The organism is Chimaeribacter arupi (assembly GCF_002858805.1).
Lineage (GTDB): Bacteria > Pseudomonadota > Gammaproteobacteria > Enterobacterales > Enterobacteriaceae > Chimaeribacter > Chimaeribacter arupi.
In genome coordinates, this window is sequence record NZ_PJZI01000016.1 from 1 (window position 1) to 57,671 (window position 57,671).

Sequence of the window (57,671 nt, forward strand, 5' to 3'; positions counted from 1 at the left end):
GGGCATTAAAATTATTGCCGACGAGGACGCAGGGCCGGGCGAGCACACAGGGATGTGTGCGAGAGGTACAGCCACGCTGGGAGCGTGTCTGTACCGGCCCGAGCAGCCCGGAGGACGCTGGAGGGAAGCCGCGGGAGCGGCCAATAATTCTGCCGGATCACCCAAAAGCGCGGGGATGCAAGGGGCGCGCGCTTACGCGCCCCTTGCGCGGTGGCGGCAGCGGAGCCGCAGAAAGACAGCGAACGTTTGCCAACGCAATAAACCTCGATCAAACAGAAACATCGTCATTCATCGCCATTTATCGTCGCACCGCGTACTTCATGCCCGAGGGGGCAGGGCCGGCGCGCCGGCAGGCCCTGCTCGGTTGAGGCTTGAAAAGCCAGGTAGGCAACTGCATATGAACAACCGAAACAAGCCACTTTACCCGTGGCGGCAGGGGGAGCCGCCTCCCCCAAAATTTACTGTTTCAGCAAATGCTCCACCACCACATGCGTCACTTTCCCTTCATGCTTCACGCGCCCGCTGATCATCACCAGGTCCTCCGGTGTGACCTCGTCACCGTTCCAGCGGTTGCCGCCGACGGTAATCCCGACAGTGCCGGTTTTGTCGCGGAACTCAAACTGGTCCTTGCCGGTTTTCTTGATGATATGGCCTTCCAGCGTCACCCAGGCGTCCTGGCGCATGGTGCGTGCCAGCTCTACTGTCGCGCCGCGGGCATCTTCAGAACCGCGGATCCCGGCGTCCTGTTTGTGTGCCGGTGGGGCCGGCTCGTCCGCTTTAAAGCCGCCGTTGTCTTCGGCAAAAGCAGGCAGGGTCATCACAGTCAGCAGCGCAGCAATCGTTAACTTTTTCATTCAACTCTCCTTTGTCTCGCTCCGGCACGGCCTGTTTTTCCGCCCGGCTATTTTTATGCTTACCCTTAAGCATGGCACAAAGTCACTGTTTTGCTAGGCAAACCCCTGCCCGGCTTTTTTTGAACTTACCGTGAGCTGTTTCACGCCCTCACATAAATAATCACGGTTTCTGCATGAGAATTTTTGCCTCCACTCCCGAGACAAGGTAGCATTCACCGCCGTTTTACCGGTTGTTATCAGAGAACAGGCGCTAATCCCCCAGCCCCAGCAAACGGTTGCCTGGGCCGGGAGGGGCGCCGGCAGACAGGAAATTAGGATATCAATGAAATCACATAAGAAATCCGAGAGTACGCGCCATGCCGCGAAGCGCCGCTGGCTGGACTCTCACGAGGCCGGGTATCACAAAGGCATGGGGAACCGCCAGGTTCAGATGATCGCTATCGGCGGCTCCATCGGCACCGGGTTGTTCCTCGGGGCCGGGGCGCGGTTACAGATGGCCGGGCCTGCGCTGGCGCTGGTTTATGCGGTATGCGGGCTGTTCTCCTTCTTCATCCTGCGGGCGCTGGGTGAGCTGGTGCTGCACCGCCCAACCAGCGGCAGTTTCGTCTCTTATGCCCGTGAGTTCCTGGGTGAGAAGGCCTCCTATGTCGCAGGCTGGATGTACTTCCTGAACTGGGCGATGACCGGCATCGTGGACATCACCGCCGTGGCGCTCTATATGCACTACTGGGGCGGGTTCGCGGACGTGCCGCAGTGGATGTTCGCGCTGGGCGCGCTGGCGATCGTGGTGACCATGAACATGATCGGCGTGAAATGGTTCGCGGAGATGGAGTTCTGGTTCGCCCTGATTAAAGTGGCGGCGATTGTGCTGTTCCTGGTGGTCGGCGTGGTGTTCCTCGGCAGCGGCAAACCGCTGGACGGCAACGTCACCGGCCTGCATCTGATCTCCGATAACGGCGGGCTGTTCCCGCACGGGCTGCTGCCGGCGCTGGTGCTGGTGCAGGGCGTGGTGTTCGCCTTTGCCGCGGTTGAGCTGGTGGGCACCGCCGCCGGTGAAACCAAAGACCCGGAAAGCGTGTTGCCGAAAGCGATCAACAGCGTGATCTGGCGTATTGCCCTGTTCTACGTCGGCTCCATTGTGCTGCTGGTCTGCCTGCTGCCGTGGAACGCCTACCAGGCGGGGCAGAGCCCGTTCGTGACCTTCTTCAGCAAGCTGGGCGTGCCGTATATCGGCAGCATTATGAACATCGTGGTGCTGACCGCGGCGCTCTCCAGCCTGAACTCCGGCCTCTACTCCACCGGGCGCATTCTGCGGTCGCTGTCGATGGGCGGCTCCGCACCGAAGCTGATGTCAAAAATGAGCAGCCAGCAGGTGCCGTATGCCGGGATCCTGGTCACCGCCGCCGTGTATGTGGTGGGCGTGGTGCTGAACTACTACGTACCGTCGCAGGTGTTTGAGATTGTGCTGAACGTCGCGTCGCTGGGTATCCTCAGCTCCTGGGCGTTTATCGTGGTCTGCCAGATGAAGTTCCGCAAAGCGGTGAAAGAGGGCCATGCGAAAGAGGTCTCCTTCAAAATGCCGGGCGCGCCGTTTACCTCCTGGCTGACGCTGGCGTTCCTGCTGGGCGTACTGGTGCTGATGGCGTTTGACTACCCGAACGGCACCTACACCGTGGCGACCATTCCGGTGCTGGTGATTCTGCTGACGCTGGGCTGGTTCGGCCTGCGCAAACGCGCAGAAGAGGTGAAAGCGGAGCAACAGGCGCACGAAGCGAAGCACGTCACCGAGTAATTTCCCCCCTGATGCGGGCGGCCAACCGGCCGCCCTTTTTATTGGCGGCGAAGGCTGCCGCTGTCTCCCCGTTTCCCTGCTTAATAGCTGCCCGCCGTTTGCAGGCCCCCGAGGCCCCCGAGGCTGGCCGCCGCCCCGATCGCCATCTGCGCAGTACGCATAATCTGCGGCAAAAAGTGTGAAAGCGCCGCCGCCACAGCCGTGCCCTGTGCAATCATCGCTTCGGCCGAGGCCGCGACCGCCATTTCACTGAGCAGCGCCGCGGCGGAACCGGCAATCACCGGGGCGAGCCATACCGCCAGCGCCACCACCGCCACGGCGGCTACGCCCACCGCCAGGTAGCCGAGCAGCCGTTTCAGGTCATCCGGGTTTTGCTGCCAGTACTGGGTGTAACTGTTCAGCGGCAACAGCTCCAGCCGGGTGGCGAGGCGTTGCTGGTTGGCCAGCCATTTGCGCATATTGACAAACACCTGCTCCGGCACCGCCACCTCGTTGATGCCGGCCTCGTGGTAGCTGTAGAGCAACAGCCCGCGCGCCGGGGCCTCCGGTGGCTCGTTGACGATGCCGGCAAACGGCATCGGCCGGTAGCGGTAGGTCGGGCCAAAGCAGATCCAGCGAAAGCGGGTGGAGGCGGTAGAGGTGCCCGCCTCAGGGAACAGCGGCACGATAATCAGCTGCGGCGGGATAATCCAGGGCGCGCCGCTGGCGTCAAACGTCTGCGGAAAGGTGCCGCGCTGGTTCAGACGCAGCAGCGCCTCTTCCAGCAGGGTTTTGACCGGCCCGCGCAGGATCGCCAGTTTCGGCACCAGGTCGCCTGCAATGGTCTCTCTGGCCTGATCGATGGTGCTGATTTCCAGCAGCTCACAAAACAGCATCCGGCGCGGAATATCCAGCGCCAGCCCCAGCACATCGGGGCGGATATAGCGCCCCTCTTTCAGCCTGGTGGCCGGTTTGCCCTGCTTAATCATGTCGCGGTTTTCCACGTTGCGGGCATAGTAGTTGCGCATTTCTGCAACAATGTGTTTCAGCGCCAGGTCCAGCAGCGGGTTGCCGGTGCCGACCCAGCGGTATTCGGTTTCAAAAAAGACTTCACCCAGCGTATAGCGCTGGAAGAAATTCTCCCGGTACAGTGCCGCCGCGTAAGCCTGGGCAATCAGCGGGACCGAGGAGTTGCGCGGCACCGGCCGCTTAAACCCGCCGCATAAGGCATCAAAGGGCGCGCCGTCGCTGGAGACGCTGTCCGGGGCTTCGCTCATGGTCTGGGCCTCACAGCGTGACCGGGTAAGTGGGCAGCGTGGCGTCACTTTGCAGCCACACCAGCGTGGTCGGCAGGGTGAAATCCCAGCCGTTTTGCGCTTTCGGCTCGACCGGCGCCGCGCCGTAGAGATCGTCCGTGCGTTTTCGGATCTCATAAGCAATCGAGGTGAACTGCGGGTCGTCGAGCGTCGGGGCTTCGCCGCCCAGCCAGAGTTTGCTGCTGACCGGCAGCGGCGGGGTGGTTTTTTGCAGGAAATAGAGCACGGCGGTGCTGTAGGCCAACGGCACCGGCACAATCACCCGCGCCGCACCCGCCTGGAGGAACTGGGCAAACAGCGGGTCCGGGTCGGTCAGATTACTGGTGCTGACCCAATTTTTCTTGCGCCCCCAGAAATAGGGGTAGAACAGGTAGGTCAGTTGCGGCCAGTCAAACGCCTGCTCGAAGAACTGGATATAACGCCCTTCGCTCAGCGCCTCCAGCGGCTTCAGCTCCGGCAGGTGTGCAGGTTGATCGGCCGGGCTGGTCATGGCGTTGAACTGGTTGAAATGCTGGCCGGTCATCATGGTGATGCAGAGCTTTTTCAGCTCGCGTTGCTCAATTTCGCGGTTGGCTGCCGGGTTGCGCCCCTCGATGATCACCGCCCCGGCCTGCGCCTCTGCCTGCGCGATTTTCTGGTCATAGGCGGTTTTCAGGGCCAGCCAGGCGCTGTAGATTTTCTCAAAGGCGGTGGCCTGCCACTTCTGGTATTTCTCTTTGGTGCGTACGCAGTTGGCGGCCAGGTTAACGGCATAGGCGTTGATGTCATACCCCACCAGGCTGACCGGCAGGTTGCCGGACGGTGCCAGCGGTTCGTCGGTGAGCTGGTTGAGGTCCAGCGGGGCGAAGCCGTAATTGCTGCTGCTGCCTTGCAGGGCATGGGTATTGTTCAGCACATGCCAGGCCCATTCCCCCACCTGTACCACGCATTGCGGGTGGTTTTCCCAGGTTAACGCCACTTTCAGGCTGAACATCGCCAGCCGGTAACCTTCGGGGATCACCACATCTTTAATTGATTTCGACACCGTGGCGCCATTGGCAATCCCGCTCTGGTCAAAGCTGGTGGAGGCCGTTGTCCAGTAGGGCGGCGGCGGCTCCACGGCGGCGTTATAGCGCCCGGCGAAAATCTGGTAGTTGTCCTCGGTGATGTCCTCAATGCCCAGCGGCTGGCCGTTGAGGTCAAGGAACGGCACCGGCGGCACGGCACCGGTGGCCGTCACGGCCGCTTTGATCAGCGAGGCGCGGTAATAGGCGGCCGGTTCCGGCAGGATGAATTCCAGCATCAGGCGGCAGCCATAGTTGTAGATCTGCGCGTGGTATTTTTTGTCCACCCAGCGGTAAACGCCGGTGATATGGCCGCTGCCGTCTTTGTTGTCGATGCCGTGTTTGTTGGTTTCCTCGGTTTCGTGGAAGGTTTTGTCGGTGCGCTCGGTTTTGACTTTTTTCTGTACCTTGCTGACGGCGCGATCCACCAGCTCCTGGGCAAAGCTGCTGCTGTTTTTGCTGGATTCCTCTTTGGCAGTTTTATAGGCGAAATCACCCTGTGCCGTGATCTTGACCAGCCCATACTGGCCGCTGACCGTCACCCCGGCGCTGAGCGCCATCTCCTCTTTCAGCGTGGCCTCCGTCTCTTTTTTCAGCTCGAACCGGTCGGTGGACTGGGTATCACGCTCGGTTTCCTGGTTCTCCTCCAGCGAACTGAACAAAATCGTTTCGGTGCGATCCAGCGTGCGGTGGGTACGTTCGCGGAATTCCCCTTTCAGCACATTTTCAATGTGCGCCACCTCGCCCGGCAGGTAGGCCGCCAGTTGCTGTTTCACCACCAGCAAATCGCCGATGCCGAGCGGCCGGATGCGCCCGCCCATCTCCACATCGGCAGCCTGTTCCGCACCGGGCAGCACCACGATGCGCCGGGGCGCGGCAATCACTGGCTTCAGTGCCCGGAGGTTGTACTCCTGCGCCAGCGTGCGCAGGGCGGGGCTGTCAGGCTGCGCGGCGATGTCGCGGGTCAGCGCCTGCAAATGCTGTTGCAGTGCCGCCGTGGCGCGCGGCAGCGGGGTATTGTCAGCCAGCGACAGGCGGTTCATCAGCGTGCGGGAGGCGGGGGCCAACACATCACCCAACGGCACCAGGCTGGTCAGCGTCAGGGTGCGGCCATCGGCACTGCGGGTTTCAGCCGGCCGCCGGGCAGGCGGGGCCTGCCGCGCCGCCGTGAGCAGGGTTTCGGTGGCGGCGTACTCCTCAAACAGCGGGCGCAACGCCTGCACTGCCGCATGGTGTTGATCCCGCTCTGCGGCGGCCTGTTCAGCCGCGGCCAGCGCCTGGTCTTTCCCCGGTGCGGCAACAAACTCCGCCAGCGCGGGCGGCACCAGCGGTTGCGCCTGCAACGCCGCCGACGCGGACTGCACATCGGTTAACAGCCCGTCCTGATAGCACTGCAAAAAGTGCAGCAGCCGCAGCGCGTCCATCGGTTGCTGCAAGCGTGGCCCGGCATCCGGCCCGCTCATCCAGGCGGCGTAGAGGGCATCAAACGCCAGTTCGCGCAGGGTTTGCGGCTTCTGCCCGTCCAGCAGCGCCTCTGCGCCGCCGGCTTCGGCAAAACCGGGCAGGGTATCGGTGGCGGGCAGCGCGGCATACTCGGCCAGCAGCCGGTCGCGGGCGGCTTCCAGCGGCGGCAACGGCCGGCGATCCTGTTGTGCTGACCACGCCAGCGCTTGTGCCGGGGTCGCCAGCTCGCGCGCCAGCACCTTCAGGTAACGTTGGCCTTCCGGCTCCGTGAGGCGCAGGTCAGCAATAAAGTGCAGCGCCCGGCGCGCCGGGGTGAGGAGTTCGGCCGGGCGGACGGCCACAAACCGGAAAATGTCAGTGATGATGGGATCGGCCATACCGATACCTCACAAGGGAAAGGGAAGGGATCCTGGGTGCGCGGCTCCTGAGGGCTAAGCGTAGCAGGCCGCCGCCCGGCCGGGTGGCGCAGGGGCACCATGCATTACTTCTGCTCATCCAGCGGCCGCAGGCGCAGGGTGCCGGGCGGGAAAAAGCCGTTGAAGCCGCACGCTTTCCATGCTGTTATCAGGCTTTCTCCCTTTTGACAGGAGCCGCACCGTGGATCAGATGCATGAAAATAATTGGTTACGCCGGGCAAAGAAATTGTATGCCATCGCCTCAACCGGGCTGCACTACTGCCGGGACGAGTTTGACCGCGAACGCTATGAGGAGATCGCGGCGATCGCCCGCGGTATGCTGGCAGACATCACCGATGTGCCGGTGGACCGCATTGAGGGCATTTACGCTGACAGCGGGCAGGGTTACGCCACGCCGAAAATTGATGTGCGCGCGGCGATCATCGAGCACGGCAAAATTGTGCTGGTGCGTGAGAAATCAGACGGCCTCTGGACGCTGCCGGGCGGCTTCGCGGAAATCGGCCTGTCGCCGCGCGAGAACGTGGTGAAAGAGGTGCTGGAGGAGGCGGGCGTCACGGTGGAAGTGCAGGTGCTCTACAGCATCCGCCACAAGGCGAAACACGCCTACACCCCGGATATCCTGGACTTTTACAAACTCTTTTTCCTCTGCCGCCGGGTCGATACCACGCCTTACCAGGCCGGGGCAGAGACGCTGGAGGTCGGGCTGTTCGCACCGGAAGAGTTGCCCGGCCTCTCCACCCTGCGGGTGATTGAGGCGGACATTCTCGACGCCTTCAGTTACGCCCTCAGCCCGGTGCCGACCATGGTGATCGACTGATCACGCCCCGCGGTAGATCGGCGCGCCTGCCGGGGCGCCGGTGAGGCCGCCATCCACCACAATCTCCTGGCCGGTGATGTAGGCGGCCTCGTCTGAGGCGAGGAACAGCACGGCATTCGCCAGCTCCGCGGCATCCCCCATCCGCGCCAGCGGCACGCTGCGGGCGATCGACGCCTCCAGTTGCGCCATGCCGGCGGCGTCTGCCGGGTCAACCGACCAGATCGGCGTGCGCGTGGCACCCGGCGTCACCTGATTGACGCGGAATTGGCGCGGGGCCAGCTCTGCCGCCAGCACCCTGGTCATCGACCGCACCGCGGCTTTTGATGCGGCATAGGCCGAAAAGCCGGGCATCCCCAGCGATGCATGCACCGACCCATTCAGAATAATCGACGCCCCCCGGTTCAGGTACGGCAGCGCGGCCTGCACGGTGAGAAACACCCCGGTGACGTTGATCGCCAGGATCTGCGCGAACGCCGCCGCAGGGGTATCGTCGACCGGTGTCGCGCCGCCCACCCCGGCATTGGCGAATACGCTGTCCAGCGCGCCGAACTGCTGCGTGGCGGTGGCGAGGGCCGCCGCCAGGGCGGCCGGGTCCTGCGTATCGGCGGTAAGCGCCAGCGCGTTCGGCCCCAGTTCCGCCGCCGCCTGTGCCAGCGTCTGTGGGTTACGCCCGGTAATGGCGACGCGGGCACCCTGTTCAATAAACAGTCTGGCCGTCGCCAGCCCGATGCCGCTGTTCCCGCCGGTGATAAACGCCGTTTTGCCTTGTAATCTCATGCTGCACCTCTAAATGGTTTAATAATAAAACCAGATGATTTTTAGCAGTAGTGGTTTTATCATGCAACCAGAAACTGACATGAACGCGGTGAAAAAATACCGCGCTGAAATAACCTGTTGAAAAGAAAGAGCCTGATGAAAAGAAAAAGTTTACATGACAGCCTCTGCCCGGTGGCGCGATCGCTGGATGTCATCGGTGACTGGTGGACGCTGCTGATCGTGCGGGATGCCCTGCACGGCATGACCCGGTTCAGTGAGTTCCAGCGCCATCTGGGCGCGGCGAAAAATATCCTGTCGGTGCGGCTTAAGGCGCTGGTGGCGGAGGGCATTCTGGCCGTCAGCCCGGCGGCGGATGGCTCTGCGTATCAGGAGTACCGGCTGACGGAAAAAGGACGGGCGTTGCAACCGGTGCTGGTGGCGCTGGGGCAGTGGGGCGGCGAGTACCTGTTCAGCGGCGGTGACCGGCCTGCCCAACTGGTGGACAGCCTGCACGGCCGGCCGTTACGCAAGCTGGAGATGCGGGCGCAGGATGGCCGGGTGCTGGCCCCGGACGAGGTCAGCCTGGTGCCGGGCGGGGTGGATACGGCGGCAGACGCCGCCGCACAGGGTCAGTAACTCAGGCTGAGGATGCGGCGCGCCTTGATCTCGTCGATGTCATGGTGCTCGCCCTGCGGCAACAGGTTGAAGCGTTGCAGGTTCGCCAGCACCTCGTCGATGCATTTTTCCGGCAGGCCGTAGGCGCTGAGCCGGGTTTTGACGCCCATGTCGTCGAAGAAATCACGGGTTTTCTGGATGGCGCGGGTGATGCGCGCCGCCTCATCGCCGTCCGTGATGCCCCAGACGCGTTCGGCATACTGCAACAGTTTCAGCCGCTTGGTGTCGCGCTGCACGCTCAGCAAAGAGGGCAGCAGCACGGCCAGCGTCTGGGCGTGGTCCAGCGCGTAGAGCGCGGTAAGCTGGTGGCCGATGCGGTGGGTGGCCCAGTCCTGCGGCACCCCGGCCCCGATCAGGCCGTTCAGCGCCAGCGTGGCGGCCCAGGTCACGGTGGCACGCACGTCATAATTTTCCGGGTCGGTCAGCGCTTTCGGCCCCTCCTCAATCAGCGTCAACAGCAGCCCTTCGGCGAAGCGGTCCTGCACTTTGGCGTACACCGGGTAGGTGAGGTACTGCTCAATCACGTGGACGAAGGCGTCCACCACCCCGTTTGCCACCTGCCGCGGCGGCAGGGTGTAGGATTTGCGCGGGTCGAGGATGGCGAAACGCGGGTAGAGCGCCGGGTGGCTGTAGCCCACTTTGGCACCCAGTTCCGTGTGGGTCACCACCGCCGTGGGGTTCATCTCCGAGCCGGTGGCCGGCAGCGTCATGATGCAACCAAGCGGCAGCACCTGTTGCGGCGGCAGCCGTTGTGACCACATCGCCCAGATATCCCCTTCATAATGCGTCGCCGCCGCGATGAATTTGGTGCCGTCCACCACTGAGCCGCCGCCCACTGCCAGCAGGAAGGTGATGCCCTTTTCACGCACCAGCGCCACAGCGCGCATCAGCGTGTCAACATGCGGGTTGGCTTCGATGCCGCCGAACTCGTGCACCTCACGGTCACCCAGTGCGGCGCGGGTTTCCGCCAGCGTGCCGTACTTCTCCGCACTGCCGCCGCCGTAGGTGATCAATACCCGCGCATCGGCCGGGATATGCAGCGCAACATCAGCGATCCGCTGGGTGCCGAACAGCACGCGGGTTGGGTTGTAATAATCAAAGTTAAACATGGTGTTTTCCTTTTTTAAACGATCGTAACAACAGGGAAGGGGCACACGTCTGCTTCTCAGGGTAGCGAATTTTTCCGGCGGGGAAAGGGGGGAATGTGCGCACCGGGCAGAACGCCCGGCGCCGGTGTAAGTCAGATGCCCCTGAAAAAGCGGCTTCTTCCAGATAAAACGATCTATTCCAGATAGAAAACCTCGCGCAGCGGATCACTGACCGGGCTGCTGTCCGGGTTGCTCGGCATGATGTCCGCCATATGTTGCCACCATTGCTGACAAATCGCTGTCTGGGCCACCGCCTCCCAGCGCGCTTCTGACTCAATCTCTACCACGCCGAACAGCAGGTTACGCTTCTCATCGAGGAAAATGCTGTAGTGGTGCGCGCCGTGCTGCTTGAGCACCTCGGCCAGCTCCGGCCAGATCGGGTTATGGCGGCGCTCATACTCTGCGTGGGCGGTGGGGTTAACTTGCATAACAAAACTTTTTCGGATCATAAAACGCCTCGCGGTCACAGGGCGCGGCGGCCGCGCCCATTGAGAAAAAGGAGAGGGCTGAACAGCTTACAGCGCCTGAAGGTAAAGCCCGCGCACCTGCTCACGGCTGGCGGCCAGCGGGTTGCAGGGTGCGCACGGGTCGGCCAGCGCATTATCCAGCCAGCCGTCGATGTCCTGCTCGCCGATGCCCAGGGCGCGGAAACCGGCAGGAATACCGACGCGCACAGAGAGGGCGCGCAGGGCGTCAATCGCCGCGTGGCTCGCCTGCTCGTCGCTCATGCCGCGGGTCTCCACGCCCATCGCCTGCGCGATGCGGGCAAAACGTGCCACGGCGGCCGGGCGGTTAAAGGCTTCCACCACCGGCAGCAGGATGGCGTTACAGACGCCGTGCGGCAGGTTGTGGGTCGCGCCCGGCTGGTGTGCCAGCGCATGCACCAGCCCCAGCCCGGCACTGTTGAACGCCATGCCGGCCAGGTATTGCCCGCAGGCCATCATTTCACGCGCTTCCAGGTTGCGCCCGTTCTCCACCGCCTGCGGCAACCAGTGGCTGATGATGCGGATCGCTTCCAGCGCCGAGTGGTCAGTCAACGTATGCGCGCCGAGCGACACATAGGCCTCAATGGCGTGGGTCAGGGCGTCCATGCCGGTGGCGGCGGTGACGGCGGGCGGGATCGCCAGCATCACCGATGGGTCATCCACCGCGATGTCCGGGATCAGGTGGGTGTCGATAATCACCTCTTTCACCTGCTTGTGGCTGTCGGTGATCACTGCGTTGCTGGTCAGCTCTGCGGCTGTCCCGGCGGTGGTGTTGATCGCCACCAGAAACACGCCGGGGTGGGTGACGTTGCCGACGCCGGCATAGGCGGTGGCCGGGCCGGGGTTGCTGGTCAGGATGCTGATCGCTTTGGCGGTGTCGATCGGGCTGCCGCCGCCGAAGGCGATCAGGTAATCGCACTGCTGTTGCCGGAAACAGGCGTACCCGGCATCGACCAACTCTGAGGTGGGGTTGGGGGTGACGTCGCGGAACAGGGTATAAGGCAGGGCGGCGGCTTCGAGTGCGGCAAACAGGCCGTTCAGCAGGCCGAGCTCCACCAGTTGGCCGTCAGTGACAATCAACGCCTTTCCCGGCGCACGGTGGGCCAGCAGCCCCACCAGATCCTGAATCGCCCCTTCGCCGTGCAAACTGATTTTTGGTAACGCAAGCATAAAACTCATGGCAAAACCCTCTTAAAGATAAACATAAGAATCATTTTGCACTGAGATCTGCCCAAAGCCGGGCGAACCCGGCTCGGTATGGTGAGCAACGCCTGACTACCCCTGAACGCGCTGCGCCAGCACGGATTTCTCGTAGCCGCGCACCGTCTCCAGCCACTGGCTGCCGACCGGCGCACCGTGGCGCTGGCAGTAGACATCCCAGACGGCTTGCCACGGCAGGGATTTCTGCTCTTCCAGCAGCGCCAGACGGCCGGTGTAATCACCGTCCTGCTCCAGTTTTTTCAGCTGGTCGGTGGGTTCCAGCAGGGCGCGCAGCAGTGCTTTTTTCATGTTGCGGGTGCCGATCACCCAGGCGGCGATGCGGTTAATCGAGGCGTCAAAGAAGTCCAGCCCGATGTGCACGCGGTCAAACAGGTTATGGCGCACAATCTCACCGGCGATCGCCTGGGTTTCGTCGTCCAGCAGCACCACGTGGTCGCTGTCCCAGCGCACCGGGCGGCTGACGTGCAGCAGCAGGCGCGGCACAAACAGCATCGCGCTGGAGATTTTGTCAGAGATCACTTCCGTCGGGTGGAAGTGGCCTGCATCCAGGCAGAGCGCGGTCTGGCGGCTGGCGGCATACCCCAGGCAAAACTCGTTGGAACCGACGGTAAAGCTCTCCGCGCCGATGCCGAACAGCTTGCTTTCCACCGCGTCGATGTGGTGGTTCTGGTCAAATTTCTCGCTGATCACCTCATCGAGCGCCGAGAGCAGGCGCTGGCGGAAGGCCAGCCTGTCCACGGTGAGATCTTTCATGCCGTCCGGCACCCAGATGTTCATCACCGACGGCGTGCCCAGCTCGCGGCCAAAGTAGGCGGAGACACGGCGGCTGGCCTGGCAGTGCTCAATCCAGAACTGGCGGACTTCCGGGTTGGCGCTGGAGAGCGTGAAGCCGTCCGCGCTCAGCGGGTGGGAGAAGCAGGAGGGGTTGAAGTCCAGCCCCAGGTGGTGATCCCGCGCCCAGGCGACCCAGTTGGCAAAATGCTCCGGCTTGATCTCATTGCGCGCCACCGGCGTGTCGGATTCCAGGTAAATGGCGTGCAGGTTGAGGCGTTTCGGGCCGGGGATCAGCGCGAATGCCTGCTCCAGATCGGCCCGCAGCTCGGCGGCGTTGCGCGCTTTGCCGGGGTAGTTGCCGGTGGCCTGAATGCCGCCGGTCAGCCCGCCGGTGGGGTTTTCAAAGCCGGCGACATCATCGCCCTGCCAGCAGTGCATGGAGACCGGCAGGGTGTCCAGCGTTGCGAGGGCGGCCTCGGCGTCAATATTAAGGTCGGCGAAGCGCTGTTTTGCCAGTTCCCAGGCCTGGTCGATGGATGCGGTCATACTGAATACTCCTCATGAGCGTGACTGAGCGCCTCAAAGCGGCGGCAGTGGGTATCAAAATCGGGATGGGGTTGCGGCGTGAAGCGGCGCAGTGACACGGAGTCCGCCAGCAGGCGGCGGTAAGCGGCGACGTTTTCGACGTCACCCAGCGCAATCAGCTGGCAGCCGATATTGCCGAGGGTGGACGCCTCGACCGGCCCGGCCGTCACCGGGATGCGGCAGGTGTCAGCACATAACTGGTTCAGGAAATCGTTCTGGCTGCCGCCGCCGACAATATGCAGCGCCGTCAGCGGCGCACCCTGCAACGCCGCCAGCTCCAGCGCCACCTGGCGGTAGGTCATCGCCAGGCTGTCGAAGATGCAGCGCGCCAGCGCGGCGGGGGTCTGCGGTTCCGGCTGCTGGTGGTCACGGCAGGCGTGCCTGATTTCATCTGCCATCGACACCGGGTTGATAAAGCGGGCGTCGTTGGGGTTGATCAGGCTGGCGAACGGTGTTTCCTGGGCGGCCTGCGCCACCAGCGCCGGGATGTCTGCTATCGCCAGCTCCTTGCAGATGCGTTGCAGCAGCCACATGCCCATGATGTTTTTCAGCACCCGGTAGCGCCCCTCAACGCCGCCCTCGTTGGTCATATTGGCTTTTTGCGCAGCGGCATGGGTGTAAGGGCGATCGCTGTCGATGCCGATCAGCGACCAGGTGCCGGAGCTGAGGTAGGCACTGCCGGCGTCGGCCAGCGGCGCGGCCACCACGGCGCTGGCGGTGTCATGGGTGGCGACAGACACCACCGGCACCTGCTGCCCGGACGGGGCCGTCCAGCGGCCCAGCGCGCGGCCCGGCTGGCTGGGGGTACCAAACCAGCGCGCCGGTACCCCGGCCCAGGCCAGCAGGTCGGCGTCCCACTCCCCGTTGTGCACATTCAGCAGTTGGGTGGTGCTGGCGTTGGTGTACTCCCAGTTGGGCCGGCCGGTCAGGCGGTAGTGGAAATAGTCAGGGATCAGCAGCAGGTGGTCCGCCTTTGCCACCCAGTCCGGCTGTTGTTGGCTCAGCGCCTTGAGCTGGAACAGGGTATTGAACGGCAAAAACTGGATGCCGGTGCGCTCATAAAGCCAGGCTGCCCCCAGGTCACGCACCGCCCCGGCCATGATGCCGTCCGTGCGGTGGTCACGGTACGACACCGGCAGGCCTACGCGCGCCCCCTGGGCCGTCAGCAGCACAAAGTCCACGCCCCAGGTATCAATGCCGATGCTGTCGAGCACGATGCCGTCGGCGTCGATCTGCCGCAGGCCGTGCAGCATCTGGCTTTCAAGGTAGTCCACGTCCCAGACGTCATGATCCTCACACCGCACCAGCTGGTTGGTGAAGCGGTGGATCTCGGTAAGCGTGATGCGGCGTGTGGTGGTATCAAAACGGGCGAGCATTACCCGCCCGCTGGAGGCGCCCAAATCCACTGTGGCGATATTGCGTACGGTCATCGTGGTTATCCCTTAACAGACTATGCAGCGAGTGTAGGGAAAGGGTAAACAGGCCACCTTCCGGTGATTGCCATCGCTGAAAACCGGTTGGCAAAATGGCAAAGATCCCCGTGAATCAGATCACAGTTCCCGCCACTGCTGCGCCCGGCGCAGAGTTGTTAATGAGATGTGATCTGCTACACAGTTCCCACCTTAAGCCGCACAATCTTGAAAAAATGACCGTTTTCCGGGCGATGACTGCCGTGGTTTCAAGGCAGCCCGGCGCACGCGCGCCTTACACTGCGTCAGGCCGGTTGGCCTCAGGGCGCGCACGGTTTCTTTCACTCTGTTGCGCCCAGGTGGCCGGCGGTATGACAGGTGCGGCCCGCGCCGCACTCCCTGACTGTTTACCGGAGGCATTAAAAATGACGTTACTGGCAGGTGATGACTTTTTTGCGTCCCGGGCGATGACCGTGACGGTAGAGCCACGCGCCCCGCAGCCGCCTTTCCCGGAGCACCACCACGACTTCTACGAGATTGTGCTGGTGGAGAGCGGGGCGGGGGTGCATGTGTTCAATGACCGCCCCTACACCCTGTGCAGCGGCACCGTGTGCTTTGTGCGCGACCGTGACCACCACTTGTTTGAGAACGTGGAGGGGCTTTACCTCACCAACGTGTTGTACCGTTCCCCGCAGGCGTTCCGTTTCCTTACCGGTATTGACCGCTTTCTGCCGCCGGATGACGGCCAGGGGCAGGTGCACTGGCATATCGGCCAGGAGGCGTTGCAGGAGGCGCGCCAGCACATCCGCACGCTGGCCCAACTGGCGGAAGACCACAGTGACGAAGGGATCGCCGCCAGTGAGAGCCGCTTCCTGCAACTGCTGCTGCTGCTGCACCGCAGCTGTTGCCAGCTGGAATCCAACGGCGGGCGGGATGCCAATGTGCTGGCGCTGCTGCGTTGGCTGGATAAAAACTTCACTGAAGAGGTGGGCTGGAGCGAACTGGCCGATCGCTACTCGCTGGCGCTGCGTACCCTGCACCGGCAGGTGAAGCAGCACACCGGCATGACGCCGCAGCGTTACCTTAACCGCCTGCGGCTGCTGGAGGCGCGCCGCCGGTTGTTTCAGACCGACCAGAGCATTACCCAGATCGCCCATGAGTGCGGGTTCGGTGACAGCAACCACTTCTCTACCCAGTTCCGGCGCGAGTTTGACCTCTCGCCGAAAATGATGCGCAACAGCGTGCGCTGACCAGAAATTTTCCGGATTTCAGGCCGCCGTCAACCCCGGCGGCCGGGGGTTATGGCAGGATAGCCGTTTGCCCTGTGTCCGGGAGATGTGGAGACCATGCCGCTGCTGAAACTTCAGCAACAAGACTATTTCCTGACCGGCCAGCAGGCGGTGAGCGTCGCTGAACGCCATCCGCAGCCGGACTTCCCGCTGCACCACCACGATTTTGATGAACTGGTGGTGGTGTGGCGCGGCAACGGTTTGCACATCTGGAACGATATTCCCTACCGTATTACCTGCGGCGACCTGTTTTATGTGGATGCGCGTGACCGCCACAGCTATGAGTCAGTGAATGGACTGGAGCTGGATAACATCCTGTTCGCCCGTGAGCGGCTGCGGCTGCCCACAGACTGGGCCTCCCTGCTGCCGGGCCATGAGGTGCCGCAGGCCGGGCGCTACTGGCGGCTGAGTATGCTGGGCATGGATGTGCTGCGCTGCAAAGTGGACGCGCTGGCGCAGGAGTGCCTGAAGTCCGACCCGCTGTCGTTACAGCTTGCCGAGGCGCTGTTGCTGCAACTGGCGTTGCTGTTGCAGCGCTACCGCCACCACCCGGACAGCCGGGAACTGGCCGACGCCCAGCAGATGGACTTACTGATGCTGGCCCTGCGCGGCAGCATCGCCGGGCCGTTCCGGCTGGAGGCGTTCTGCGAACAGCACCGCTTAACGCCGCGCACCCTGCGCGCATTGTTCAAACAGCAAACCGGCATGAGCATCAGTGACTACCTGCGGCAACTGCGGCTCTGCAACGCGATGGCACTGCTGCGGCACAGCCGGCAGCCGATTGGCGATGTGGCCGCCGCCTGCGGGTTCGATGACAGCAACTACTTTTCTGTGGTGTTCAACCGCGCATTCGGCGCCACCCCCAGTGGTTACCGGCAACGGTTCCAGCGGTAACCCGGCGCTCATCCACCCTGCGCCCCGCGGTGGCCTTGCCCTTATCCGCGCTGTGTTCCGGCACCTCTCCACCCGGTGGCCTGGCCTTTATCCGCGCTGTGCCCCGGCACCTCTCCACCCTGCGCTCTGACCTTTATCCGCGCTGTGTTCCGGCACCTCTCCACCCGGTGACCTGGCCTTTATCTGCGCTTTTCCTGCTCCCCTGTTTCTGCGGTACCCTCGGGCGCCCGGCTACGTTTTCAGCGTCGCGATCAGACGGGTAACCGCCGGGGTGATCTGCGCCTCGTCATACACCGCATAGAGATCCGCCGGGATAGGCTCGCTCAGCGGGCGGAATACCACGCCCGGCCACGCCATCTGCGCATAACTGTCGGCCATCAGGGTGATGCCCAGCCCCATGCTGATCAGCGCCAGCACCGTTTGCGGCTCCACCGCTTCGCGCACAATCGAGGGGGTAAAGCCTGCGCTTAAACAGATGTTATGCAGAAACCGCCAGTCAGAGTGCGCCGCCGGCAGGGTAATGAACGGCTCGCGGCTCAGCCTCGCCAACGGCACCGTGGCGTGAGCGGCCAGCGGGTGTTGGCAGGGCAGGGCCACCTGGAATGCGGCCTGATGCAACCGCACGCTGTGCAGGCCATACGGCGGGTCCACTGCCATACGCCAGAGGCCCACATCCAGTTGCTGGCGCTCCAGCATGAGCCGTTGCCGGTCGGGCGACTGCTCATGGAAGGTGATCTCCACCTCGGGGTTGTCCTGCATAAAACGGTAGATCAGCGTGCGCAGGGTGCCCCACAGGGCCGTGCCCACTAAGCCCAGCGCAATGCGGCCGGTTTCGCCGCGGCCAATTTTTTCGACCCGCGCCAGCGCCAGGTGGGTATTGGTGAGCAGTTTGCGCGCCTCTTCCATCAATACCCGCCCGGCCTGGGTCAGCACCACGCTGCGCGAATGGCGGATAAACAGCGGCGTACCCAATTGGGTTTCCAGATCTTTAATATGTGTGCTGAGCGGCGGCTGCGACATATGGAGCCGGGCGGCGGCCCGGCCAAAATGCAGCTCCTCCGCGACGGCCAGAAAATACCGCAGCAGCTTTAAATCCGTCCGAAATACATGCTCCATGAAAGCCCGCTCCTTGCCGGTTGATGACATGCCATGACAGGCGCGTCATCATCCTGCCGTGTCGCGCAACCGGCAATCGCGCGTTAAACAAAGCGGAACGGAGCGCGCAAATTAATGGCGCAAAAAGGTGATCACCAGATAGCCGATGTACATAAAGACAATCGACAGGATGCCCGGCAAGACATTCGGCACCGGGATCGGCAGCCGCAGCAGGGTAAACAGCGCGCCAATTCCAAAGCCTACGCCCGAAGAAAACAGAATCTCTCTCACATTGACCTCCTTTTATGATCGACATGATGGCCGGCCGGTGCCCCAGCCGGCAGGGATTAATGCAGTGACCGCGGCACAGCCGCCCGGCCGGGGGTATGCGGGTAGCGGAACGCCACGGCAAACAGCACGGCCAGCAGCAGCGCATAGGCGGCAAAAATCAGCCAGATGGTTTGCCACGCTTTAACGCCTTCCACCGTGAAGTGATCCACTGCCAGGCCGCTCAGGATGGCGCCGATATAGGCCCCTACGCCGTTGACCATGGTCATAAACAGCCCCTGTGCACTGGCCCGGATGCGCGGGTCGACCTCCTGCTCGACAAACACCGAGCCGGAAATATTGAAAAAATCGAACGCGCAGCCGTACACCACCATCGACAGCAGCAACAGCACCATGCCGGTGGCGGAGGGGTCACCAAACGCAAACAGGCCGAAGCGCAGCATCCACGCCACCATGCTCATCAGCATCACGGTTTTGATGCCGAAACGCCGGAGGAAGAACGGGATAGTCAGGATGAAGCCCACTTCTGACATCTGGGAAACGGACAGCAGCAGGGAGGGGTATTTCACTACTAGGCTGTCAGCGAACACAGGCTGGCGGGCAAAATCGTGCAGGAACGGGCTGCCGAAGGTGTTGGTGACTTGCAGTACCGCACCCAGCAACATGGCGAACAGGAAAAAGATCGCCATCCGCGGCTTTTTGAACAGCACAAACGCCTCCAGCCCCAGTTTTCCGGCCAGCGTCTGCGAGGTGTGGCCGGCAGGCGGAATGGCCGGCAGCGTCAGGGCGTAGGCCGCCAGGCACAACGACGCGCCGGAGGCGATATAGAGCTGGAGGTTGCTCAGCTCCAGCCCGAGCAGGCTGATGACCCACATGGCGCTGATAAAGCCCAGGGTGCCGTAGACGCGGATCGGTGGGAAATGGGTGACGCTCGGGAGGCCGGCGCGCGCCAGGCAGGCGTAGGCCACGCTGTTTGACAGCGCAATGGTGGGCATAAACGCCATCGCATTGACCAGCATCACCCAGAACATCACGCCCGGCGTGGCGACCTGCGCGGCATACCAGAGCGCCGCCGCCCCCACCAGATGGCACAGCAGATAGGCGCGGTCAGCCCGCAGCCATTTATCCGCGATGATCCCGACCAGCCCCGGCATCACGATCGCCGCCAGCCCTTTCGAGCTGTAAACCATGCCGACATCGGCCCCGGTAAAATGCAGGCGGTTAATCATGTAAGAACCCAGCGTGACCAGCCAGCTTCCCCAGATAAAATATTGCAGGAATGACATGATTTTCAGGCGGGAGGTTATCTCCATATCATTTTCCTTTTTGCAGGATGCAGTCAGGCCCCCGGCTGCGCAGGGGCCGCGGGACATCAGGGCAGATTACGCAGGAAGGTGCAGATCAACTGGATGAAGTGCCGGCGGGAGAGCGCCGCCGCGGACAGGGTTTGCTGGTGGGAGAGCGGCACATCACCCAGCCCTTCCGCCAGATTGGTGATGGCGGAAACCGCCACCACGGCCAGCCCGCAATGGCGGGCGGAGATTACCTCCGGCACCACAGACATGCCGACCACATCCCCACCGATGAGCTGCATCATGCGGATTTCGGCCGCGGTTTCGAAGTTAGGGCCGGGATAGGACACAAACACCCCTTCGGTGAGCACAATCCCCTCCTCGTGCGCCGCGGCCTGCAACCGGGCGCGGTAGCCCGCGTCATAGGCATTCGCCAGCGTAAAGAAACGCTCGCCGAACCGGTCATCATTCGGCCCCACCTGTGGCGTGCCCGGCATGGTATTGATGTGATCACGGATCGCCACCAGGCTGCCCGGCCCGACCTCCGGGCGCAGTGACCCGGCGGCATTGGTGCAGAACAGCAGCTCACAGCCCAGCAATTTGAAGGTGCGCACCGCCGTGGTCATCACGCCCATCCCATGCCCTTCATAGAAATGGCCGCGGCCTTTCATGCATACCACCGGCACCCCCTCCAGATGGCCCAGCACCAGCGCGCCCGCGTGGCCCGCCACCGTGCTGACCGGGAACCCCGGCAGCGTCTCATAGGGGATGTCAACGGCATCCTGGATCTTTTCCGCCAGCGCGCCGAGGCCGGAGCCGAGAATAAAGGCCACGCGCGGGGTAAAGCCCGGTTTATGCGCCCGGATAATTTCCGCGCTGAGGTACGGGTGCTGGGATGACGGGGCAAGGGACTCAGAAGCAGAGGACATAGGAACTCCTTATCAGACAAGGGACAAGGCGAGGGATCGCCGGGCGGTAACAGGCCGCTGCCCGGCTTTATAACGGGAAACCCCCTCAGGCAACCAATACCGTTTTTTCTGATGATTCATACCCACAAACTATTGATGTGCGGGCAGGCAGGGCAGGCGGGGCAGGGCGGGGGCAGGATGCAGGCATAAAAAAAGCGCGGCCACCGGGGCCGCGCTTATCAACGTTCAGCGAGCAGGGATTACTTCACCTGCATGCCCGGCTGGGCACCGCTGTCCGGGCTGAGCAGGAAGATCTCTTTCCCGCCCGGCCCTGCGGCCATTACCATGCCTTCGGAGATGCCGAAACGCATTTTGCGCGGCGCGAGGTTCGCCACCATGATGGTCAGGCGGCCTTCCAGCGCTTTCGGGTCCGGGTAGGCGGAGCGGATGCCGGAGAAGATCTGGCGCTTCTCGCCGCCCAGATCAAGTTGCAGTTTCAAGAGCTTATCGGAACCTTCCACCACATCCGCCTGCTCAATCAGCGCGATGCGCATATCCACTTTGGCGAAATCATCAAAGGTGATGGTTTCCTGGATTGGGTCATCGGCCAGCGGGCCGGTGACCGGTGCCGCAGCGGCGGCCATGTCTTCTTTGGAGGCGTCGACCATGTTCTGTACCTTGTCGAGATCAATACGGTTAAACAGTGCTTTGAACGGCATCACCGGGTGGCCGAGCAGCGGGGACGCGATGCCTTCCCAGGTCAGCGGGGTGTTGAGGAACGCCTCTGCGCGCATGCTCAGGGCCGGCAGCACCGGTTTCAGGTAGGTCATCAGTACCCGGAACAGGTTGATGCCCATCGAGCAGATCGCCTGCAGGTCAGCGTCACGCCCTTCCTGCTTCGCCACCACCCACGGGGCCTGCTCATCCACATAGCGGTTGGCGAGATCCGCCAGCGCCATGATTTCACGGATCGCCTTGCTGAACTCGCGGGCGGCATAGGCCTCGGCGATGCTCTCCGCCGCGGCGGTGAAGGTGGCATACAGCGCCTCATCGGCCAGCGTGTCCGCCAGTTTGCCGTCAAAGCGTTTGTTGATGAACCCGGCATTGCGCGAGGCGAGGTTCACCACTTTGTTGACGATGTCCGCGTTGACGCGCTGGACGAAATCTTCCAGGTTCAGGTCGATGTCATCAATGCGCGACGAGAGCTTGGCGGCGTAGTAGTAGCGCAGGCAGTCAGCGTCCAGGTGCTTCAGGTAGGTGTCCGCCTTGATGAAGGTGCCGCGTGATTTGGACATCTTCGCGCCGTTGACCGTGACATAACCGTGCACGAACAGGTTGGTCGGCTTGCGGAAACCGCTGCCTTCCAGCATCGCCGGCCAGAACAGGCTGTGGAAGTAGACAATGTCCTTGCCGATGAAGTGGTACAGCTCGGCCTCAGAGTCTTTTTTCCAGAACTCGTCGAAATCCAGGTCGCCGCGCTTGTCGCACAGGTTCTTGAAAGAGCCCATGTAGCCAATCGGCGCATCCAGCCAGACGTAGAAGTATTTGCCCGGCGCATCCGGGATTTCAAAGCCGAAGTAGGGCGCATCACGCGAGATGTCCCACTGTTGCAGGCCCGATTCAAACCACTCCTGCATCTTGTTTGCCACCTGCTCCTGCAACGCGCCGGAGCGGGTCCAGGCCTGCAGCATGGCGCTGAAGGAAGGCAGGTCAAAGAAGAAGTGCTCGGAGTCGCGCATTTCCGGCGTCGCCCCGGAGACCGCGGATTTCGGGTCAATCAGTTCCGTCGGGCTGTAGGTCGCGCCGCAGACTTCGCAGTTGTCGCCGTACTGGTCCGGCGATTTGCATTTCGGGCAGGTGCCTTTGACGAAACGGTCCGGCAGGAACATGCCTTTTTCCGGGTCGTAAAGCTGGGAGATGGTACGGTTTTTGATGAAACCGTTCTCTTTCAGCCGGGTGTAGATCAGCGAGGAGAGCTCGCGGTTTTCGTCGCTATGGGTCGAATGGTAGTTGTCATAGCTGATGTCAAAGCCGGCGAAATCCTGTTGGTGCTCCTGGCTCATCTCGGCAATCATCTGCTCCGGGGCGATGCCCAGCTGCTGGGCTTTCAGCATGATCGGGGTGCCGTGCGCGTCGTCCGCACAGATGAAATGGACCTCGTGGCCGCGCATCCGCTGGAAACGCACCCAGATATCTGCCTGGATGTGCTCGAGCATGTGGCCGAGATGGATAGAGCCGTTGGCGTACGGAAGTGCGCACGTCACCAATAATTTTTTCGCGACTTGAGCCATAGTGGGAAATTGCTTTCTGTATGAGGAAAAAGGGCCTTCGATGTTACCCGATCGCGGCGCAGGCCGCTAGGTGGGTTTCTTGCAGCGGCGCGCGGCAGCGGGCACGCGGATCTGATATGCTTGCACTATTTTCCGTTGGTTATTGTTTAAGGAGCCGGGATGAACCCTAAATCCCCTGAGCAGAATACCCCCGCGGCGCTGCGCGCCCTGGTGACCGGCGAACTGGCCGCCTTTACCCACCCGACATTGCAGCAGAACCTGGCCGCGCTGAAGGCGCTGCACCACTGCACGGTGCTGGATGGCGTGCTGCATATCGAGTTGCAGATGCCGTTCGCCTGGCAGAGCGCGTTCCTTGACCTGCAGGAGCAGGCCAGTGCGCCGCTGATGCAGGCCACCGGCGCACGGGCGGTAGAGTGGACGCTGAAACAGGATATTGCGACGTTAAAGCGCGTCGGCGATCGCGCCGGGATTAAAGGCGTACGCAACATTATTGCCGTGAGTTCCGGCAAGGGCGGGGTCGGCAAGTCAAGCACCGCGGTGAACCTGGCGCTGGCACTGGCGGCGGAAGGGGCGAAAGTCGGCGTGCTGGACGCAGACATCTACGGCCCGTCAGTGCCGGCGATGCTCGGCACCCAGCATGAGCGCCCGACCTCACCGGACGGCACCCACATGGCGCCGATCATGGCGCACGGGCTGGCCACCAACTCCATCGGCTATCTGGTGGATGATGAAAACGCGATGGTGTGGCGCGGGCCGATGGCCAGCAAAGCGCTGATGCAGCTGTTGCAGGACACCCTCTGGCCGGATCTCGACTACCTGGTGCTCGACATGCCGCCGGGCACCGGCGACATCCAGCTGACGCTAGCACAGAACGTGCCGGTGACCGGCGCGCTGGTGGTGACCACGCCGCAGGACATCGCGCTGCTGGACGCGATGAAAGGCATTGTGATGTTTGAAAAGGTCAATGTGCCGGTGCTGGGCGTGATTGAGAACATGAGCATGCATATTTGCAGCAACTGCGGCCACCATGAGCCGATTTTCGGCACCGGCGGCGCAGAGAAACTGGTGGAGAAGTACCACTGCGAGCTGCTCGGCCAGATGCCGCTGCATATCGCGCTGCGTGAGGATCTTGACCGCGGCGAACCCACGGTGATTGCCGACCCGCAGGGCGAGCTCGCCACGCTCTACCGCCAGCTTGCCGGGCGGGTGGCGGCGGCGCTGTACTGGAAAGGTGAGCCGATCCCCACCGAAATCTCTTTCCGCGCGCTGTAACCTCAGCGCATAAAAAAGCCCGCTCCGGCGGGCTTTTTGCTGTCTGAGGCGCTTATTTGAGCGTCATTTGCCCGGCGGCGGGCGGCGTCAGAATGCTGAGGTGGTGCAGATCCGCCCGGGTAAAGGCGCGGGTGGCCGGTGAAATCGCCACCGCGATGCGCTCTAAAAGCCCCTGCGTCGGGGCCACTTTGCCGGTGTTGATTAAAAACAGCGGCACCACCAGCGCCATCGCCAGCTGCCCATACGAGAGGCGCGGCACGGTGGCGGAGGTTTGCAGCATCAGGAACGTGGTGCTGATGGTAAAGCCCAGCACCAGCCCGGCCACCACTTCTGCCGGGGAATGCACGTGGATGACCAGCCGCGAATAGCCGACAAAGAACGCCAGCACATACCCGGTGGTGATGGCGCCAATGCGCACCAGGCGCGGCATCCGGCCGGTCAGCATCCACATCAGCACCGGCCAGATGCTGGCGGAGAGCGCCGAGTGGCCGCTGAAGCCGGTGAAATCAAACCGGCGGCTGCCGATGCCCCAGCCCATAAACGCCAGCTTGGAGAGGCAAACCAGCCCGCCCGCAATGCCGAACAGCAGCATCCACTGCCAGGTGGCGCGGCGGGTTTCCGGGTTGGCCAGCAACATCAGCAGGATCAGGGCCGCGCAGGGCAGCAGCAACATGCTGTCGCCGAAATAGGTTAACCAATGCCAGTTCATGCGGTGTGCTCACCCTAAAGATAAAATTCTCACGGCAGGGATCTGCCCGGTGCAGAGAACGTGCCGGAGTCGGCGGTATCGGGTTATGTTAACGTAATGCGCTCATTAATAAGTAGTATGAATGTTCTTAAAAATGTAACTGCCCGCCATCCGTTGCAGCCGCGGGCTGCGATCCTTGCCGCAGGCTAAAGAGGCGCGCCGCCTAAGTGCTGGCAACCGATCCCTTAACTCCCTATAATTGCCGCGATCACCGCCCCGGCTGGGGCGTGCCCTTTCCCACTATGAATCAGGTCTTTAAAAGTTATGACTGACAAGCCCCACCAATGCGTCATTATCGGTATCGCCGGCGCTTCCGCCTCAGGTAAAAGCCTTATCGCCAGCACCCTCTATCGCGAACTGCGTGAGCAGGTCGGCGATGAGCACATCGGCGTTATCCCTGAGGACAGTTATTACAAAGACCAAAGCCATCTCACGATGGAAGAACGTGTGCAGATTAACTACGACCACCCAGGCGCAATGGACCACAACCTCCTGTTCCAGCACCTGCAGATGCTGAAGGCCGGCAAGCCGATTGAGCTGCCGCTCTACAGCTACGTGGAATACACCCGCAAGCCGGAAACCGTGCACCTGAAGCCGAAAAAAGTGATCATCGTTGAGGGCATCCTGCTGCTCACCGACATCCGCCTGCGTCAGGAGATGAACTTCTCCATCTTCGTGGATACGCCGCTGGACATCTGCCTGATGCGCCGTATGAAGCGTGACGTGAATGAACGCGGCCGTTCGATGGATTCCGTGATGCAGCAATATAAGAAAACCGTGCGCCCGATGTTCCTGCAATTTATTGAGCCGTCCAAACAGTATGCGGACATCATCGTGCCGCGCGGCGGCAAAAACCGCATCGCCATTGACATCCTGAAAGCCAAAATCAGCCAGTTTTTTGAATAGCGTGCCCACGCCTGAAGGAAGTAACCCATGAGACTCTGCGACCGAGACATTGAAGCCTGGCTGAACGATGGCCGGCTGGCCATCACCCCACGCCCGCCGGTAGAGCGCATCAGCGGCGCCACCGTGGATGTGCGGCTGGGCAACCAGTTCCGCGTGTTCCGCGGCCACACGGCCCCCTATATTGACCTGAGCGGCCCGAAGGATGAAGTGAGCGCCGCGCTGGATCGCGTGATGAGTGATGAGATCGTGCTGCCGGAAGGGGAGGCGTTCTTCCTGCACCCCGGCGAGCTGGCGCTGGCGGTGACGCTGGAGTCAGTGACGCTGCCGGCGGACCTGGTGGGCTGGCTGGATGGCCGCTCCTCGCTGGCGCGCCTGGGGCTGATGGTGCACGTGACCGCACACCGGATCGACCCGGGCTGGCAGGGGCGGATTGTACTAGAGTTCTATAATTCGGGTAAATTACCCCTGGCATTGCGCCCCGGCATGATGATTGGCGCACTGAGTTTTGAACCGCTTTCCGGCCCGGCAGCCAGACCTTACAACCGCCGCGAGGATGCCAAGTACCGCGACCAGCAGGGCGCCGTGGCCAGCCGGATTGACAAGGATTGATCCCAGAGCGGGGCGCGGCTTCACAATGAGGAAGGCATGAGAAGATTACTGACAACGTTGGCTATTTTGCTGCTGGTGCTGGTGGCGGGGATGACCGCCCTGGTATTGCTGGTTAATCCGAACGATTTCCGTCATTACATGGTGCGGCAGGTGGAGCAGAAAAGCGGCTATCAGCTGGCACTGAGCGGCGATTTGCGCTGGCATGTGTGGCCGCAGCTGAGCATTATCGCCGGGCCGATGACGCTGACCGCCCCCGGCGCGCAGGCCCCGATGGTCAGTGCAGACAATATGCGCCTCGATGTGAAGCTCTGGCCGCTGCTTTCCCACCAGCTGGCCGTGAAGCAGGTGATGCTGAAAAACGGCGTGATCCGCCTGACGCCGGAAAGCGCCGCCCGCCCGCAGCCTGATGCCCCGCTGGCCCCCGGCGGCCGGCCGGAACCGGCCGAGCCGGTGCACTGGAAGTATGACATTGACGAACTGAAAGTGGCGGACAGCCTGCTCATCTGGCAGCAGGGCAATGAAAATCCGATCAACGTCCGGGACATCAACCTCTCGCTCTCCCAGCATGATCACCGCCAGGCGGCGATCAGCCTCTCCAGCCGCATCAACCGCGACCAGCGCGATCTGACGTTCTCCCTCTCCGGGCAGGCGGACATGTCACGCTTCCCGCAGGCGGTGACCGGTAAAATCGACCAGCTGGATTACCGGCTGGAGGGGGTGGATCTGCCCGCCGGGGGGATTAAAGGGCAGGGCACCTTGCAGGCGGCCTGGCAGCAAGACCCCGCGTCCCTTACCCTCAGCCAGCTGGTGCTCTCTGCCAATGACAGCCAGGTGCATGGTGAACTGGCCGCGCAACTGGGCGACGTGCCGCACTACCGCGCCAACCTGCAGGCTGACCGGCTGAACCTGGACGGCCTGACCGGCTGGAAACCGGCCAACGGCGAAGCCCGGCAGCAGGGCCAGACCACCACCTTTGCGCCGGTTATCTCGCAAAATGTGCTGGCCCACCAGAACGAACTGGCGGGCCTGACCGGCTTTACCGCCCAGCTGTCGCTGAAGGCTGCCAACCTGACCTACCGCGGCTTGCAGGTGGCCCAGTTTGCTGTGCAGGCGGACAACCAGCGCGGCAACGTGACGCTGGCCGCGCTGAGCGGCAAACTGGGGCAGGGGGACTTTTCCCTGCCGGGCACCCTGGATGCCACCGGCGACCGGCTGCGCATGAGCCTGTTACCGGTACTGCATCAGGTTGAGCTGGGGCCGGTGCTGCGGGCGTATGGCCTGCCGGAAGCATTGACCGGCCGCTTCTCCCTGACCGGCACGGTATCCGGCGAAGGGCTGACCACCGAGGATGTGAACCAGCGCTGGCAAGGGCAGGCAGAGATGTCGATGCAGCCGGCGCGGCTGCATGGCCTGAACGTGCAGCAACTGATCCAGCAGGCGGTGGCCCGCAACAACGGGGGCGTTCAAGGGCAGGAGCGCTATGAGCGCTACACCGAAGTCGATCAGCTGCACTCCCACGGTGTGCTGAAAAACGGCGTGCTGACCCTGACGCAGCTTCAGGCGACCTCCCCGATGCTGACGCTGAACGGCGGCGGCACCCTGAGCCTGACCGATGAGCAGTGTGACGTGACGCTGGCCACCCAGGTGACCGGCGGCTGGCGGGGCGATAACAGCAGCCTGATTGACACCCTGAGCCGTACCGCGGTGCCGCTGCGCATCTATGGCCCGTGGCAGCAACTGAATTACCAGTTGCAGGTGGATCAGGTGTTGCGTAAGCAGCTGCAACAGGAAGCCCGGCGCGCGCTGAAAAACTGGGCAGAAAAAAACAGCGGCAATCAGGAGAACAAGCCGCTGAACAAACTGCTTAACCAGAACTGACCTGCTCAACCACAACTGATCTCCTCAACCCGTATTGGCCTCCTCCGGGGCGCGGCGGCGCCCCGGCTTTCCCGGCCCCTGTGGTGACGGCCCCTGCCGTCACCACAGGGGCTTCTTTCTGCCCGATGGCCTTTTCTCCCGCTAATTTCCCGCTTCCCTGATAAAGGTTGACGAAAATCAGTACCTTTCCGGCTGACTTTCGGCACAGTCGCGCCTGCTTTCTTTTTACTTTTTTCTTTCTTTCGCCTGCACGCCGCAGTGGGCCGGCGCAGGCCACACAGGGTAGGGGAAATAATATGCTGGAGCTGATAGTCGGGCTGGCGGTCACGGTGGGCGTGGGCCGTTATATTATGAAAGGGTATTCGGCCAGTGGGGTGCTGCTGACCGGCGGCGTGCTGCTGTTAATCATCAGCGCGCTGATGGGCAAAGCCGTGCTGCCGGAAGGCACCGCCGCCACCGGCTGGCAGGCTGCGGACATCGCCGAGTACATCAAAAGCCTGCTGATGAGCCGGGGCGGCGATCTGGGCATGATGATTATGGTGCTGTGCGGGTTTGCCGCCTATATGACCCACATCGGGGCCAATGACATCGTGGTGAAACTGGCCTCACGGCCGTTGCAGAAAATCAACTCGCCCTATCTGTTGATGATTGCCGCCTACTTTATGGCCTGCCTGATGTCGCTGGCGGTCTCTTCGGCCACCGGGCTGGGGGTGCTGCTGATGGCGACGCTGTTCCCGCTGATGGTCAATGTCGGCATCAGCCGCGGTGCCGCGGCGGCCATTTGCGCCTCCCCGGCGGCGATTATCCTGTCACCGACGTCCGGAGATGTGGTGGTGGCGGCCAAAGCGGCACAGATGCCGCTGGTGCAGTTTGCCTTCAGCACCACGCTGCCGGTGTCAGTCGCTGCCATTATCAGCATGGCGGTGGCGCACTTTTTCTGGCAGCGCTGGCTCGACCGCCGGTCACCGGCGGCGCAGGAGCAGCTGACGCCGGGTGACATCACCACCGATGCGCCGCGCATTTACGCCATTCTGCCGTTTACGCCGATTCTGGGCGTGCTGCTGTTTGATGGCCGCTGGGGGCCGGAGCTGCACATTATTACCGTGCTGGTGATGTGCATGGCGCTGACGGCGGTGATTGAGTTTATCCGCCACCGGCAGGCGCAAGCGGTGTTCCGGGGGCTGGAGACCGCCTACCGCGGCATGGCAGACGCCTTTGCCAATGTGGTTATCCTGCTGGTGGCCGCCGGGGTGTTTGCCCACGGGCTGGGCACGGTGGGCTTTATCAGCGCACTGATTGGCCTGGCGCAAGCGTTCGGCGGCGGCGCGCTGGTGATGATGCTGGTGCTGGTGGTGATCACCATGCTGGCGGCAATGACCACCGGCTCAGGCAATGCGCCGTTTTATGCGTTTGTGGCGCTGATCCCGCAACTGGCGACGCAGATGGGCATCCGCCCGGCGTATCTGGCGGTGCCGATGCTTCAGGCCTCCAATCTGGGCCGGACATTGTCCCCGGTGTCCGGCGTGGTGGTGGCCGTGGCCGGCATGGCTAAAATTTCACCTTTTGAAGTGGTGAAACGGACTTCGGTGCCGGTGCTGACCGGGCTGGCCGTGATCATCATCGCCACAGAACTGTTGATTCCTCTGCATTAACCTGTACGCCGGCGGGCAGCCGGTGAGAACAGTGAGCTGCCCGCCGTTATGTAAAGATTCGGACTACTCTGCTTTCTAAAGTGAAAAATTTATAATCTCACTGCACCACGCCGCTATTTCACTCGACATTTTTCCGGCCCCGCCAATATTATTTTTGGGTTTTCTTTTGCCTGTCATCTGGCGCTTTTATCTTTTCACGGCATTGGGCCAATCCGGCGCGGCGGTGATACCGGGGGGTACGTTATGAGTGGGAACGATCGCGAGATCCAGTGGATTAATACCCTGAAAGGGGCCTGTATTTTGCTGGTGGTCTTACACCATCTGATGCTGACCAGCTTTATTCCTTCCATGAGCGTCATTGGCGAAGAGAGCGTGCTCGGCCAGTGGTGGCTGACGCTCAATGCCCACCTGACGCCGCTGCGGATGCCGTCATTCTTCTTTATCTCCGGCTTGCTCGCCGCCGGCGCGGTGATCCAGAAAACCTGGCGTGACGTGTTTACCAAACGCGTGGTTAACCTGCTCTATGTCTACCTGCTGTGGTGCCTGATCCAATGGGCGCTGGTCTCTTTCATCAACCACTACCTGTCGTTTGACCAGTGGGGCGTGAAGAATATGGTGGGCACCTCCTACGCGGATTCCCTCAACCAGTTCGTAATGTACAGTGTGACGGCGATGGCCAACACCTGGTATCTCTACGCGCTGGCGATCTATTTTGTGGCCTGCAAGCTGTTTAAGAACAACGTGCTGGCGCTTCTCCTGCTCTGTGTGGCGGCAAACTACGTCGCGGCGCGCGGGTTACTGCCGGGCTGGGGGCCGAACAGCGTGGCGCAAAATGCCCTCTATTTCTGCGTCGGCTGTTTCTATGGCCGTCAGGTGGTGGAGTTCCTGCAACATCGCCGCCATGTGCTGGCCGTGTTGCTGGTGGCGCTGCCGCTGGCGCTGCTCCATGCCCGCTTCGGCATGAACAAAAGCATTTTCCATTGCGCCATCGCCATTGTGCTGTGTGTGGTGATTTGCCGGGAAGTGAACGCCCGGATGACGCCCAACAGCCTGAACTGGCTGGGGAAAAACACCCTCCAGGTCTATGTCATCCATAAAATCGTCACGGAAATTATTGCGGTCTGTGTGGTCGGGGCGCTGGTGCACTACCGTGCCTTTGACAGCTGGTCGTTCTCCGCCGCATGGCTGCTGGCGTTCCCGTTTGTCGGGGTGGCGCTCTCGGTATGCCTGTCGCTCGGGATCTGGCGGCTGATTAACCGTGGGGTAGGGCGGGCGCTGTTCCAGTACCCTGGGATGGTAAAACCGCTGCCGGCGATGGCAAAACTGCCGTAAACCCGGCGGCCTGTCACGTTACCGGGCGGGGCCTGAACAGCGGCCCCGCCCGGCCATTACACTTCGTAATCCTCTTCTACCGGCTGCGGCGGCGCGACGATTTTCACTTTGGTGATGCGGTGGCTGTTCACTTCCAGTGCCTCAAACAGGTAATCCCCAATCTGCTGGGTGGCCCCCTGTTGGGGGATCGCCTGCGCATACTCCATCAGCAACCCTGCCAGCGTATGGTATTCCCGTTTCTCATCCACCGGCACCGGAATATAGAGCGCCAGATCCTCCAGCGGAATATAGCCGTTAGCGACCCAGGTACGCTCGTCAAGCTGCTGGATGTCATGACGCGGATCGTTGTCTTCCCCTGCCACCGGCAGGTTACCGGCAATGGTTTCCATCACATCCGTGAGTGTCACCACCCCCTCCACGGAACCAAATTCATCCACCACAAACGCAAAGTGGGTCTGCGCCTGGCGGAACTGCTCCAGCGCCATCAACAGCGAAAGCTGTTCCGGGAAGATAAGCGGCTGGCGCACCAGTGCGCGGATGTCCAGCTCCGGCTGGCTCAGCGTCTGCCGCAGCAGGTCAATAATATGCACCACGCCGAGCGGCTCATCGGCCGCGCTGTCCTCGGTGACCACCAGCCGGGTGTGCTGGTTGCGGGTCAGTTGTTCAGTCAGCCGCTCCGGCGGGTCATTCAGCTCCAGGCACTCCACATCATGGCGCGAGGTCATGATGCTGCTGACGGTACGCTGCGCCATGCCGAGTACCCGTTCAATCATCCGGCGCTCCTGCTCGTTGAACACCTCCTGCGTTTCACCGCCGTGGTCGGCCACCATGCCGGCGGCATGGGTGTCGAGCTCGGCATCCTCATGTCGGCCGCCCAGCATCCGCAGCACGGTTTCTGCCGTGCGCTCACGCAGCGAGCGGTGTGAGGAGAGGAAACGCCGCCGGTTGAACTGCGCCAGCTGGTTCAGCGCCTCAATCAGCACCGAGAAACCGATGGCGGCGTAGAGGTAACCTTTCGGGATGTGATAGCCGAAGCCGTCGGCAATCAGGCTGAAGCCGATCATCAGCAGGAAGCTGAGGCAGAGGATCACAATCGTCGGGTGTGCATTGACGAACCGGGTCAGCGGCTTGCTGGCCAGCAGCATAAGGCTCATCGCAATACAGACCGCCAGCATCATCACCGGCAGGTGGTCTACCATGCCGACGGCGGTGATCACCGAATCCAGCGAGAAGACGGCGTCCAGCACCACAATCTGCGCCACCACCGGCCAGAAACGCGCCGCTTTGCGGTTATTACCGCCTTCGCTGTCTTTGCCCTCCAGTTGTTCATTCAGCTCGACCGTGGCTTTAAATAAAAGAAACACCCCGCCCACCAGCATAATCATATCCCGCCCGCTGAACGGGTGGCCACGCAAGGTAAACATCGGCTGGGTGAGGGTGGAGAGCCAGGAAATAGACGCCAGTAACAGTAAACGCATCACCAGCGCCAGGATAAGGCCGGTAATTCGGGCGCGGTCGCGCTGCTTGCGCGGGACTTTTTCCGCCAGGATGGCAATAAATATCAGGTTATCGATGCCGAGCACGATCTCCAGCACCACCAGCGTGGCCAGCCCGGCCCAAATTGTCGGATCAGCGATCCATTCCATAAACAGTTATCACCTCAATCTTTCCACGGAATATACCGCACAACGAATAATGTAAGCCGCCACGTTAAAATTCAACCTTAAATGGTTAGGTATTCCTATTTGTAGCAAGCTACTGGTTAAGGTTTATGCATAAAAGCAATTACGTGAGTTTAATCAGGGTAATTCCCCTGCTTAATATGGAAATATACCTAAGGATAATCTTATTTTTCAGCCGCACCAGGGGCGCCATTACTGATTGGCACGGTAAGTTAATAAGAAGGCAATCTGATTAATCTGAAATGTGTGCTTTTTTTATGGCGGGCCTTGCGTAGTTGAAAATTAAACGAAAGCAAGCATTTTGCAGCAAAAAAAGGTTAATAATCAGCCCATTGAAGCGGGAAAAATCGCTGTAGAAAAGGACGGAAAAAAAGGGGGGGTAGTCTTATTCCTAAAAGGATACTCAAGGGCTACAACAGGCTTGTAACACCTCTTCAATAGTATAAGAATCTTAGACACAATTTATATATCGCGTTCCGCCCATTGCACTAATGATGACGATAAATTGTTGGTTTTGTGACAAGGCTATCATTTGTACATAACCAGTGACCTCGCCTTCGCCGCTCGCCTGAGCGGGATAAAGGCGCCCGGTTAACAACGTTTTCTCCCCAGTACATTGGTAGCTGTAAGCCAAGGGCGGTAGCGTGTCCGGATAAAGGAACGGTCAATTGTTCAGCACCGCAATATTTACGCGGCGTGAGAAAATATATAGAGCATTCCTAACGTCAATACTCTTTACTTCCGCCATGATGCTTTCACCGGGTAATCACCCAGGGAATGCCTCACCGGCCGCAGGGGTTAACTTCCCGGCAGGTAAACAGCAGAAGTGAATTCGTGTGAAATTGATAAGCAGTTTATATGAAATCGGTTAACTAAGAGCATTCTGAAGATGAATGTTTGATAAAGATCGTTATAGTACGGTTATCAATACACCTCTATTCATAAAGGATTCAACGCATATTACGCGATGCCGATGGGCAGTTGCGTCTACTACACGCTTGGGGCTTTGAAGGGTTGAGCAGTGACTTTATCAGGGGCGGCGGAATACGTCCTTTTCAGAAAATCAGCGACAGTGATGATAATTCAATGGCTAAAAGAAAATTAAAACTGATACCGCTTTTGGTATCGATCACCCTGATCAGTGGTTGTGCCGTCATTCCTGGTCAGAATCTTTCTACCAGTGGGAAAATGGTCGTCAAACAGGATGACGCCGATTACGACATCGACAAATTAGTCAATGTCTATCCGCTTACACCGAAGCTGGTGGAGCAGATGCGGGTTCGCCCACTGGTCGCACAGCAAAATCTCGGCCTGCAAACTGAGCTGGCCAACTATCAATACCGCATTGGGGTGGGCGATGTGCTTAACATCATCGTCTGGGACCACCCGGAACTGACCACCCCGGCGGGGACGTACCGCAGTGCCAGCGACACCGGCAACTGGGTGCACTCTGACGGCACCATCTTCTACCCGTACATCGGCCGGGTAAAAGTAGTGGGCCGCACCGTGACCCAGATCCGCGATGAAATTTCCCGCCGCCTGGCGCAATTCATCGAAAGCCCGCAGGTTGATGTGAGCATCGCGTCGTTCCGTTCACAGAAAGTGTATGTGTCCGGCGAAGTGGCCACCTCCGGCCAGCAGCCGATCACCAACGTGCCGCTGACCATCCTGGACGCCATCAACGCCGCCGGCGGCCTGACGGCTGACGCGGACTGGCGCAACGTGGTGCTGACGCACAACGGCCGCGAGGAGCGTATCTCCCTGCAGGCCCTGATGCAAAACGGCAACCTCGGTCAGAACCGTCTGCTTTACCCGGGCGATATCCTGTTCGTGCCGCGTAATGATGACCTGAAAGTGTTCGTGATGGGTGAAGTCGTCAGACAGTCCACCCTGAAAATGGACCGCAGCGGCATGACGCTGACCGAAGCGCTGGGGAATGCCCAGGGTGTTGACCAGACCGTGGCCAACGCGACCGGCATCTTTGTTATCCGTCCGACCCGCGGGGCAGAAGGCAGCAAGCTGGCTAACATCTACCAGCTGAATACCTCTGATGCCTCCAGCATGGTGCTCGGGACGGAGTTCCAGCTACAGCCGTATGACATTGTGTATGTGACTGCCGCACCGATTGTCCGTTGGAACCGCCTGATCAACCAGCTGCTGCCAACCATCAACAGCGTCCGTTACATGACCGATACGGTGCATGACATTAAGGATTGGTAAGTCAGATGTTTAATTCTGTTTTGGTGGTGTGCGTGGGCAATATCTGCCGTTCCCCGACCGGGGAACGGTTATTGCGCCGCTATACCGACAATAAGGTCATTCAGTCTGCCGGATTGTCTGCGCTGGTAGGGAAACCTGCCGATGAGCAAGCCAGGCTGGTGGCCGAAGAACACGGATTGCACCTTGATGGGCACACGGCCCGGCAGCTTACCGCCTCCCTGTGCAGAGAATTTGATTTAATTCTGGTCATGGAACGCAAGCATATTGATGCGGTAACGAACCTGGCCCCCGAGGTACGGGGCAAAACGATGCTTTTCGGGCACTGGTCCAGTCAGCGCGATATACCAGACCCGTACCGGAAGAGTCGTGAAGCGTTCGAGTCCGTATACCGTTTACTTGATGATGCGGCTCAGCAATGGGCAAAAGCACTTACTAGCTAATCAGGGAATAAGATGTCTGAGAAAAATAAAGTTCAATCAAGCCACATGGGCGGCAATGACGAAATCGACCTGGGCAGGCTAATTGGTACGCTGCTGGATCACCGCTGGTTGATCATCGGGATTACCTCCCTGTTCGCCGTTATCGGCATTATTTATACCCTGTTCGCAACGCCTATTTATAAAGCGGATGCCATGGTACAGGTGGAATCCACGGTCGGTAACGCGATCATGGATAACCTGGACAGCATCATGCCGGGTGCCAAGCCGGGTTCCGATGCGGAAATCCAGCTGATCCAGTCCCGTATGGTGCTGGGGAAAACCGTGGCTGACCTGAACCTGGACACCCAGGTGCAGGAGCATCACTTCCCGGTGTTCGGCAGTGGCTGGGCGCGCATCACCGGCCAGAAACCGGCCCAGATCGCCGTGTCACGCTTCAATGTGCCGACCGTCTGGATGAACAAGCCGATGGAACTGGAGATGGTTGACAGCAAACACTTCGTGCTCTCCACCGATGACGGTGAAGTGCTGAAAGGCGAAGTGGGCAAACTGGCGACCGAAGGTGAGTTCAGCCTGCTGGTCAGCGATGTGAAAGCGGAACCGGGCACCCGTTTTGACATCGTCAAACGCCCGGAAATCTCCGCCATCAAACAGATCCAGAACCAGCTGGTGATTGAGGATGCAGGCCGTGATACCGGCGTGCTGAACCTGTCACTGACCGGCGCAGACCCGGAACTGACCCAGAAAACCCTGGCAAGCGTCGCCAACAACTACCTGATGCAGAACGTTGAGCGCAAATCGGCCGAAGCGGAAAAAAGCCTGAACTTCCTGCGTGTGCAGCTGCCGGAAGTCCGCAGCAAGCTGGACGCCGCTGAAGACAAGCTGAACCGCTACCGCCAGCAGAACGACTCTGTGGACATGTCCCTGGAGACCAAAGCGCTGCTGGACCAGATGGTGGGCCTTGAGGGCCAGCTGAACGAGCTGACTTTCCGTGAAGCCGAGATCTCCAAGCTGTACACCAAGTCTCACCCGGCGTACCGCACCCTGCTGGAAAAACGCCAGACCCTGGAGAGCGAAAGAAATAACCTGAACAAACGTGTCAGCTCCATGCCGGAGACCCAACAGGAGATCCTGCGCCTGACCCGTGACGTGCAGGCCGGCCAGGAAGTCTACATGCAACTGCTGAACAAACAGCAGGAGCTGAGCATCACCAAAGCCAGCACCGTGGGCAACGTGCGTATCGTGGATAACGCGCTGACCCAGCCGGGCGTGGTGAAGCCGCAGAAAATCCTGATCATCATCATCGCCATTATGCTGGGGCTGATTGTCTCCATCTTCTGGATTGTGGTGAAAATCATGCTGTACCGCGGCATCGAAAGCCCGACAGTGCTGGAAGAAGCCGGGATCAACGTGTATGCCAGCATCCCGCTCTCCGAATGGCAGCAGAAGAAGGATCGTGAAATCTTTGCCGGCAACCTGAAAAATGCCAAACGCAAAGAACAGGCCGCCGGTGTGCTGGCGATCGGCAACCCGACCGACCTGGCGGTGGAAGCGGTGCGCAGCCTGCGTACCAGCCTGCACTTCGCCATGCTGGAAGCGAAAAACAACATCCTGATGATCTCCGGTGCCAGCCCGTCGATTGGTAAGACGTTCGTCTGTACCAACCTGGCGGTCGTCGTGGCGCAAACCGCGAAACGCGTGCTGATCATCGATGGTGACATGCGTAAAGGCTACACCCATGACCTGCTCGGCGTGCCGAACAACAGCGGCTTGTCTGACATCCTGTCCGGCCAGAGCAGCATCCAGAATGCGGTGAAGAGCGCCGGGGTAGCGAACTTCGACATCATTACCCGCGGTAAGGTGCCGCCGAACCCGTCTGAGCTGCTGATGCATGAGCGCTTTGACGAGCTCCTGGCCTGGGCCAGCGCCAACTATGACATCGTGCTGATCGACACCCCGCCGGTACTGGCGGTGACGGACGCGGCGATTGTCGGGCGCAAAGCCGGTACGGCGCTGATGGTGGCCCGTTATGGCGTGAACACCCTGAAAGAGATCGAAGTGAGTATCAACCGTTTCGAGCAGAACGGTATCGAGATCAAGGGCGTTATCCTCAACTCCGTGATCAAGAAAGCCAGCAATTACTACGGTGATTACGGCTACTACGAATACGAGTACAAGTCTGCCAAGCAGTAATGCACCACCTGGGGCAGCCCCTGCGGCTGCCCTCTCTCTGCCGGCTTTGGCCGGCAACCTCATCGGGCTGTACTGCAATGGATACGCCACCGCGCACTGATGGTGGGTGATAAGCGACCTTACGGATGAGTCTCTATTAAGACGCACCAAGAGCAGAGAGTAAAACTATGAATGAAAAACGCGTGTCCGTGTATATTCCGACGCACAACCGCTCGTCACTGCTGGAGCGGGCAATTAAGTCGGTCATTAACCAGACCTATAAAAATGTGGAAATCCTGATTTGCGATGACGGCTCATCAGACGATACCCAACAATTGGTCGAGCGTTATCAGGCGCTGCATGACAATATTGTCTACCTGAAAAATGAAACACCGAAAGGCGCGTGCGCTGCCCGTAATTTAGGGATTAATGCCGCCACCGGCCACTATATTACCGGCCTGGATGATGATGATGAATTCCTGCCGGAGCGTATCGAGAAGTTCGTTAAATTCTACGAGCGCCATAAATACCCGTACCTGAGCTCAGGCATTATCTTTAATTTCGGGAAGCACCAGAAAGTAGGCTTTAATAAAGTTACCCATATCCGGCTGGACTCCCTGTTATACCAGAACATCGTCGGCAGCCAGGTCTTTACCAAAACCGATTATCTGCGTGCGATTGGCGGCTTCGATGAGAGCTTCAAAGCCTGGCAGGATTACGACACCTGGGTCCGCCTCGGGGCGCGCTACGGGGAAGGGTACAACATCTGCGAAGCCACCTACATCCAGCACCTGGAGCATGAGTTCGGCCGCATCACCAAGAGCAACAAGCTGGAGATTGGTTACAACCAGTTCGTGACCAAACACCGCAAGCTGCTGAAACCGGCACACCGCAAGAACCTGCTGTTCAATTACAAAATGGCGCGGGATGAACGCCTCTCCATGCAGGACCTGATGCAGGTCTGTTACCCGGGTAACGTGGTTAACGTGATTAAATACCAGGCCCGCAAAATATTGATGTAGCCGACACGCGCTTGAGCAAGGAATAACAATGAGTGCTATTTATTTCATTCTTCTGATGGTGAAGGATGCGTTGAAATATTTATCCCATCTGGGGTTCCGGGCAAAAATGCGCGCCAACCGGGTGCGTATTGACAGTTCCGCCTCGGTATTTGTCGGGCCTGATAATGTGCTGACGCTGAAACCCGGTGTCTCCATTGGAAAAGGCAGTGTAATTACCTGTTCCGATGAGATGGCTAAAAAAGGCGTCCGCAGCCGTATTGTGGTGGGTGAGGATACGGCTATCAACGAATATAACAATATTCGTGCGTCAGGCGGGGAAATAATTATCGGGAAGAAATGTATTATTTCTCAATATGTGAGCATGATCGCCAGTAACCATGAAATAAATACCACCGAATACATGAAAGATGCCTTGTGGGACAACGTGAAAACCTCTGTCACCATCGGGGATGATGTCTGGATTGGGGCCGGTGCGGTGATCCTGCCGGGTGTCCGGGTCGGCAATGGCTGCGTGATTGCCTCCGGCGCGGTCGTGACCAAAAACGTGCCGGACTTCAGCATTGTGGCAGGCGTACCGGCCAAAGTGGTCAGCCAGCGCCCGATTCACGCGTAACCCGTTACTGCACTTTTTCCGATAACTCACAGAGCCGCGACGCCGTATGCCAACGCTAAAAAACCGTCACATTGCCATTGTTTTCACTGCCGCCATTGTGGGCGGCCATGAACTGATGGCTGTCGAGCACATTAAAAAACTTCAGCGCAAAGGGCTGAAGCTTGCCTGCTTCGTGCCGGATGATAACCCGAAGCTGATGGCGATTCTGGACCAGGCGCAGATCCCCTACCAGCAACATGGGGTGCGCCACCAGAAACTGGAGATCCTGCACGCCTTCTTCAATGTCGGCCTGCGCGCCAGGGCGGCCCGCTTCCTGAAAGATCTGGCCCCGCGGGTGGACGACATTGTGCTGATTCAGGGCGATATCGAACTGGGGTCAGTGTTCGTCAATATGGCGGCACGCCAGAAGATTTCAGTGATCTCTTATATCCCTTACGCCCATCGCTTCAGCAAAATGGGGGCGAAACTGGCCGGGGTGAAAGATGCGCTGGGGGCGGTGGTGTATAAACGTTGCCAGCGTTACATCACCATTTCCGCCTGCTTCGCCGACGACCTGCGCCGCTGGAACCCCAAGGCGCAGGTGCGCGTGCTGCCGAACTTTGTGCCGGCCCCGCCGGCCGCTGAGATCCGCGGCGTCGGTTATGCCTTTACCCCGCAACCCGGCACCGTGCGCATCCTGATGCCGGGGCGCGTCAGTTTCCGCCAGAAAGGGCAGGACGTGCTGGCCGAGGCCTTAGCCCGTCTCGGCGATCTGCCGGTGACCTTTGAGGTGGTGGTGGCCGGTGACGGCCCGGACCTTGAGGCGCTGAAAGCGCGTGCCGCCACCCTGCCGGACAACGTGCGCTTCCGCTTCCTCGGCTGGGTCAGCCCGGTGTGGCCTTACGCCACCGAGGCAGATTTCATCGTGATCCCGTCGCAGTTTGAGGGGGTGCCGCTGGTGATGCTGGAAGCGCAGAAGCGCAATATCCCGATTATCGCCTCGCGCCGGGACGGCATGAAAGATTACCTGCCCGCCGCAGCGGTCTATGGCCCGGAAGACGCCGCCGATGAACCGGCCGCGCTGGCCGCGAAAATTTCTGACTATCTCAGCACACAGCACGGCATCACTGCCCGCCGGCCGGAGGCCACAGGCCATACCGGGGCAGGGCAGGCGAGCCGACAGACCCTGAATGCCGGTCATTCCGTCAACACTACAATAAAAGAAGAACGTCTATGATGATGAGCAGCTCACGGGCCATGACCATGGGAAACAGTCGCGGCCTGTCGATTTCCAGCATTATTATTTTCTTTACCGCTATCGCCTGCCAGCTCACTGACGTGGCGCTGGGGCCGGTCAAAGTGTGGGAGCTGATGGCGATCTCCCTGTTCCCGTTCTTTATCCGCCGTATCGAAACCAAACTGCTGGTGTTCCTGGTGGTGTTCGTGCTGCTGATGTTGCTGTCGCTGTTCAAGGGGGCGACCACTGAGGTCTATTTCTCCAACTACGGCGGCCTGAAAAGCAAGTACGTGATTTCGCTGGTGCGCTTTGTGGAGCTGGTGCTCTGCCTGGTGGTGGCCTGCCTGCCGTTTAACTTCTACCGCAATAATGGCCTCTCCTACACGGATATTGTGCGTAAGTTCCTGAACTATAACGCCATCATCCTGCTTGGGATCTTTGCGCTGTTTATGGTGGACGTGGCCGCAGGCAGCAAACTGGTCTCCTACGGCCCGACGCACCGTATGCGCGGCTTCTATGTGGAAGGCGGCCCGTATGGCCTCTACATCAGTACGCTGCTGCTGCTGGAGCTGATGTTCCTGAAGCGCAAACTGGTGCTGGCGCTGTTTGCCGTGGCGCTGCTGCTGTCGCAGTCCAAGGCCGGTATCGTCGGGGCGGCCGTGTTCGGCTTCCTGGCGCTGACCTTCCGCTACCCGTTCCTGCGCAGCTTCATCAACCCGAAAAATATGTTCCGCTTCTCCACCCTGATGCTGGTGGGCGTGCTGCTCGGCGGTGCGGTGATGTACAAGGTGGCGGAAAACTATGTGAATGACCTGAGCAACCTCAACGAGGTGCTGACGCTGCGCGGCAATGACCCGTCACTGGTGATGGGGCGAATTGCAGCGACCTATATCGGGCCGAATATCATTGCAGATAACCCCTATATTGGTGTCGGCCTCGGGGCCTATTCCCTGGTACGTAATAATTCCGAATATCGCGGCCCGTTCCCGGTGGTACCCGGCTGGGATTTAACCGGCCTGGGCGGATTTTTCAACCTGATGATTGAGAATGGTGCAATAGGGGTAATCCTGTTTTTAATCGCCACCATCCGGTATTTCAAATTCAATGAAATGGGCATGGTCTTTTTTGTCCTGTTCGTTCTGCCGTTTTTACTCGGTGCGCAGTTATATATGGTGTATCCGTGGTTATACCTCGGGTTTTATAGTGTCTATCGCAGAGAGATGACTAATGAGTAGGATTATTTTCGACAACCGATGGGACGGTTCAGGCGGCATTGGTACTTTCGCGGATGAGATTAATCGGATAAATAAGTTTGAAAGTGCCAATTTTTCCGGCAAACCGGTTTCCCCGGCGGATACGATAAAAACGGCAATGGCCAGCTTGTCAAAACGCGGTGATGTGATCTTTTTCCCAGGATATATCCCGCCGCTGTTTTCGAAAATACCTTATGTGTTTACCGTGCATGACCTGAACCACCTGGATCGTCCGGAAAACTCCAGTAAGTTCAAGCGTTTGTTTTATCAGGTGATTATCCGGAATGGGTGCAGGAAGGCGAAAAAAATCCTGACGGTTTCAGAATTTTCCAAGCGACGCATTGTGGAGTGGAGTGGTATTAATCCTAATAAGGTCATTAACGTCGGTAATGGCGTATCAGAAAGTTTTAATGTTGATGTAAAACCTTATAATGTCGACTTCAAATACTTCTTGTGTGTCAGTAACCGCAAAGCCCATAAGAATGAGCTGCGGACACTGGAAGCCTTCAGTAAGGCGAATTTACCGCCGGAGGTAAAGCTGGTATTTACCGGTAAGCCGAATGAAGAACTGACCGCCTTAATGGAAAAATTAAAGGTGACGAACCGGGTACATTTTACCCATTTTGTTGCCCTGGAAGATCTGCCCTCACTCTATAAGAGCGCAAGCGGCCTGGTATTTGCCTCGCTGTATGAAGGGTTTGGCCTGCCGGTCATTGAAGCGATGGCCTGCGGCACGCCGGTGATTACCTCGAATACCACCTCACTGCCGGAAGTGGCAGGCGATGCGGCTATTTTGGTGAACCCACTGGATGTGGATGATATTTCAACTGCAATGAATCAGCTCTATTTTAATGAGGCATTGCGGGAAAAACTGATTGCGAAAGGATTCATTCAGGCGAAGAAGTTTTCGTGGGAAAAAACCGCCGAGAAAGTCAGGAAAGCCCTGAATGAGGTCATTGCCGAGGAACACAATGGAAAATAACTATAGCGTAGGCTTTGTCACCGACTGGCTGGTGACCTACGCCGGTGCCGAGAAGGTGCTGAGCGAACTGGTGCAAATCTATCCGGATGCAGACCTTTACTCCGTGATCGATTTCCTGTCTGACAAAGACCGCCAGAAGATCGGCAACAAACGCGCCACCACCACCTTCGCGCAGAACCTGCCGCGGGTGAAGAAAAAATACCAGAACTACCTGCCGCTGATGCCGCTGGCGATTGAGCAACTGGATGTCTCCGCGCATGACGTGGTGCTCTCCAGCTCCCACGCGGTGGCAAAAGGGGTGCTGACCGGCCCGGACCAGCTGCACATCAGCTATGTGCACTCGCCGATCCGCTACGCCTGGGACCTCCAGCACCAGTACCTGCGCGGTGCCGGGCTGGACAAGGGCATGAAAGGCTCGCTGGCCAAGTACCTGCTGCACAAGATGCGCCTGTGGGATTACCGCACTGCCAAGGGTGTCGACCATTTCATCGGCAACTCGCAGTTTATTGCCCGCCGTATCCACAAGGTATACGGCCGCAAGGCGGATGTGATCTATCCGCCGGTGAACGTTGATCGCTTTACGCTGAATGAGAACAAAGAAGAGTTCTATTTCACTGCCTCGCGCATGGTGCCGTACAAACGTATGGACCTGATCGTCGAAGCCTTCGCCGCCATGCCGGACAAAAAACTGGTGGTGATTGGCGACGGCAGCGAGATGGAGAAAGTGAAACGCCTGGCCAAGCCCAACATCGAAATCCTGGGCTTCCAGGATGACGCCACGCTGGTGGATTACATGCGCCGCGCCAAGGCGTTTGTGTTTGCCGCTGAGGAAGATTTCGGTATCTCCCCGGTGGAAGCGCAGGCCTGCGGCACGCCGGTGATCGCCTTCGGCAAGGGCGGGGCGCTGGAAACCGTGCGCCCGCTGGGTGTCGCACGGCCGACCGGCCTGTTCTTTGACGCGCAGACCGTGCCGAGCCTGGTGGCCGCCGTGGAACGTTTTGAACAGAACCGCGACGCGATTACCGCCGCGGACTGCCGGCTGAATGCCACCAAGTTTTCTGAAGCGCGTTTCCGTCAGGAGATGCAGCAATACGTCGATGCCAAATGGCAGGCGTTCAACGAATCCAAGCAGATCATTTACTAGGTGTAAGGGGAAATCTCATGAGCTCAACGAAACTCTATCCAGTGATTATGGCAGGCGGCTCCGGCAGCCGTTTGTGGCCCTTATCCCGTATCCTTTATCCGAAGCAGTTCCTGAACCTGAACGGCAACGAGACCATGCTGCAATCCACGCTGAAGCGTCTGGATGGGCTGAGCTGCCAGAACCCGGTGGTTATCTGCAACGAAGTGCACCGTTTTATCGTGGCAGAACAGCTGCGCGAAATGGGCAAGCTGACCAAAAACATTATCCTTGAGCCGGCCGGCCGTAACACCGCCCCGGCCATCGCCCTGGCGGCCCTGACGGTCGACCAGGCGGAAGGCGCGGACGAAGACCCGCTGATGCTGGTGCTGGCCGCAGACCATGTGATCAAAGACACCGCCGCGTTCCAGAAAGCCGTGACTGACGCCATCCCGTATGCGCAGGAAGGCAAACTGGTGACCTTCGGCATCGTGCCGACCGGCCCGGAAACCGGCTACGGTTACATCAAGCGCGGCGAAGCCGTGGCGCTGGACAACCCGGTCAATGCGCCGGATGAAGTGGCGTTCCGCGTCGCTGATTTCCGCGAGAAACCGGATCTGGAAACCGCGCAGGCCTACCTGGAGAGCGGCCACTACTACTGGAACAGCGGCATGTTCCTGTTCCGTGCCAGCCGTTACCTGGAAGAACTGAACAAATTCCGTGCTGACATCGGCAGTGCCTGTGCCGAAGCGGTCGGCACCATCGACCCGGACCTCGATTTCGTGCGGGTGGACGTGGACGCGTTCCTGCGCTGCCCGGACGAATCCATTGACTATGCGGTCATGGAAAAAACCCAGGACGCCATCGTGGTACCGATGGACGCCGGCTGGAGCGACGTCGGTTCCTGGTCTTCCCTGTGGGAGATCAGCGAGAAAGACGAACTCGGCAACGTGCATCAGGGCGATGTCATCAGCCACAACTCGCAGGACAACTATGTGTTCGCCGAGTCGAGCCTGGTGACCACCGTGGGCGTACAGAACCTGGTAGTGGTGCAGACCAAAGACGCCGTGCTGATTGCCGACGTCAACCAGGTGCAGGATGTGAAGAAGATCGTTGAGAAGATCAAATCCGCCGGCCGCCAGGAGCACCACATCCACCGCGAAGTCTACCGTCCGTGGGGCAAATATGACTCCATCGACGCCGGTGCTCGTTACCAGGTGAAACGCATCACGGTAAAACCGGGCGAGAAACTCTCCCTGCAGATGCACCATCACCGTGCTGAGCACTGGGTGGTGGTGGCGGGGACGGCCAAAGTCACCAAAGGCGAGGAGCAATTTATCCTGACGGAAAATGAATCCATTTATATTCCGCTGGGTGAAACCCACTCGCTGGAAAACCCCGGCAAAATTTCGCTGGATTTAATTGAAGTGCGCTCGGGCGCGTATCTGGAAGAGGATGATATTGTCCGTTTCCAGGATAATTATGGCCGGGTGTAATTAACCCTTTTTACTTCTTTATTTACCACCAGATTATTATTCACCAGTGCGTGCCGTTTCCGGCACGCCGGTGTGGGATATTATGCTCAAGGAAATGTATATGCCTACTTCATTGTCATGCTTTAAAGCCTACGATATTCGCGGTCAATTAGGTGAAGAACTTAATGAGGATATTGCTTACCGGATCGGGCGTGCCTATGGGGAATATCTGAAGCCGGAGACCATTGTTGTCGGCGGGGATGTGCGTCTGACCAGCGAGGGGCTGAAACTGGCCCTGGCCAAAGGCTTGCAGGACGCCGGCACCAACGTGATCGACATCGGCCTGAGCGGCACGGAAGAGATCTACTTCGCCACCTTCCACCTGGGCATTGACGGCGGCATCGAAGTGACTGCCAGCCACAACCCGATGAACTACAACGGCATGAAGCTGGTGCGTGAAAACGCCAAGCCTATCAGCGGTGACACCGGCCTGCGCGACGTGCAGCGCCTGGCGGAAGCCAATGATTTCGCGCCGGTTGACCCGGCCAAACGCGGCAGCTATAAGCAGCTCTCCCTGCTGAAAGAGTACACCGAACACCTGCTGGGCTACGTGAACCTGAAAAACTTCACGCCGCTGAAGCTGGTGGTCAACTCCGGTAACGGCGCGGCCGGCCACGTGGTTGATGCCATCGAAGCGCGCTTCAAAGAGCAGGGCGTGCCGGTCGAGTTCATCAAGGTGCACCACGAAGCGGACGGCAACTTCCCGAACGGCATCCCTAACCCGCTGCTGCCGGAGTGCCGCGCAGACACCACCGCGGCGGTGCTGGAACACAATGCTGACATGGGCATCGCCTTTGACGGTGACTTTGACCGCTGCTTCCTGTTCGACGAAAAAGGCCGCTTCATTGAGGGCTACTACATCGTCGGCCTGCTGGCCCAGGCGTTCCTGGAGAAAGAAAAGGGCGCGAAAATCATCCATGACCCGCGCCTGAGCTGGAACACCGTTGACATCGTCACCACCGCCGGCGGCGAACCGGTGATGTCCAAAACCGGCCACGCGTTCATCAAAGAGCGTATGCGCAAAGAAGACGCCATCTATGGCGGCGAAATGAGCGCACACCACTACTTCCGCGACTTCGCCTACTGCGACAGCGGCATGATCCCGTGGCTGCTGGTGGCTGAACTGCTGTGCCTGAAGAAAAAATCGCTGGGCGAACTGGTCTCTGACCGCATGGAAGCCTACCCGGCCTCCGGCGAGATCAACAGCGTGATCGCCAACCCGAAAGAGGCGATCCAGCGCGTCTACGACCGTTTCGCCCCGGACGCACTGAACATCGACCAGACCGACGGCATCAGCCTGGAGTACGCAGAGTGGCGCTTCAACCTGCGCAGTTCCAACACCGAGCCGGTCGTGCGCCTGAATGTGGAATCACGCCGTAATACCGCGCTGATGAATGAAAAAACCGAAGAAATATTAAAACTATTACGAGATTAATTTTTACTTGGCTTAAACGGGCAACGATCCAGGCACGCGTTGCCCGTTTGATACCTTCTTGGCAAGTATGAATATATAAGAAGAGTCAATTATGCGCGTTTATAATGTAAATTTGAGTGGCTTTTTTGTTAAGCTGTCACTGGCAATATCCGATTTCCTGTTCTTTAACCTCTCGCTGTTTTTCGCGATCGCGATATTACGTCATGTCACGGATGATGTTTATCTCTATATTCCGCGTTATGAGATGACTTCTTTCTATTTAGCGCATCTGTTGCTCTCCTTGATTGCGGTGGTCTGGTTCTGGGTTCGCCTGCGCCATTACACCTACCGGAAACCGTTCTGGTTTGAGCTGAAAGAGACACTGCGTACCCTGGCGATTTTCGCCATTATCGCCCTGGCGATGGTGGGCTTCTCAAAATGGGAATTATCCCGTTACTTCTGGCTGCTGACCTGGGTCACTATTCTGATCACGGTTCCGTTGGCGCGTTCGATTGTGAAACGCCTGCTGAACAAGATGGGATACTGGCGTAAACAGACCGTGATTATCGGTAACCAGAAAAACGCCCGCGAAGCCTATGTGGCGTTGCAGAGCGAAGAAGTGCTGGGCTTTGATGTGGTGGCGTTCTACGCGGTTACCCCGTGCAGCGACACCGAAATGATGGGCAAACCGGTGATTCAGGATGAGAAAACCCTCTGGGAGCTCACCAACACCGAAGACACCCAGTTTATTGTGGCCGTGGAGTTTGATGAGCACGCGCTGCGTGACTACTGGCTGAAAAACCTGGCGAAACACCAGTGCCGTTCGGTCTCTGTGATCCCGACACTGCGCGGTGTGCCGCTGTACGGCACGGATATGTCGTTCATCTTCAGCCACGAAGTGATGATTTTGCGGGTCAGCAACAACCTGGCGAAACGCACCTCACGGATGATCAAGCGCGCCTTCGACATCTTTGGCTCGCTGGTGATTATGCTGCTGCTGGCACCGGTGCTGTTTATCCTGATGTACCTGGTATCGAAAGACGGCGGCCCGTCAATCTACGGCCATGAGCGCGTCGGGCTTGGCGGCAAGAAATTCAAATGCCTGAAGTTCCGGTCGATGGTGACCAACTCGCAGGAAGTGTTGCAAAACCTGCTGGAAAACGATGCCGAAGCGCGTGCGGAGTGGGACAAGGACTTCAAACTGAAGAACGACCCGCGCATCACCAAGGTGGGCAAATTCATCCGCCGTACCAGCCTGGATGAGCTGCCGCAGCTGTGGAACGTGTTCCGCGGTGACATGAGCCTGGTTGGCCCGCGCCCGATTATTGAGAAAGAGCTGGAACGCTACGCCGGTGAGGTGGACTACTACCTGATGGCCAAACCGGGCATGACCGGCCTGTGGCAGGTCAGCGGACGTAATGATGTGGATTATGACACCCGTGTCTATTTCGATGCGTGGTATGTCAAAAACTGGTCACTCTGGAACGATATCGCGATTCTGTTCAAGACCGTGAACGTGGTGCTGAAGCGCGATGGTGCATACTAAGAAATCGACTATTCTTAGTGATCGTTGAACGTATAACCAAACAAGTTACTACCTACACGAAAGGGAAGAAAAACCTATGGCGAATTTGAAAGCGGTAATTCCTGTAGCAGGGCTGGGGACACGTATGTTGCCTGCAACGAAGGCGATCCCAAAGGAGATGTTGCCGGTAGTGGATAAACCTCTGATCCAGTATATCGTGAATGAGTGCGTCGCCGCAGGGATCAAGGAGATCGTGCTGGTCAGTCACTCCTCCAAAAATGCCATCGAAAACCACTTCGACACCTCGTTCGAACTGGAAGCAGTGCTGGAATCCCGCGTGAAGCGCCAGCTGCTGAAAGAAGTGCAGGCCATCTGCCCGCCGGACGTCACCATCATGCAGGTGCGCCAGGGCCAGGCCAAAGGCCTGGGCCACGCGGTGCTGTGCGCCCAGCCGATGGTCGGTGACTCACCGTTCATCGTGCTGCTGCCGGACGTGCTGCTGGACGACTCCACCGCCGACCTGACCCGTGAGAACCTGGCCGCGATGGTGAAACGTTTCGAAGAGACCGGCCACAGCCAGATCATGGTGGAGCCGGTGCCGGAGAAAGATGTCTCCAAGTATGGCGTAGCGGACTGCAACGGCGTCGAGATCGCGCCGGGTGAAAGCACCGTGATGAGCGCGGTGGTTGAGAAGCCGAAACAGGAAGAGGCACCGTCCAACCTGGCTGTGGTTGGCCGTTATGTGCTCTCCAAAGACATCTGGCCAATCCTGGAGAAAACCCCGCCGGGTGCCGGTGATGAAATCCAGCTGACCGACGCCATTGCCCTGCTGATGAAGCAAGAGCCGGTAGAGGCGTTCCACATGAGCGGGAAATCCCACGACTGTGGCGACAAACTCGGTTACATGAAAGCCTTCGTGACCTATGGCGTGCGCCATGACACCGAAGGCCAGAAGTTCGCCGAATGGCTGAAGAAGCTTGACGCCTGATTTTACTGATTCTCTTCAATTGCATTGAGCTGTGAGGACTTTTATGACGACGTTGAAAGCGGTTATTCCGGTGGCGGGGTTGGGTATGCGTATGCTGCCCGCGACCAAAGCGATTCCGAAAGAGATGCTGCCGGTGGTCGATAAACCGATTATCCAGCACATCATCAATGAGTGCGTGGCGGCCGGCATCAAGGACATCATCCTGGTGACCCATTCCTCCAAGAATGCGGTCGAGAACCATTTCGATACCTCATTCGAACTGGAAGCGATGCTGGAAGCGCGCGTGAAGCGCTCGCTGCTGGAAGAAGTGCAGTCCATCTGCCCGAAAGGCGTCACCATCATGCATATCCGCCAGGGCCAGCCGCTGGGGCTGGGCCATGCGGTGTTGTGCGCCAAACCGCTGGTGGGCGGCTCGCCGTTCGTGGTGATGCTGCCTGACGTGCTGATTGACGACGCCCAGGCGAGTTACTCACGTGACAACCTGGCGGAAATGGTGCGGCATTTTGAAGAGACCGGTGAAAGCCAGGTGCTGGTGCAGCCGCTGGGTGCCGAGGAGCTGCCGAACTACTCCGTGATCAGCTGCGAGAACACCGCGCTGCAACCGGGCGAAACCAGCCGTATCACCAAAATGGTGGAGAAGCCGGACGACACGTCCGGCCTCGACTCCAACCTGGCGGCGGTGGGGCGCTACGTGCTCTCTGCGGATATCTGGCCGTTCCTGGAAAAAACCGAGCCGGGTGCCTGGGGCCGGATCCAGCTGACCGACGCGATTGATGCTTTAAAGGATCACAGCCCGGTCAATGCGCTGGCGCTGAAAGGCACCGCCTACAACTGTGGTGAAAAGCTGGGCTACATGCAGGCTTATGTCAGCTACGGCCTGCGTCACGACAAGCAGGGCGAGGAGTTCAAACAGTGGCTGGCGGAATTTAAAAAGCAGGCCACTGCCTGAGGCGCTCCCCGCGCACTCTGCGATTCTGTTAGATCAGGTTACCGGGCGCGGCTCCCTTTTCAGGGGGCCGTGACCCGGTCCATCGTTAGCACTTCCCTTTATTGACCCACAGACGGTAATCAATCACAGGCTGGTCCGGCTGCCCATTGTGGCCCGCTGGTCTGCGTTTTTTTGCGCGCTGTTTTCCGCTTTTGTTATGAGGTTCTGATGCGACTGCTTAAAAATTTGACCGATAAAACTAAAAATACCATTAATACTTCCCGCCGGTCGGCACTGACAAAAGTGCTGGTGGGGACACCTCTGGTCGCATTGCTCTCGCTCGAAAAAACCCAGGCTGCCCCTGCGGCGGCCCCCATCACCACCTTACCGCCTGACAACGAGATGACCGGGAAAGATCTGCGCCGCATGATGCGCGCCAGTGACGGCCTGAAGTCCATTGGGCGCTGTTCCAACATCCGCGATCTGCGGAACATTGAGCCGACCATTATCGGCCAGAAAATTGACGTGGCCAGCTACCATCCGGGCTGGTCAGACATTGCCAACGGGGCGCTTGGCGGCGGCGAATTCTGGTATGACGCCGCGGACAAAGAAACACCGGACGACGGCGGCCGGGTGATCGTTACCAAAGAGGGCCGGCGCTGGAAACGCATCACCGACCAGCTGTTGCCGAGCCATTTCGGCTGCGTGCCCGGCGGCAAAGTAGATGTCACCGAGACGATGCGCCGCTACATCAATGCCTGCCGCGGCAAAGTGGTGGATTTCACCAACGGCCCGTGGCTTATCAGCGGCACGCTGGATTTGAGCAACGTGTCGAAAATCGTCAGTGACAGCACCGGCAAATTCATCGTGGACACGGAGAAGTTCCGCGGTGACTGGGCGATCCAGCTCGGTGACCCGAAACAGAAAGCCGGGCAGGGCCGCTGCGGCAGCATCTCCCTGGAAGGCATCCTGAGCGTCTACTCCCGCAGCCGCAGCCGCAAGCTGAACGGCATCTATATGAAAGGGAGCTGGCTGAACATCGGCCACGTGCGCGCCGAAAACTTTAACGGCATCGGCATCTACCAGGATTCCGTGTGGGACTCCACCACCCAGCGCCTGTCGGCGGAGCTGTGCGGCAATATCAGCACGCCGCAGATCAAACTCGGCAGCAACGGCGACACCCATAACGCCTCGCATATCGTCAGCATCCAGAGTGAGCAGGCCTACCACTATTCGCTCTACATCGATGTGCTGCGCGATGTGATTGACAACATCCACGCTGAGCGTACCTACATCCTGACCAATGACGACGGCAGCAAGCTCCAGTCCAATGTCAAATACCGCAACGCGTTTATCCTGCTCGGCAACTCCATCATCAACCACGCCGTGATGGATGCCGCCACCACCAAAACCGCGCCGGACGGCACGCCGGTCACCAGCCACCAGCTCTCCGTCAACCTGAATGCGGATTATGGCGCAGTCAACACCCTGAACGCCCGCAACGGCATCCTGTGCACCAATTTCGGCCATCTTTCGACCTTCGACGTGGTGGCGTGTGACGCCTGGTACTTCTCCGACCCGGCCACCAAACTGACGATTTCTGACCTGCGCGCCAAACGCGTGGTCGCCTCTTCCGATCTTCAGTTCACCAACTGCGTAATTTCAGAGGAATTCGAATTACGCTTTAACGCGAAAAATGTGACCATGAGCTCAGTAGATATCGGATTGATTGATTTTACAGCGGAATATCAGGGCGACATCAGCTTCTCCAACTGTCATATCAAGACGATCAAGGGGCTGGGCAAGCCGAAACCGGCGTTTTCCGTCACGGTATTCCGCGATTGCCGTATTGATACCCTGAACGGGGCCAACGGGTCGCGCGCCAGATTCTACGGTGGATACATTAACACCATTAATCTGGCGTCGGGCAGCAGCACCGAATTCTACGACCTCTCCTGCGCCGGCTTCGGCTACCAGGGCAGCGCAGAATTCATTACCCGCGGTGTGCGGGCGCAGAAGGTGAGCAACTGGGCGCACCCGCAGCATGTGCCGTTCCCGGCGGGGACCACCACCGATGTGCTGGGTGAGATCAAGGCCGGCCAGCCGTTCCGCTACATCAATGTGGACGGCAAAACCGGCTGGCGCGGCGAGAAGTAAGCCGCGCAGGGCAGGGCAATAGCGGGAAAAGCAATGCACACGCAGTAAGCCGTGGCCCGTCTGCGCAGGCAGGCGGGTAGGACAAGTAAAAGAAAAGGCGCCAGGGGGGCGGGAGACGCGCCTGGCAGCCGGTTAAGGAAAAGCACGTCATGACCTTTTGGCAAGTGGACATAACAATATGAGCTTACGCGAAAAAACAGTGAAAGGGGCCAAGTGGTCCGCCATGTCGACCTTTATCGTCATCGGGCTGAGCTTCTTACAGATGACGATTCTGGCGCGCATGATTGACGGCCGGGAGTTCGGGCTGCTGACCATTGCGATGGTGGTGATCGCGCTGGCGGATACCCTGTCCGATTTCGGCATTTCTAACTCGATTATCCAGAAAAAAGATATCACCGAAGTGCAGCTCACCACGCTCTACTGGCTGAACGTCTGCATCGGCATCACCGTCAGTGCACTGGCCTTTGTGTTCAGCGGGCTGATTGCCCACCTGTTGCACGCGCCGGGGCTGGAGCCGCTGATCAAGGTGCTGGCGCTGGCGTTCCTGGTGATCCCGCATGGGCAGCAGTTCCGTGCGCTGATGCAGAAAGAGCTGGAGTTCTCCACCATCGGCATGATTGAGTCGCTGTGTGTGCTGGTCGGCTTCGTGACCACGCTGGCCGTGGCCTATGTCTACCCGTTCGCGATGGCGGCGATCATCGGTTACCTGGTCAACGCCGTGGTGCGTACCGCGCTGTTCGCCTACCACGGCCGCAAAATCTACCGCCCAAGCTTCAGGTTCTCATTCCCGGCGGTGAAGGAGAACATCAAATTCGGTGCGTACCTTACCGCCGACAGCCTGGTGAACTTCATCAATACCAACGTCTCGACCGCCATCCTGGCGCGTACGCTGGGCCCGGTGGTCACCGGCGGGTACAACCTGGCGTATAACGTCGCGGTCATGCCGCCGACGCGCCTGAACCCGATCGTCACCCGCGTGCTGTTCCCGGCCTTCTCCAAAATCCAGGATGACATCACCAAGCTGCGTGACAACTTCTACAAGCTCATCTCGCTGGTCGGGGTGATTAACTTCCCGGCACTGCTGGGGCTGATGGTGGTGTCCAACAACTTCGTGCTGTTTGTGTTCGGTGAGAAGTGGGCTTTCATCATCCCGATCCTGCAAATCCTCTGCATTGTCGGCCTGCTGCGCTCCGTGGGTAACCCCATCGGCTCGCTGCTGATGGCCAAAGCGCGTGTGGACATCAGCTTCAAGTTCAACGTGTTTAAAGTCTTCCTGTTTATCCCGGCGATGATTATCGGCGCGAAAACGGGCGGCGCAGTCGGGGTGGCGCTCGGGTTCCTGCTGGTGCAGATCCTGAATACCTACCTCAGCTATTTCATCCTGATCCGGCCGGTACTGGGCAAAAGTTATCGCCAGTATGTGGAAAGCCTGTGGCTGCCGTTCAAGATGACGATTCCTACCCTTGTCGTCAGCTGGGCGGCAGGGTTTGCGTTACAGTCCCACCTGTCTGTGGGGTCGGTGTTATTTATTCAGATAGTGCTGGGTGTCACTGCGTTTGCCCTGGTGTTGTTGTTCAGCCAGGCACCTCTGGTGTTGGAAGTGAAAGCGCAATTAATTAAAAACGAGAAATTACGGAAATTATTTAGGGCGGAATGCTAACCATGAATCATATGCAAACTTTGAAAAATGACTTGTCTGTTATCGAAAAAGTAGTACCGCGCGGCAGTAAAATTATTTATCTGGACTATCCGCTGCATCTGAACGTGGGCGACTTGCTGATTTTGAAAGGGGCAGAACAATTTTTTAAAGAGAACAACTATGATGTGCTGGTTCGCCGCTCGGACCAGACCAGTATGCAGTATGTGGAAAAAACCCAGAGCATTCCGCAGGATGTCACCATCGTACTGCACGGTGGCGGCAACTTCGGTGACCTCTACCCGGCGCACCAGCGCCTTCGTGAGGCGGTAGTCACCAAGTTTAAACATAACCGGGTGATCATCTTGCCGCAGACCGTGCACTTCAAAGATCAGGCGAACCTGGAGGCATCCGGCCGCATCTTTAAGCAGCACCCAAACCTGACCATCTTCTGCCGCGACACCAACAGCAAGAAGATCCTGGAGACCCACTTCTGCGACAACGTGGTACTCTGCCCGGATATGGCCCACTCCCTGTGGAACGTTTTCCCGCAACAGCGTAAAGAGAACATCAAACACGACCGGATGTGGATGATCCGCCGTGACATCGAAGAAACCAACCTGAGCGGCCTCGGCGAAACGCCGGACCCGGCGCACTGTGTTGACTGGCACGATATCTGTACCGACCGCGATCGCGAGTTCATGGTAATGATGCACCGCTTTGAACGCCTGAACCGCAAGATCCCGGGCAACCTGTTCCCGACCACCCGCATGTGGTATCGCTATACTGACAAGCTGGTGGCACGGGTCAATGAGCTGTTCATGTCATATCAGTCAGTGACCACCTCACGTATGCACGGCCATATCCTGTGCTGCCTGCTGAAGATGGATACCCGGCTGCTGGATAACTCTTATGGCAAGAACTCCGGTTACTATGAATCCTGGACCAAGTCGGTTCCCGGCTGTGAGTTAGTGAAACTATGAGCACAGACAAATCATCTGCGACACTTTCCGTCATTATCCCGGTATACAACGTCAAAAATTACCTGGAGACCGCGGTCGATTCGATCCTGAACCAGACGGTAATGCCGTCTGAGGTGGTGATCGTTGATGACGGCTCCACGGACGGCTCCGGCGATATGCTGGAGCAGTTGTACGGGCATATTCCTTTTGTGCGTATTGTTCATACGGAGAACCGGGGCCTCGGCGAGGCCCGTAATGAAGGTAACCGCCACGCCACCGGCGACTACATCTACTATTTCGACTCCGATGACGTCGCGGTGCCGACGCTGGTGGAGAGCTTTTACCGCCACCTGGCTGCCTACCCGGCGCTGGACATCTACTGCTTCTCTGCGGCGTCGTTCTGGGATGTGGTGCCGGAAGACCCGGAGGCCGCCAAACTGTTGCCGCAGTATGATCGTCAGCTCAACCAGGCGTATGAGAGCGGCGTCAGCGCGTTTAATATCCTGTCCGAGCGCAGCGCGTTTTACCCGAACGCCTGGCTGTATGTGTTCCGCCGCTCGCTGATTGTCGACAACAACCTCTGGTTTATGCCGATCATCCACGAGGATGAGGAGTTCACGCCGCGCCTGTTCTTTGTGGCCCAGCAGGTGGTCTCTTCCACCGAGGTGCTGTTCCGCCGCCGGGTGCGCATGGGCTCGATCATGCAGACCAACCGCAGCGAGCGGAACGTCATCGGCTATATCGAGAGCATCCGCAGCCTGGAAGCGCTGAAAGCCCAGGCGCAGGACAGCACGGTGATCAAAAACCTCTCTACCCGTATCCTGAATAACATCATCGCCATCTACCGCATCCTGAAAGAGGATGGCGTGGTGCTGTCGGAGGAGAGCAGCCGCCGGTTCAACGATTTGCTGGAGCGCAACAGCACCCCGCAGGTCAAGCTGGCCGGCCGCAGCCTGTTCGCCTTCCGCGTCTATAACTTTGCCCAGCGCCGCGCAAAACAGCTGTTCGGCAGCTGATCGCCCGGCCCCCGTGACAGCCCCGGAGGCAATACGCCCGCCGGGGGCTGTCCGTCTGGGGAGACGTGCGGTATGATGAAAAAAGAGTGAAATTGCAACACGTTACCCATCTATCTTTTTGTCAGTCTGGCCGATGTGCCAATCAGGAGTGACTATGTCTATTCTCGTTACCGGCGGTGCCGGTTTTATCGGTTCTCATACGGTGCTCAGCCTGTTGTCACGCGGTGACGACGTGGTGGTGCTGGATAACCTCTCCAACGCGTCTGCGGAGTCCCTGCACCGGGTCGAGCAACTGGCCGGCAAAGCCCCGGCCTTCTACCAGGGCGACATCCTTGACCGTGCCTGCCTGCAAACCATTTTTGCTGAGCACCAGATTGACGCGGTGATCCACTTCGCCGGCCTGAAAGCCGTTGGGGAATCGACCCGCAAGCCGCTGGAGTATTACGAGAATAACGTCAGCGGCACCGTGGTGCTGCTGGAAGAGATGCGCCGCGCCGGCGTCTACAACTTTATTTTCAGCTCCTCTGCCACCGTGTACGGCACTGATGCGCCGGTCCCTTACGTGGAGACCACCCCGATCGGCGGCACCACCAGCCCGTACGGCACTTCCAAGCTGATGGTGGAGCAGATCCTGAAGGATTACGCCAAAGCGGATGAGAAGTTCAAGGTCATCGCCCTGCGTTACTTCAACCCGGTGGGTGCCCATGAGTCCGGCCTGATTGGCGAAGACCCGAACGGCATCCCGAACAACCTGCTGCCTTACATCGCCCAGGTGGCGATCGGCAAACTCGAGTCGCTGGGGATTTTCGGCGGCGACTACGAGACCAAAGACGGCACCGGCGTGCGTGACTACATCCATGTGATGGATCTGGCGGAAGGCCACCTGAAGGCGATGGATCACCTGCCGAACCTGCAGGGTTACAAAGCCTACAACCTCGGTGCCGGTGTGGGTTACTCGGTGCTGGAGATGGTGCAGGCATTCGAGAAGGCATCCGGCCGTAAAGTGCCGTACAGCATCAAGCCGCGCCGCGACGGCGACCTGCCGGCCTTCTGGGCCGATGCCCGCCTGGCCAAGCAGGAACTGGACTGGGAAGTCACGCGTGACCTCGACACCATGATGCGTGATACCTGGAACTGGCAGAGCAAGAACCCGAACGGCTATAAGGCGTAATTGCCGGCTGTTGACGAAAGGCACCTGCGGGTGCCTTTTTTGATCGCAGCGCTTTTTTTCCAGACAGGGCAGGGGGTTAGCCAGGCATAATTCGCTGCGGGATCTGGTCAGGCAGCGGGCAGCGTGTATACTGCGGCGGCGCGAATTCGGATTATTCGCACTGTTATGTCAGCGGACGTACACGCAACACAGCCCGGCCAGGGCGGTGCGGGCGGGGCTTCCGCTGCCCCTGGTTACCCGCGAAGAGGTAAGTGAAATCATGATGAAAGCCGTTATCCCGGTTGCCGGCCTGGGCACCCGTATGTTGCCCGCCACCAAGGCGATCCCGAAAGAGATGCTGCCGATTGTGGATAAGCCCCTGATCCAGTACATCGTCAATGAGTGCGCGGCCGCCGGCATCAAAGAGATTATTCTGGTGACCCACTCCTCCAAAA

At 59.5% G+C, this 57,671-nt stretch carries 47 protein-coding genes (1 of these 47 running past the window's edge); 31 read left to right on the plus strand and 16 right to left on the minus strand.

Going from position 1 to position 57,671, the window contains the following annotated elements:
* Window positions 1-458 precede the first annotated feature (458 nt).
* Complete coding sequence (locus CYR52_RS10955; RefSeq protein ID WP_072928399.1) at window positions 459-854, minus strand: YgiW/YdeI family stress tolerance OB fold protein; 396 nt, start codon at window positions 852-854, stop codon at window positions 459-461.
* A 322-nt stretch (window positions 855-1,176) separates the two neighbouring features.
* Between CYR52_RS10955 and ansP the strand changes: the two genes are divergently transcribed.
* Complete coding sequence (ansP, locus tag CYR52_RS10960) at window positions 1,177-2,646, plus strand: L-asparagine permease (protein WP_072928400.1); 1,470 nt, start codon at window positions 1,177-1,179, stop codon at window positions 2,644-2,646.
* Window positions 2,647-2,726: 80 nt separating this feature from the next.
* Here the strand turns inward: ansP and CYR52_RS10965 are convergent, their stop codons facing one another.
* The gene (locus tag CYR52_RS10965; protein ID WP_101828569.1) at window positions 2,727-3,902 is read right to left on the minus strand and encodes a hypothetical protein; all 1,176 of its coding nucleotides are present in this window, start codon (window positions 3,900-3,902) and stop codon (window positions 2,727-2,729) included.
* A 10-nt stretch (window positions 3,903-3,912) separates the two neighbouring features.
* A complete protein-coding gene (locus CYR52_RS10970; RefSeq protein WP_101828570.1) occupies window positions 3,913-6,825 on the minus strand; it encodes a hypothetical protein in 2,913 nt (970 codons plus the stop codon).
* Window positions 6,826-7,054: 229 nt separating this feature from the next.
* Here CYR52_RS10970 and CYR52_RS10975 point away from each other — a divergent pair, with 229 nt between their 5' ends.
* Window positions 7,055-7,681 carry an NUDIX hydrolase gene (locus tag CYR52_RS10975; RefSeq protein WP_101828594.1) on the plus strand — a complete coding sequence of 209 codons (627 nt, stop codon included), beginning with the start codon at window positions 7,055-7,057 and terminating at the stop codon, window positions 7,679-7,681.
* Here CYR52_RS10975 and CYR52_RS10980 read toward each other — a convergent pair whose 3' ends face one another.
* The gene (locus tag CYR52_RS10980) at window positions 7,682-8,458 is read right to left on the minus strand and encodes a glucose 1-dehydrogenase (RefSeq protein WP_101828571.1); all 777 of its coding nucleotides are present in this window, start codon (window positions 8,456-8,458) and stop codon (window positions 7,682-7,684) included.
* A gap of 135 nt (window positions 8,459-8,593) precedes the next feature.
* Here CYR52_RS10980 and CYR52_RS10985 point away from each other — a divergent pair, with 135 nt between their 5' ends.
* The gene (locus tag CYR52_RS10985; RefSeq protein ID WP_072928404.1) at window positions 8,594-9,073 is read left to right on the plus strand and encodes a winged helix-turn-helix transcriptional regulator; all 480 of its coding nucleotides are present in this window, start codon (window positions 8,594-8,596) and stop codon (window positions 9,071-9,073) included.
* Here the strand turns inward: CYR52_RS10985 and CYR52_RS10990 are convergent.
* From CYR52_RS10990 to rhaB, 5 genes are all read right to left on the minus strand, one after another.
* Window positions 9,067-10,221, minus strand: a complete 1,155-nt coding sequence (locus CYR52_RS10990; protein WP_072928405.1) for an iron-containing alcohol dehydrogenase — start codon at window positions 10,219-10,221, stop codon at window positions 9,067-9,069. The two genes, CYR52_RS10985 and CYR52_RS10990, sit on opposite strands and share 7 nt — an antisense overlap.
* A 173-nt stretch (window positions 10,222-10,394) precedes the next feature.
* The gene (rhaM, locus tag CYR52_RS10995) at window positions 10,395-10,709 is read right to left on the minus strand and encodes an L-rhamnose mutarotase (RefSeq protein ID WP_101828572.1); all 315 of its coding nucleotides are present in this window, start codon (window positions 10,707-10,709) and stop codon (window positions 10,395-10,397) included.
* A gap of 66 nt (window positions 10,710-10,775) precedes the next feature.
* On the minus strand, window positions 10,776-11,924 hold the full coding sequence (fucO, locus tag CYR52_RS11000) for a lactaldehyde reductase (RefSeq protein ID WP_101828573.1): 1,149 nt from the start codon (window positions 11,922-11,924) through the stop codon (window positions 10,776-10,778).
* A gap of 96 nt (window positions 11,925-12,020) precedes the next feature.
* Window positions 12,021-13,286, minus strand: coding sequence for an L-rhamnose isomerase (locus CYR52_RS11005; protein WP_101828574.1), 1,266 nt, complete (start codon window positions 13,284-13,286; stop codon window positions 12,021-12,023).
* A complete protein-coding gene (gene rhaB / locus CYR52_RS11010) occupies window positions 13,283-14,755 on the minus strand; it encodes a rhamnulokinase (protein ID WP_101828575.1) in 1,473 nt (490 codons plus the stop codon). Before rhaB ends, CYR52_RS11005 begins: the two co-directional genes overlap by 4 nt.
* 404 nt (window positions 14,756-15,159) lie before the next feature.
* Here rhaB and rhaS point away from each other — a divergent pair, with 404 nt between their 5' ends.
* Both rhaS and rhaR read left to right on the plus strand, forming a co-directional pair.
* On the plus strand, window positions 15,160-15,984 hold the full coding sequence (gene rhaS, locus CYR52_RS11015) for an HTH-type transcriptional activator RhaS (RefSeq protein WP_072928410.1): 825 nt from the start codon (window positions 15,160-15,162) through the stop codon (window positions 15,982-15,984).
* Between the two features lie 96 nt (window positions 15,985-16,080).
* Window positions 16,081-16,917, plus strand: a complete 837-nt coding sequence (rhaR, locus tag CYR52_RS11020; protein WP_101828595.1) for an HTH-type transcriptional activator RhaR — start codon at window positions 16,081-16,083, stop codon at window positions 16,915-16,917.
* Between the two features lie 231 nt (window positions 16,918-17,148).
* On the opposite strand, the gene CYR52_RS11025 is transcribed toward rhaR, so the two are convergent.
* From CYR52_RS11025 to metG, 5 genes are all read right to left on the minus strand, one after another.
* Entirely contained in the window at window positions 17,149-18,033 is an 885-nt protein-coding gene (locus tag CYR52_RS11025) for a LysR family transcriptional regulator (RefSeq protein WP_101828576.1), read from the minus strand.
* Window positions 18,034-18,144: 111 nt separating this feature from the next.
* Window positions 18,145-18,303: a DUF1427 family protein gene (locus CYR52_RS11030; protein WP_072928412.1), complete on the minus strand. Its 159-nt coding sequence runs from the start codon at window positions 18,301-18,303 to the stop codon at window positions 18,145-18,147.
* 56 nt (window positions 18,304-18,359) lie between these two features.
* On the minus strand, window positions 18,360-19,613 hold the full coding sequence (locus CYR52_RS11035; protein ID WP_072928413.1) for a nucleoside permease: 1,254 nt from the start codon (window positions 19,611-19,613) through the stop codon (window positions 18,360-18,362).
* A 59-nt stretch (window positions 19,614-19,672) separates the two neighbouring features.
* Window positions 19,673-20,521, minus strand: a complete 849-nt coding sequence (gene xapA, locus CYR52_RS11040; protein ID WP_101828577.1) for a xanthosine phosphorylase — start codon at window positions 20,519-20,521, stop codon at window positions 19,673-19,675.
* A 239-nt stretch (window positions 20,522-20,760) separates the two neighbouring features.
* Complete coding sequence (metG, locus tag CYR52_RS11045) at window positions 20,761-22,791, minus strand: methionine--tRNA ligase (RefSeq protein ID WP_072928415.1); 2,031 nt, start codon at window positions 22,789-22,791, stop codon at window positions 20,761-20,763.
* A gap of 159 nt (window positions 22,792-22,950) precedes the next feature.
* Between metG and apbC the strand changes: the two genes are divergently transcribed.
* Window positions 22,951-24,063, plus strand: coding sequence for an iron-sulfur cluster carrier protein ApbC (gene apbC / locus CYR52_RS11050; protein ID WP_072928416.1), 1,113 nt, complete (start codon window positions 22,951-22,953; stop codon window positions 24,061-24,063).
* Window positions 24,064-24,115: 52 nt separating this feature from the next.
* Here apbC and CYR52_RS11055 read toward each other — a convergent pair whose 3' ends face one another.
* Window positions 24,116-24,772: a phosphatase PAP2 family protein gene (locus CYR52_RS11055; RefSeq protein WP_072928417.1), complete on the minus strand. Its 657-nt coding sequence runs from the start codon at window positions 24,770-24,772 to the stop codon at window positions 24,116-24,118.
* 303 nt (window positions 24,773-25,075) lie between these two features.
* Between CYR52_RS11055 and udk the strand changes: the two genes are divergently transcribed.
* From udk to CYR52_RS11080, 5 genes are all read left to right on the plus strand, one after another.
* Window positions 25,076-25,717 carry a uridine kinase gene (udk, locus tag CYR52_RS11060; protein WP_072928418.1) on the plus strand — a complete coding sequence of 214 codons (642 nt, stop codon included), beginning with the start codon at window positions 25,076-25,078 and terminating at the stop codon, window positions 25,715-25,717.
* Between the two features lie 27 nt (window positions 25,718-25,744).
* Window positions 25,745-26,326, plus strand: coding sequence for a dCTP deaminase (dcd, locus tag CYR52_RS11065; RefSeq protein ID WP_072928419.1), 582 nt, complete (start codon window positions 25,745-25,747; stop codon window positions 26,324-26,326).
* Window positions 26,327-26,362: 36 nt separating this feature from the next.
* Window positions 26,363-28,204, plus strand: coding sequence for an outer membrane assembly protein AsmA (asmA, locus tag CYR52_RS11070; protein WP_101828578.1), 1,842 nt, complete (start codon window positions 26,363-26,365; stop codon window positions 28,202-28,204).
* Between the two features lie 296 nt (window positions 28,205-28,500).
* Window positions 28,501-29,856 carry an anaerobic C4-dicarboxylate transporter DcuC gene (gene dcuC / locus CYR52_RS11075; protein ID WP_101828579.1) on the plus strand — a complete coding sequence of 452 codons (1,356 nt, stop codon included), beginning with the start codon at window positions 28,501-28,503 and terminating at the stop codon, window positions 29,854-29,856.
* Between the two features lie 243 nt (window positions 29,857-30,099).
* A complete protein-coding gene (locus CYR52_RS11080) occupies window positions 30,100-31,188 on the plus strand; it encodes an acyltransferase family protein (RefSeq protein WP_072928422.1) in 1,089 nt (362 codons plus the stop codon).
* Between the two features lie 56 nt (window positions 31,189-31,244).
* Here the strand turns inward: CYR52_RS11080 and CYR52_RS11085 are convergent, their stop codons facing one another.
* Window positions 31,245-32,834, minus strand: a complete 1,590-nt coding sequence (locus CYR52_RS11085) for a TerC family protein (protein WP_072928423.1) — start codon at window positions 32,832-32,834, stop codon at window positions 31,245-31,247.
* Window positions 32,835-33,956: 1,122 nt separating this feature from the next.
* Between CYR52_RS11085 and CYR52_RS11090 the strand changes: the two genes are divergently transcribed.
* The 20 genes from CYR52_RS11090 to galU (CYR52_RS11185) form a co-directional block, all read left to right on the plus strand.
* Window positions 33,957-35,090: a polysaccharide export protein gene (locus CYR52_RS11090; RefSeq protein WP_072928424.1), complete on the plus strand. Its 1,134-nt coding sequence runs from the start codon at window positions 33,957-33,959 to the stop codon at window positions 35,088-35,090.
* A gap of 5 nt (window positions 35,091-35,095) precedes the next feature.
* Complete coding sequence (locus CYR52_RS11095; protein WP_072928425.1) at window positions 35,096-35,530, plus strand: arsenate reductase/protein-tyrosine-phosphatase family protein; 435 nt, start codon at window positions 35,096-35,098, stop codon at window positions 35,528-35,530.
* 12 nt (window positions 35,531-35,542) lie between these two features.
* Window positions 35,543-37,720: a tyrosine-protein kinase Wzc gene (gene wzc / locus CYR52_RS11100; protein WP_072928426.1), complete on the plus strand. Its 2,178-nt coding sequence runs from the start codon at window positions 35,543-35,545 to the stop codon at window positions 37,718-37,720.
* 167 nt (window positions 37,721-37,887) lie between these two features.
* On the plus strand, window positions 37,888-38,721 hold the full coding sequence (locus CYR52_RS11105) for a glycosyltransferase (RefSeq protein WP_072928427.1): 834 nt from the start codon (window positions 37,888-37,890) through the stop codon (window positions 38,719-38,721).
* 28 nt (window positions 38,722-38,749) lie between these two features.
* The gene (locus tag CYR52_RS23010; RefSeq protein ID WP_072928428.1) at window positions 38,750-39,334 is read left to right on the plus strand and encodes an acyltransferase; all 585 of its coding nucleotides are present in this window, start codon (window positions 38,750-38,752) and stop codon (window positions 39,332-39,334) included.
* Between the two features lie 46 nt (window positions 39,335-39,380).
* The gene (locus CYR52_RS11115) at window positions 39,381-40,550 is read left to right on the plus strand and encodes a glycosyltransferase family 4 protein (RefSeq protein WP_072928429.1); all 1,170 of its coding nucleotides are present in this window, start codon (window positions 39,381-39,383) and stop codon (window positions 40,548-40,550) included.
* Window positions 40,547-41,785 carry an O-antigen ligase family protein gene (locus tag CYR52_RS11120; RefSeq protein ID WP_241506153.1) on the plus strand — a complete coding sequence of 413 codons (1,239 nt, stop codon included), beginning with the start codon at window positions 40,547-40,549 and terminating at the stop codon, window positions 41,783-41,785. The genes CYR52_RS11115 and CYR52_RS11120 overlap by 4 nt, the downstream gene beginning before the upstream one ends.
* Window positions 41,778-42,785: a glycosyltransferase family 4 protein gene (locus tag CYR52_RS11125; protein ID WP_072928430.1), complete on the plus strand. Its 1,008-nt coding sequence runs from the start codon at window positions 41,778-41,780 to the stop codon at window positions 42,783-42,785. Before CYR52_RS11120 ends, CYR52_RS11125 begins: the two co-directional genes overlap by 8 nt.
* Window positions 42,775-43,929 carry a glycosyltransferase family 4 protein gene (locus CYR52_RS11130; RefSeq protein ID WP_072928431.1) on the plus strand — a complete coding sequence of 385 codons (1,155 nt, stop codon included), beginning with the start codon at window positions 42,775-42,777 and terminating at the stop codon, window positions 43,927-43,929. Before CYR52_RS11125 ends, CYR52_RS11130 begins: the two co-directional genes overlap by 11 nt.
* A 17-nt stretch (window positions 43,930-43,946) precedes the next feature.
* Window positions 43,947-45,401: a mannose-1-phosphate guanyltransferase gene (gene cpsB, locus CYR52_RS11135; protein ID WP_072928432.1), complete on the plus strand. Its 1,455-nt coding sequence runs from the start codon at window positions 43,947-43,949 to the stop codon at window positions 45,399-45,401.
* 100 nt (window positions 45,402-45,501) lie between these two features.
* A complete protein-coding gene (gene cpsG, locus CYR52_RS11140; protein WP_101828580.1) occupies window positions 45,502-46,875 on the plus strand; it encodes a phosphomannomutase CpsG in 1,374 nt (457 codons plus the stop codon).
* Between the two features lie 91 nt (window positions 46,876-46,966).
* On the plus strand, window positions 46,967-48,400 hold the full coding sequence (gene wbaP / locus CYR52_RS11145) for an undecaprenyl-phosphate galactose phosphotransferase WbaP (protein WP_072928433.1): 1,434 nt from the start codon (window positions 46,967-46,969) through the stop codon (window positions 48,398-48,400).
* A 76-nt stretch (window positions 48,401-48,476) separates the two neighbouring features.
* On the plus strand, window positions 48,477-49,367 hold the full coding sequence (gene galU / locus CYR52_RS11150) for a UTP--glucose-1-phosphate uridylyltransferase GalU (RefSeq protein ID WP_072928434.1): 891 nt from the start codon (window positions 48,477-48,479) through the stop codon (window positions 49,365-49,367).
* A 43-nt stretch (window positions 49,368-49,410) separates the two neighbouring features.
* A complete protein-coding gene (gene galU, locus CYR52_RS11155) occupies window positions 49,411-50,316 on the plus strand; it encodes a UTP--glucose-1-phosphate uridylyltransferase GalU (RefSeq protein ID WP_072928435.1) in 906 nt (301 codons plus the stop codon).
* 207 nt (window positions 50,317-50,523) lie between these two features.
* The gene (locus tag CYR52_RS11160; protein ID WP_072928436.1) at window positions 50,524-52,452 is read left to right on the plus strand and encodes a hypothetical protein; all 1,929 of its coding nucleotides are present in this window, start codon (window positions 50,524-50,526) and stop codon (window positions 52,450-52,452) included.
* A gap of 178 nt (window positions 52,453-52,630) precedes the next feature.
* Window positions 52,631-54,112, plus strand: coding sequence for an MOP flippase family protein (locus CYR52_RS11165; protein WP_072928437.1), 1,482 nt, complete (start codon window positions 52,631-52,633; stop codon window positions 54,110-54,112).
* An 11-nt stretch (window positions 54,113-54,123) separates the two neighbouring features.
* Window positions 54,124-55,071 (plus strand): polysaccharide pyruvyl transferase family protein, encoded by a 948-nt coding sequence (locus CYR52_RS11170; protein ID WP_165698490.1) that lies wholly within the window; start codon window positions 54,124-54,126, stop codon window positions 55,069-55,071.
* Entirely contained in the window at window positions 55,068-56,066 is a 999-nt protein-coding gene (locus CYR52_RS11175) for a glycosyltransferase (RefSeq protein ID WP_072928439.1), read from the plus strand. Before CYR52_RS11170 ends, CYR52_RS11175 begins: the two co-directional genes overlap by 4 nt.
* A 154-nt stretch (window positions 56,067-56,220) precedes the next feature.
* Window positions 56,221-57,237, plus strand: a complete 1,017-nt coding sequence (galE, locus tag CYR52_RS11180) for a UDP-glucose 4-epimerase GalE (protein ID WP_072928440.1) — start codon at window positions 56,221-56,223, stop codon at window positions 57,235-57,237.
* Window positions 57,238-57,496: 259 nt separating this feature from the next.
* Window positions 57,497-57,671: the 5' end (the start) of a UTP--glucose-1-phosphate uridylyltransferase GalU gene (gene galU, locus CYR52_RS11185; RefSeq protein ID WP_072928592.1), read on the plus strand. Its footprint extends 713 nt past the window's final position; only the first 175 of its 888 coding nucleotides appear in the window; the start codon lies at window positions 57,497-57,499; its stop codon lies beyond the right edge, outside the window.

Bases quoted from the DNA above. Each gene is read 5' to 3' on its own strand.
- CYR52_RS10955 (WP_072928399.1), bottom strand. From the start codon at position 854: ATGAAAAAGTTAACGATTGCTGCGCTGCTGACTGTGATGACCCTGCCT.
- ansP (WP_072928400.1), top strand. From the start codon at position 1,177: ATGAAATCACATAAGAAATCCGAGAGTACGCGCCATGCCGCGAAGCGC.
- CYR52_RS10965 (WP_101828569.1), bottom strand. From the start codon at position 3,902: ATGAGCGAAGCCCCGGACAGCGTCTCCAGCGACGGCGCGCCCTTTGAT.
- CYR52_RS10970 (WP_101828570.1), bottom strand. From the start codon at position 6,825: ATGGCCGATCCCATCATCACTGACATTTTCCGGTTTGTGGCCGTCCGC.
- CYR52_RS10975 (WP_101828594.1), top strand. From the start codon at position 7,055: ATGCATGAAAATAATTGGTTACGCCGGGCAAAGAAATTGTATGCCATC.
- CYR52_RS10980 (WP_101828571.1), bottom strand. From the start codon at position 8,458: ATGAGATTACAAGGCAAAACGGCGTTTATCACCGGCGGGAACAGCGGC.
- CYR52_RS10985 (WP_072928404.1), top strand. From the start codon at position 8,594: ATGAAAAGAAAAAGTTTACATGACAGCCTCTGCCCGGTGGCGCGATCG.
- CYR52_RS10990 (WP_072928405.1), bottom strand. From the start codon at position 10,221: ATGTTTAACTTTGATTATTACAACCCAACCCGCGTGCTGTTCGGCACC.
- rhaM (WP_101828572.1), bottom strand. From the start codon at position 10,709: ATGATCCGAAAAAGTTTTGTTATGCAAGTTAACCCCACCGCCCACGCA.
- fucO (WP_101828573.1), bottom strand. From the start codon at position 11,924: ATGAGTTTTATGCTTGCGTTACCAAAAATCAGTTTGCACGGCGAAGGG.
- CYR52_RS11005 (WP_101828574.1), bottom strand. From the start codon at position 13,286: ATGACCGCATCCATCGACCAGGCCTGGGAACTGGCAAAACAGCGCTTC.
- rhaB (WP_101828575.1), bottom strand. From the start codon at position 14,755: ATGACCGTACGCAATATCGCCACAGTGGATTTGGGCGCCTCCAGCGGG.
- rhaS (WP_072928410.1), top strand. From the start codon at position 15,160: ATGACGTTACTGGCAGGTGATGACTTTTTTGCGTCCCGGGCGATGACC.
- rhaR (WP_101828595.1), top strand. From the start codon at position 16,081: ATGCCGCTGCTGAAACTTCAGCAACAAGACTATTTCCTGACCGGCCAG.
- CYR52_RS11025 (WP_101828576.1), bottom strand. From the start codon at position 18,033: ATGGAGCATGTATTTCGGACGGATTTAAAGCTGCTGCGGTATTTTCTG.
- CYR52_RS11035 (WP_072928413.1), bottom strand. From the start codon at position 19,613: ATGGAGATAACCTCCCGCCTGAAAATCATGTCATTCCTGCAATATTTT.
- xapA (WP_101828577.1), bottom strand. From the start codon at position 20,521: ATGTCCTCTGCTTCTGAGTCCCTTGCCCCGTCATCCCAGCACCCGTAC.
- metG (WP_072928415.1), bottom strand. From the start codon at position 22,791: ATGGCTCAAGTCGCGAAAAAATTATTGGTGACGTGCGCACTTCCGTAC.
- apbC (WP_072928416.1), top strand. From the start codon at position 22,951: ATGAACCCTAAATCCCCTGAGCAGAATACCCCCGCGGCGCTGCGCGCC.
- CYR52_RS11055 (WP_072928417.1), bottom strand. From the start codon at position 24,772: ATGAACTGGCATTGGTTAACCTATTTCGGCGACAGCATGTTGCTGCTG.
- udk (WP_072928418.1), top strand. From the start codon at position 25,076: ATGACTGACAAGCCCCACCAATGCGTCATTATCGGTATCGCCGGCGCT.
- dcd (WP_072928419.1), top strand. From the start codon at position 25,745: ATGAGACTCTGCGACCGAGACATTGAAGCCTGGCTGAACGATGGCCGG.
- asmA (WP_101828578.1), top strand. From the start codon at position 26,363: ATGAGAAGATTACTGACAACGTTGGCTATTTTGCTGCTGGTGCTGGTG.
- dcuC (WP_101828579.1), top strand. From the start codon at position 28,501: ATGCTGGAGCTGATAGTCGGGCTGGCGGTCACGGTGGGCGTGGGCCGT.
- CYR52_RS11080 (WP_072928422.1), top strand. From the start codon at position 30,100: ATGAGTGGGAACGATCGCGAGATCCAGTGGATTAATACCCTGAAAGGG.
- CYR52_RS11085 (WP_072928423.1), bottom strand. From the start codon at position 32,834: ATGGAATGGATCGCTGATCCGACAATTTGGGCCGGGCTGGCCACGCTG.
- CYR52_RS11090 (WP_072928424.1), top strand. From the start codon at position 33,957: ATGGCTAAAAGAAAATTAAAACTGATACCGCTTTTGGTATCGATCACC.
- CYR52_RS11095 (WP_072928425.1), top strand. From the start codon at position 35,096: ATGTTTAATTCTGTTTTGGTGGTGTGCGTGGGCAATATCTGCCGTTCC.
- wzc (WP_072928426.1), top strand. From the start codon at position 35,543: ATGTCTGAGAAAAATAAAGTTCAATCAAGCCACATGGGCGGCAATGAC.
- CYR52_RS11105 (WP_072928427.1), top strand. From the start codon at position 37,888: ATGAATGAAAAACGCGTGTCCGTGTATATTCCGACGCACAACCGCTCG.
- CYR52_RS23010 (WP_072928428.1), top strand. From the start codon at position 38,750: ATGAGTGCTATTTATTTCATTCTTCTGATGGTGAAGGATGCGTTGAAA.
- CYR52_RS11115 (WP_072928429.1), top strand. From the start codon at position 39,381: ATGCCAACGCTAAAAAACCGTCACATTGCCATTGTTTTCACTGCCGCC.
- CYR52_RS11120 (WP_241506153.1), top strand. From the start codon at position 40,547: ATGATGATGAGCAGCTCACGGGCCATGACCATGGGAAACAGTCGCGGC.
- CYR52_RS11125 (WP_072928430.1), top strand. From the start codon at position 41,778: ATGAGTAGGATTATTTTCGACAACCGATGGGACGGTTCAGGCGGCATT.
- CYR52_RS11130 (WP_072928431.1), top strand. From the start codon at position 42,775: ATGGAAAATAACTATAGCGTAGGCTTTGTCACCGACTGGCTGGTGACC.
- cpsB (WP_072928432.1), top strand. From the start codon at position 43,947: ATGAGCTCAACGAAACTCTATCCAGTGATTATGGCAGGCGGCTCCGGC.
- cpsG (WP_101828580.1), top strand. From the start codon at position 45,502: ATGCCTACTTCATTGTCATGCTTTAAAGCCTACGATATTCGCGGTCAA.
- wbaP (WP_072928433.1), top strand. From the start codon at position 46,967: ATGCGCGTTTATAATGTAAATTTGAGTGGCTTTTTTGTTAAGCTGTCA.
- galU (WP_072928434.1), top strand. From the start codon at position 48,477: ATGGCGAATTTGAAAGCGGTAATTCCTGTAGCAGGGCTGGGGACACGT.
- galU (WP_072928435.1), top strand. From the start codon at position 49,411: ATGACGACGTTGAAAGCGGTTATTCCGGTGGCGGGGTTGGGTATGCGT.
- CYR52_RS11160 (WP_072928436.1), top strand. From the start codon at position 50,524: ATGCGACTGCTTAAAAATTTGACCGATAAAACTAAAAATACCATTAAT.
- CYR52_RS11165 (WP_072928437.1), top strand. From the start codon at position 52,631: ATGAGCTTACGCGAAAAAACAGTGAAAGGGGCCAAGTGGTCCGCCATG.
- CYR52_RS11170 (WP_165698490.1), top strand. From the start codon at position 54,124: ATGCAAACTTTGAAAAATGACTTGTCTGTTATCGAAAAAGTAGTACCG.
- CYR52_RS11175 (WP_072928439.1), top strand. From the start codon at position 55,068: ATGAGCACAGACAAATCATCTGCGACACTTTCCGTCATTATCCCGGTA.
- galE (WP_072928440.1), top strand. From the start codon at position 56,221: ATGTCTATTCTCGTTACCGGCGGTGCCGGTTTTATCGGTTCTCATACG.